This is a genomic window from Nocardioides agariphilus, assembly GCF_015352445.1.
GTDB classification, from domain to species: domain Bacteria; phylum Actinomycetota; class Actinomycetes; order Propionibacteriales; family Nocardioidaceae; genus Nocardioides; species Nocardioides agariphilus.
Genome location: NZ_JADKPO010000006.1, coordinates 1 through 55,826, shown reverse-complemented (window position 1 = coordinate 55,826; position 55,826 = coordinate 1). Strand labels below are relative to the sequence as shown.

Annotated in this window: 56 protein-coding genes and 1 pseudogene (1 of these 57 running past the window's edge); 25 read left to right on the top strand and 32 right to left on the bottom strand. The window is 69.7% G+C overall.

The annotated features are described in order from the left end of the window. The 3 genes from rsmH to mraZ form a co-directional block, all read right to left on the bottom strand. On the bottom strand, positions 1–713 hold the 5' portion of the coding sequence (rsmH, locus tag ISU10_RS06035; RefSeq protein ID WP_194695475.1) for a 16S rRNA (cytosine(1402)-N(4))-methyltransferase RsmH. It extends 262 nt beyond the left edge of the window; 713 of the gene's 975 nt are visible here — the first part of the coding sequence; it begins with the start codon at positions 711–713; its stop codon lies beyond the left edge, outside the window. Between the two features lie 10 nt (positions 714–723). Beyond that, complete coding sequence (locus ISU10_RS06030; protein WP_194695474.1) at positions 724–882, bottom strand: hypothetical protein; 159 nt, start codon at positions 880–882, stop codon at positions 724–726. Positions 883–1,097: 215 nt separating this feature from the next. Then, a complete protein-coding gene (gene mraZ, locus ISU10_RS06025; protein WP_194695473.1) occupies positions 1,098–1,526 on the bottom strand; it encodes a division/cell wall cluster transcriptional repressor MraZ in 429 nt (142 codons plus the stop codon). Between the two features lie 338 nt (positions 1,527–1,864). Between mraZ and ISU10_RS06020 the strand changes: the two genes are divergently transcribed. From ISU10_RS06020 to ISU10_RS06010, 3 genes are read left to right on the top strand one after another with little or no spacing between them, the layout of a single operon-like run. After that, on the top strand, positions 1,865–2,866 hold the full coding sequence (locus ISU10_RS06020) for an AAA family ATPase (protein WP_194695472.1): 1,002 nt from the start codon (positions 1,865–1,867) through the stop codon (positions 2,864–2,866). Between the two features lie 9 nt (positions 2,867–2,875). Further along, on the top strand, positions 2,876–4,171 hold the full coding sequence (locus tag ISU10_RS06015; protein ID WP_194695471.1) for a DUF58 domain-containing protein: 1,296 nt from the start codon (positions 2,876–2,878) through the stop codon (positions 4,169–4,171). Next, positions 4,168–6,588, top strand: coding sequence for a transglutaminase TgpA family protein (locus ISU10_RS06010; protein WP_194695470.1), 2,421 nt, complete (start codon positions 4,168–4,170; stop codon positions 6,586–6,588). The genes ISU10_RS06015 and ISU10_RS06010 overlap by 4 nt, the downstream gene beginning before the upstream one ends. 145 nt (positions 6,589–6,733) lie before the next feature. Here the strand turns inward: ISU10_RS06010 and ISU10_RS06005 are convergent, their stop codons facing one another. The 7 genes from ISU10_RS06005 to ISU10_RS05975 form a co-directional block, all read right to left on the bottom strand. Beyond that, the gene (locus ISU10_RS06005) at positions 6,734–7,180 is read right to left on the bottom strand and encodes an SCO2097 family morphological protein (RefSeq protein ID WP_194695469.1); all 447 of its coding nucleotides are present in this window, start codon (positions 7,178–7,180) and stop codon (positions 6,734–6,736) included. Between the two features lie 158 nt (positions 7,181–7,338). Then, positions 7,339–8,520 carry a DNA polymerase IV gene (gene dinB, locus ISU10_RS06000; RefSeq protein ID WP_194695468.1) on the bottom strand — a complete coding sequence of 394 codons (1,182 nt, stop codon included), beginning with the start codon at positions 8,518–8,520 and terminating at the stop codon, positions 7,339–7,341. Between the two features lie 18 nt (positions 8,521–8,538). Then, positions 8,539–9,276, bottom strand: a complete 738-nt coding sequence (locus ISU10_RS05995; protein ID WP_194695467.1) for a methyltransferase domain-containing protein — start codon at positions 9,274–9,276, stop codon at positions 8,539–8,541. 31 nt (positions 9,277–9,307) lie between these two features. Continuing rightward, entirely contained in the window at positions 9,308–13,267 is a 3,960-nt protein-coding gene (locus ISU10_RS05990; RefSeq protein WP_194695466.1) for a DNA polymerase III subunit alpha, read from the bottom strand. 12 nt (positions 13,268–13,279) lie between these two features. Beyond that, on the bottom strand, positions 13,280–13,711 hold the full coding sequence (locus tag ISU10_RS05985; protein WP_194695465.1) for an SAV_6107 family HEPN domain-containing protein: 432 nt from the start codon (positions 13,709–13,711) through the stop codon (positions 13,280–13,282). A gap of 10 nt (positions 13,712–13,721) precedes the next feature. Next, positions 13,722–14,129, bottom strand: coding sequence for a DUF6504 family protein (locus tag ISU10_RS05980; RefSeq protein WP_194695464.1), 408 nt, complete (start codon positions 14,127–14,129; stop codon positions 13,722–13,724). 180 nt (positions 14,130–14,309) lie between these two features. Further along, positions 14,310–14,816 carry a hypothetical protein gene (locus ISU10_RS05975; RefSeq protein WP_194695463.1) on the bottom strand — a complete coding sequence of 169 codons (507 nt, stop codon included), beginning with the start codon at positions 14,814–14,816 and terminating at the stop codon, positions 14,310–14,312. 46 nt (positions 14,817–14,862) lie between these two features. On the opposite strand from ISU10_RS05975, the gene ISU10_RS05970 reads away from it, so the two are divergent. The 3 genes from ISU10_RS05970 to ISU10_RS05960 are packed head-to-tail and all read left to right on the top strand — an operon-like array spanning position 14,863 to position 16,324. Continuing rightward, positions 14,863–15,345: a YbaK/EbsC family protein gene (locus ISU10_RS05970; protein WP_194695462.1), complete on the top strand. Its 483-nt coding sequence runs from the start codon at positions 14,863–14,865 to the stop codon at positions 15,343–15,345. A 10-nt stretch (positions 15,346–15,355) separates the two neighbouring features. Further along, positions 15,356–15,712 carry an ArsC/Spx/MgsR family protein gene (locus tag ISU10_RS05965; RefSeq protein ID WP_194695461.1) on the top strand — a complete coding sequence of 119 codons (357 nt, stop codon included), beginning with the start codon at positions 15,356–15,358 and terminating at the stop codon, positions 15,710–15,712. Between the two features lie 9 nt (positions 15,713–15,721). Then, positions 15,722–16,324 carry a DUF4126 domain-containing protein gene (locus ISU10_RS05960; protein ID WP_194695460.1) on the top strand — a complete coding sequence of 201 codons (603 nt, stop codon included), beginning with the start codon at positions 15,722–15,724 and terminating at the stop codon, positions 16,322–16,324. On the opposite strand, the gene ISU10_RS05955 is transcribed toward ISU10_RS05960, so the two are convergent. Next, positions 16,299–17,027 carry a TSUP family transporter gene (locus ISU10_RS05955; protein ID WP_194695459.1) on the bottom strand — a complete coding sequence of 243 codons (729 nt, stop codon included), beginning with the start codon at positions 17,025–17,027 and terminating at the stop codon, positions 16,299–16,301. The genes ISU10_RS05960 and ISU10_RS05955 overlap by 26 nt on opposite strands. 84 nt (positions 17,028–17,111) lie before the next feature. On the opposite strand from ISU10_RS05955, the gene ISU10_RS05950 reads away from it, so the two are divergent. Together ISU10_RS05950 and ISU10_RS05945 are read left to right on the top strand one after the other, a co-directional pair. Beyond that, positions 17,112–18,521 (top strand): ATP-grasp domain-containing protein, encoded by a 1,410-nt coding sequence (locus ISU10_RS05950; protein WP_194695458.1) that lies wholly within the window; start codon positions 17,112–17,114, stop codon positions 18,519–18,521. Positions 18,522–18,525: 4 nt separating this feature from the next. Further along, complete coding sequence (locus ISU10_RS05945; RefSeq protein WP_194695457.1) at positions 18,526–19,812, top strand: phytoene desaturase family protein; 1,287 nt, start codon at positions 18,526–18,528, stop codon at positions 19,810–19,812. Between the two features lie 9 nt (positions 19,813–19,821). On the opposite strand, the gene ISU10_RS05940 is transcribed toward ISU10_RS05945, so the two are convergent. Beyond that, entirely contained in the window at positions 19,822–20,433 is a 612-nt protein-coding gene (locus tag ISU10_RS05940) for an SIMPL domain-containing protein (protein ID WP_194695456.1), read from the bottom strand. A 106-nt stretch (positions 20,434–20,539) separates the two neighbouring features. Next, positions 20,540–21,436 carry a methylenetetrahydrofolate reductase [NAD(P)H] gene (gene metF, locus ISU10_RS05935; protein ID WP_194695455.1) on the bottom strand — a complete coding sequence of 299 codons (897 nt, stop codon included), beginning with the start codon at positions 21,434–21,436 and terminating at the stop codon, positions 20,540–20,542. Positions 21,437–21,479: 43 nt separating this feature from the next. On the opposite strand from metF, the gene ISU10_RS05930 reads away from it, so the two are divergent. Continuing rightward, positions 21,480–22,556 (top strand): polyprenyl synthetase family protein, encoded by a 1,077-nt coding sequence (locus ISU10_RS05930; RefSeq protein ID WP_194695454.1) that lies wholly within the window; start codon positions 21,480–21,482, stop codon positions 22,554–22,556. A 46-nt stretch (positions 22,557–22,602) separates the two neighbouring features. Here ISU10_RS05930 and ISU10_RS05925 read toward each other — a convergent pair whose 3' ends face one another. Genes ISU10_RS05925 through ISU10_RS05915 form a run of 3 tightly spaced genes read right to left on the bottom strand, consistent with a single transcriptional unit; the run spans position 22,603 to position 23,830 of the window. After that, positions 22,603–23,037, bottom strand: coding sequence for a barstar family protein (locus ISU10_RS05925; protein ID WP_194695453.1), 435 nt, complete (start codon positions 23,035–23,037; stop codon positions 22,603–22,605). Further along, positions 23,034–23,447, bottom strand: coding sequence for a guanyl-specific ribonuclease (locus ISU10_RS05920; RefSeq protein WP_194695452.1), 414 nt, complete (start codon positions 23,445–23,447; stop codon positions 23,034–23,036). Before ISU10_RS05920 ends, ISU10_RS05925 begins: the two co-directional genes overlap by 4 nt. An 11-nt stretch (positions 23,448–23,458) precedes the next feature. Beyond that, positions 23,459–23,830 carry an Rv2175c family DNA-binding protein gene (locus tag ISU10_RS05915; RefSeq protein WP_194695451.1) on the bottom strand — a complete coding sequence of 124 codons (372 nt, stop codon included), beginning with the start codon at positions 23,828–23,830 and terminating at the stop codon, positions 23,459–23,461. Positions 23,831–23,959: 129 nt separating this feature from the next. Between ISU10_RS05915 and pknB the strand changes: the two genes are divergently transcribed. The 4 genes from pknB to ISU10_RS05890 all read left to right on the top strand — a co-directional run bounded on the left by pknB (position 23,960) and on the right by ISU10_RS05890 (position 29,235). Then, positions 23,960–26,047: a Stk1 family PASTA domain-containing Ser/Thr kinase gene (gene pknB, locus ISU10_RS22900; RefSeq protein WP_370864820.1), complete on the top strand. Its 2,088-nt coding sequence runs from the start codon at positions 23,960–23,962 to the stop codon at positions 26,045–26,047. A gap of 52 nt (positions 26,048–26,099) precedes the next feature. Then, positions 26,100–26,999 (top strand): DMT family transporter, encoded by a 900-nt coding sequence (locus ISU10_RS05900; RefSeq protein ID WP_194695450.1) that lies wholly within the window; start codon positions 26,100–26,102, stop codon positions 26,997–26,999. Positions 27,000–27,082: 83 nt separating this feature from the next. Beyond that, on the top strand, positions 27,083–28,132 hold the full coding sequence (gene aroF / locus ISU10_RS05895) for a 3-deoxy-7-phosphoheptulonate synthase (protein WP_194695449.1): 1,050 nt from the start codon (positions 27,083–27,085) through the stop codon (positions 28,130–28,132). Positions 28,133–28,194: 62 nt separating this feature from the next. Next, complete coding sequence (locus ISU10_RS05890) at positions 28,195–29,235, top strand: NADase-type glycan-binding domain-containing protein (RefSeq protein ID WP_194695448.1); 1,041 nt, start codon at positions 28,195–28,197, stop codon at positions 29,233–29,235. A gap of 30 nt (positions 29,236–29,265) precedes the next feature. On the opposite strand, the gene ISU10_RS05885 is transcribed toward ISU10_RS05890, so the two are convergent. Next, on the bottom strand, positions 29,266–30,282 hold the full coding sequence (locus ISU10_RS05885) for a threonine aldolase family protein (protein WP_370864818.1): 1,017 nt from the start codon (positions 30,280–30,282) through the stop codon (positions 29,266–29,268). 23 nt (positions 30,283–30,305) lie between these two features. Between ISU10_RS05885 and ISU10_RS05880 the strand changes: the two genes are divergently transcribed. Continuing rightward, positions 30,306–30,893: a GNAT family N-acetyltransferase gene (locus tag ISU10_RS05880; protein ID WP_194695447.1), complete on the top strand. Its 588-nt coding sequence runs from the start codon at positions 30,306–30,308 to the stop codon at positions 30,891–30,893. 44 nt (positions 30,894–30,937) lie between these two features. Here ISU10_RS05880 and ISU10_RS05875 read toward each other — a convergent pair whose 3' ends face one another. Then, positions 30,938–31,834 (bottom strand): trypsin-like serine peptidase, encoded by an 897-nt coding sequence (locus ISU10_RS05875; RefSeq protein ID WP_228499767.1) that lies wholly within the window; start codon positions 31,832–31,834, stop codon positions 30,938–30,940. 316 nt (positions 31,835–32,150) lie between these two features. After that, positions 32,151–33,512, bottom strand: coding sequence for a class II 3-deoxy-7-phosphoheptulonate synthase (locus tag ISU10_RS05870; RefSeq protein WP_370864816.1), 1,362 nt, complete (start codon positions 33,510–33,512; stop codon positions 32,151–32,153). Between the two features lie 70 nt (positions 33,513–33,582). Here ISU10_RS05870 and ISU10_RS24050 point away from each other — a divergent pair. Further along, positions 33,583–33,852 (top strand): annotated as a pseudogene (locus tag ISU10_RS24050) (type IV toxin-antitoxin system AbiEi family antitoxin domain-containing protein); the annotation flags it as partial. 127 nt (positions 33,853–33,979) lie between these two features. Then, the gene (locus ISU10_RS22895) at positions 33,980–34,468 is read left to right on the top strand and encodes a hypothetical protein (protein ID WP_228499764.1); all 489 of its coding nucleotides are present in this window, start codon (positions 33,980–33,982) and stop codon (positions 34,466–34,468) included. Between the two features lie 66 nt (positions 34,469–34,534). Here the strand turns inward: ISU10_RS22895 and ISU10_RS05860 are convergent, their stop codons facing one another. Then, on the bottom strand, positions 34,535–35,563 hold the full coding sequence (locus ISU10_RS05860; RefSeq protein WP_194695446.1) for a 6-phosphofructokinase: 1,029 nt from the start codon (positions 35,561–35,563) through the stop codon (positions 34,535–34,537). A 233-nt stretch (positions 35,564–35,796) separates the two neighbouring features. On the opposite strand from ISU10_RS05860, the gene ISU10_RS05855 reads away from it, so the two are divergent. Continuing rightward, positions 35,797–36,138, top strand: coding sequence for a hypothetical protein (locus ISU10_RS05855; RefSeq protein ID WP_194695445.1), 342 nt, complete (start codon positions 35,797–35,799; stop codon positions 36,136–36,138). Positions 36,139–36,265: 127 nt separating this feature from the next. Next, positions 36,266–37,078, top strand: coding sequence for a glycosyltransferase 87 family protein (locus ISU10_RS05850; RefSeq protein ID WP_194695444.1), 813 nt, complete (start codon positions 36,266–36,268; stop codon positions 37,076–37,078). Here ISU10_RS05850 and ISU10_RS05845 read toward each other — a convergent pair. Further along, positions 37,050–38,309: an MFS transporter gene (locus ISU10_RS05845; RefSeq protein WP_194695443.1), complete on the bottom strand. Its 1,260-nt coding sequence runs from the start codon at positions 38,307–38,309 to the stop codon at positions 37,050–37,052. The two genes, ISU10_RS05850 and ISU10_RS05845, sit on opposite strands and share 29 nt — an antisense overlap. Before the next feature lie 93 nt (positions 38,310–38,402). Here ISU10_RS05845 and ISU10_RS05840 point away from each other — a divergent pair, with 93 nt between their 5' ends. The 4 genes from ISU10_RS05840 to ISU10_RS05825 are packed head-to-tail and all read left to right on the top strand — an operon-like array spanning position 38,403 to position 42,499. Continuing rightward, positions 38,403–39,227, top strand: a complete 825-nt coding sequence (locus ISU10_RS05840; protein ID WP_194695442.1) for a DUF1028 domain-containing protein — start codon at positions 38,403–38,405, stop codon at positions 39,225–39,227. Continuing rightward, positions 39,224–40,708, top strand: coding sequence for a glycerol kinase GlpK (gene glpK, locus ISU10_RS05835; RefSeq protein WP_194695441.1), 1,485 nt, complete (start codon positions 39,224–39,226; stop codon positions 40,706–40,708). The genes ISU10_RS05840 and glpK overlap by 4 nt, the downstream gene beginning before the upstream one ends. A 5-nt stretch (positions 40,709–40,713) precedes the next feature. Further along, the gene (locus tag ISU10_RS05830) at positions 40,714–42,096 is read left to right on the top strand and encodes a hypothetical protein (protein ID WP_194695440.1); all 1,383 of its coding nucleotides are present in this window, start codon (positions 40,714–40,716) and stop codon (positions 42,094–42,096) included. Positions 42,097–42,136: 40 nt separating this feature from the next. Then, on the top strand, positions 42,137–42,499 hold the full coding sequence (locus ISU10_RS05825) for a thiol-disulfide oxidoreductase DCC family protein (RefSeq protein ID WP_194695439.1): 363 nt from the start codon (positions 42,137–42,139) through the stop codon (positions 42,497–42,499). Between the two features lie 39 nt (positions 42,500–42,538). Here the strand turns inward: ISU10_RS05825 and ISU10_RS05820 are convergent, their stop codons facing one another. The 9 genes from ISU10_RS05820 to ISU10_RS05780 all read right to left on the bottom strand — a co-directional run bounded on the left by ISU10_RS05820 (position 42,539) and on the right by ISU10_RS05780 (position 50,815). Then, on the bottom strand, positions 42,539–43,438 hold the full coding sequence (locus ISU10_RS05820; RefSeq protein WP_194695438.1) for a hypothetical protein: 900 nt from the start codon (positions 43,436–43,438) through the stop codon (positions 42,539–42,541). Then, entirely contained in the window at positions 43,431–44,291 is an 861-nt protein-coding gene (locus ISU10_RS05815) for an arylamine N-acetyltransferase family protein (protein WP_194695437.1), read from the bottom strand. The genes ISU10_RS05820 and ISU10_RS05815 overlap by 8 nt, the downstream gene beginning before the upstream one ends. Beyond that, positions 44,278–44,964, bottom strand: a complete 687-nt coding sequence (locus ISU10_RS05810) for a response regulator (RefSeq protein WP_194695436.1) — start codon at positions 44,962–44,964, stop codon at positions 44,278–44,280. The genes ISU10_RS05815 and ISU10_RS05810 overlap by 14 nt, the downstream gene beginning before the upstream one ends. A gap of 10 nt (positions 44,965–44,974) precedes the next feature. Beyond that, positions 44,975–45,508, bottom strand: coding sequence for a flavin reductase family protein (locus ISU10_RS05805; protein WP_194695435.1), 534 nt, complete (start codon positions 45,506–45,508; stop codon positions 44,975–44,977). Next, complete coding sequence (locus ISU10_RS05800; RefSeq protein ID WP_194695434.1) at positions 45,505–46,506, bottom strand: phosphatase PAP2 family protein; 1,002 nt, start codon at positions 46,504–46,506, stop codon at positions 45,505–45,507. The genes ISU10_RS05805 and ISU10_RS05800 overlap by 4 nt, the downstream gene beginning before the upstream one ends. A gap of 278 nt (positions 46,507–46,784) precedes the next feature. Next, positions 46,785–47,720 carry a lysylphosphatidylglycerol synthase domain-containing protein gene (locus ISU10_RS05795; protein ID WP_194695433.1) on the bottom strand — a complete coding sequence of 312 codons (936 nt, stop codon included), beginning with the start codon at positions 47,718–47,720 and terminating at the stop codon, positions 46,785–46,787. 8 nt (positions 47,721–47,728) lie between these two features. After that, the gene (locus ISU10_RS05790) at positions 47,729–48,544 is read right to left on the bottom strand and encodes a class I SAM-dependent methyltransferase (RefSeq protein WP_194695432.1); all 816 of its coding nucleotides are present in this window, start codon (positions 48,542–48,544) and stop codon (positions 47,729–47,731) included. Positions 48,545–48,558: 14 nt separating this feature from the next. Beyond that, positions 48,559–49,740: a glycosyltransferase gene (locus ISU10_RS05785; protein WP_194695431.1), complete on the bottom strand. Its 1,182-nt coding sequence runs from the start codon at positions 49,738–49,740 to the stop codon at positions 48,559–48,561. A 79-nt stretch (positions 49,741–49,819) separates the two neighbouring features. Further along, positions 49,820–50,815, bottom strand: coding sequence for a glycosyltransferase family 2 protein (locus tag ISU10_RS05780; protein ID WP_194695430.1), 996 nt, complete (start codon positions 50,813–50,815; stop codon positions 49,820–49,822). A 154-nt stretch (positions 50,816–50,969) separates the two neighbouring features. Here ISU10_RS05780 and ISU10_RS05775 point away from each other — a divergent pair, with 154 nt between their 5' ends. Further along, positions 50,970–52,334, top strand: a complete 1,365-nt coding sequence (locus tag ISU10_RS05775; protein WP_194695429.1) for a hypothetical protein — start codon at positions 50,970–50,972, stop codon at positions 52,332–52,334. A 10-nt stretch (positions 52,335–52,344) separates the two neighbouring features. Here ISU10_RS05775 and macS read toward each other — a convergent pair whose 3' ends face one another. Together macS and ISU10_RS05765 are read right to left on the bottom strand one after the other, a co-directional pair. Then, on the bottom strand, positions 52,345–53,496 hold the full coding sequence (gene macS, locus ISU10_RS05770) for a MacS family sensor histidine kinase (protein WP_370864811.1): 1,152 nt from the start codon (positions 53,494–53,496) through the stop codon (positions 52,345–52,347). Positions 53,497–53,516: 20 nt separating this feature from the next. Next, positions 53,517–54,323 (bottom strand): lysophospholipid acyltransferase family protein, encoded by an 807-nt coding sequence (locus ISU10_RS05765; RefSeq protein WP_370864809.1) that lies wholly within the window; start codon positions 54,321–54,323, stop codon positions 53,517–53,519. 73 nt (positions 54,324–54,396) lie between these two features. Here ISU10_RS05765 and ISU10_RS05760 point away from each other — a divergent pair, with 73 nt between their 5' ends. Beyond that, entirely contained in the window at positions 54,397–55,170 is a 774-nt protein-coding gene (locus tag ISU10_RS05760) for an alpha/beta hydrolase (RefSeq protein ID WP_370864808.1), read from the top strand. Between the two features lie 4 nt (positions 55,171–55,174). Continuing rightward, positions 55,175–55,567, top strand: coding sequence for a hypothetical protein (locus ISU10_RS05755; protein ID WP_194695427.1), 393 nt, complete (start codon positions 55,175–55,177; stop codon positions 55,565–55,567). The last annotated feature ends 259 nt before the right edge of the window (positions 55,568–55,826 follow it).

Here is a 55,826-nt window from a genome sequence, read left to right as displayed (position 1 = left end):
CCGACCCTGAGCGAGTCGATCGCCGCGGGCAGTGCGCGGCGCAGGACGGCCAGCTCGTCGTTGACCTCCATGCGCAGTGCCTGGAAGGTGCGCTTCGCGGGGTGCCCGCCAGTGCGGCGCGCGGGCGCCGGGATCACGTCGTAGAGCAGCTCGACGAGCCGCGCGCTCGTGGTGAAGGGCCGGGCCTCACGGCTGCGCACCACGGCGTTGGCGATCTGGCGGGCGAACCGCTCCTCGCCGTACTCCTTGAGGATGCGCGCCAGGTCGGGCGCGGAGTAGGTGTTGAGGACCTCCGCTGCCGTCAGGCCACGACTGGCGTCCATGCGCATGTCGAGCGGTGCGTCCTCACGGTAGGCGAATCCCCGCTCGGCCACGTCGAGCTGCAAGGAGGAGACACCGAGGTCGAAGAACACCGCGTCGACCGCGTCGAGGCCGAGGTCGTCAAGGACCTCGGGGATCTCGTCGTACACCGCGTGCACGCCGGTGAACCGGGCGCCGTACGAGGAGAGCCGCTCCCCCGCCAACGAGAGCGCCTGCGGGTCCCGGTCGATACCGATCACGCGGGCCAGGGCGCAGCGCTCGAGCACGGCCTCGGCGTGACCGCCCAGGCCGAGGGTCGCGTCGACGAGGACGGCGCCCTCGTGGTCGAGAGCAGGGGCCAGGAGGGCCACGACCCGGTCCAGCAGGACCGGGACGTGGAGGGGGTCGCTCATCTCGGCCGGCTCAGCGTCCCCAGTGGGCCAACAGGAGCAACGCGGTCGCGATGCCGACCGAGGTGACGGCGGAGAACGCCATCAGACCCGCAGCCTCGCGCGCTTGGTGCCGCACCCGGCGTACGGGACTCCCGGAGGTGATGCCGTCCGCGACCGGCGTGATGCTCATGAGTCTCGACCCTCGTGTTGGTGGTGCGCTGCTGGAGTTGCTGGAGCTGCTGGTGCGGATCGTCCGGTCAGGCCCCTGCCCGCTGGGCGGCTTGGGGAGGTCACCATCTGGGGCCGGGGAAGGTGTCCCAGAGGGATGGGCCAAGGAAGGTGCCAGCGGGCTGAGACCTGACCGGACGATCGCTGTGGAGTTGAAGCGGGCTGGTGAGCTGCGTGCTACAGGCCGGGGAAGACCTCTTCGCTGATGTCGGCGAACGTGTCCTGGTTCTGCTGGTTGTAGGCCTCCCAGCGGGAGGGGTCCCAGATCTCGATCCGGTTGATGACCCCGATCACCATCACGTCCTTGGTGAGGGCGGCGTAGTCGCGCTGCATGGGCGTGATCGTGATGCGGCCCTGCTTGTCGGGGGTGTCCTGGTTGGCGTTGGCACCGAGGAACCGGCCGTAGTCACGTGCGCCCTTGACGGTGATGGGCGCGGCCTGGACGCGAGCGGCGATATCGGCGAAGTCGCCGAGCTTGTAGACGGTGAGGCAGCGCTCCTGCCCCGTCGTCACCACCAGCCCCGCCATCAGTTCCTCCCTGAACTTCGCCGGGAGGAAGAGTCGGCCCTTCTCGTCGAGCTTGGGGGTGTAGGTGCCCAGGAACATCCCGCGCCCTCCACATCCCGGCCGTCTTCCTCCACTTTGCGCCACTGTACTCCACTTTGCCCCACCGTCAACCACATTCGCCCCCCTTCGCTCCCCTTTCGCCGCGCACTGGGTGGCGTCGTCCCCTGTCCTGACGGACGGTTCGCAGGGCGGCCGCGCCGTCGGTGGGGTCGGTTAGGCTCGTTCAGAAGTGGGAATCCGCAACCAAACCGTGATCCGGGGAGTCAGAGGCACTGACGCCATCGGCGCGTAGGTTTCTCCCCAGCGCCCCACCCCGACCGGGTCGGGGCGCTCGCGATTGACCTCTGGCTCGCAGCACAACTGGAAGGGACCAGCAAGTGGCAGTCACCGATTCGGCCAGCAGCCCCGGCACGGAGGGCCGCGGAGGGGCGGATCTCGAGACCCTGGGCCGGGTCGTCGAGCGGGTCCGTTCCAACATCAAGAAGGTCATCGAGGGCAAGCCCGACGTCATCTCCATGGTGCTGGTCGGACTGCTCGCCGAGGGTCACATCCTCATCGAGGACGTGCCCGGCGTCGGCAAGACCATGCTCAGCAAGTCCCTGGCGCGCAGCATCGACTGCTCCGTGCGCCGCATCCAGTTCACGCCCGACCTGCTGCCCTCCGACGTCACCGGCGTATCAGTGTTCAACCAGAACACTCGCGAGTTCGAGTTCCGCCCCGGCGGCGTCTTTGCCAACATCGTGGTCGGCGACGAGATCAACCGCGCCTCGCCCAAGACCCAGTCGGCGCTGTTGGAGTGCATGGAGGAGCACCAGGTCACCGTCGACAACACGACCTACCACCTGGAGTCGCCGTTCATGGTGATCGCGACCCAGAACCCCATCGAGATGGAGGGCACCTACGCCCTTCCCGAGGCCCAGCGCGACCGCTTCATGCTGCGCTTGTCGGTGGGCTATCCCGTGGAGTCCTCCGAGATCGCGATGCTCGACACCCACACCCAGTCCAGCCCGCTCGACGACCTCGAGTCGGTCACCGACGCCGCCGAGATCCGCAAGCTGATCGGCATCGTCAACCAGGTCTACGTCTCCGACGCGGTGAGTCGCTACGCCGTGGCGCTCACGTCGGCGACCCGCCGCTCCGACGAGCTCACCTTGGGAGCCTCGCCGAGGGCGACGCTCCACTTGGTGCGCGCGGCCAAGGCCAGCGCCGCGATGGCAGGCCGCGACTACGTGCTGCCCGACGACGTGCGCGGGCTTGCCCGCAACGTGCTGACCCACCGGTTGCTGCCGAGCGTCGAGGCCTCGATGAGCGGCCGCACCACCGGGGCGATCCTCGACGGCATCATCGCCGCCGTGCCCGTGCCCGAGGGGACCAGATAGTGAGCACTGGTGCGTGAGGCACTCTCGGGTCTGACCGTCCGCGGGCGAGCGTTCCTCGCCGCGGGCGTCACCGCGATCGTCTGCGCGGTGCTGCTCGGCCAGGACGCCTTGACCCGCGTCGGCGTGCTGGTGCTGGCCCTGCCGCTGGTCACCGCCTACGTCCTCGGGCGCAGCCGTTACCGGCTGGCCCTGGTCCGCACCCTTGCCCCCCAGATCGTCTCGGCGGGTCAGCCGGCGCGGCTCAACCTCACCTTGACCAACGAGGGCAAGACGCCCAGTGGCGCACTGCTGCTCGAGGACCACGTTCCCTACGTGCTGGGCACCCGGCCGCGGTTCGTGCTCGACGGCATCGGACAGGGCTGGCGACGCCACGCCTCCTACCAGGTCCGCTCCGATGTCCGCGGCAAGTTCGAGATCGGGCCGATGAGCGTGCGGGTCAGCGACCCGTTCGGTCTGGTGGAGCTCGGCCGGGCCTTCCACACCACGGTCTCGCTGACCGTGACTCCCCGCACCGTGCCGCTGTCGCAGATTCCGCTGGGCGGCGCGTGGACCGGCTCGGGCGACAACCGACCTCGCGCCTTCGCCACCGGGTCCGCCGAGGACGTCACCGTCCGCGAGTACCGCCGAGGCGACGAGCTACGCCGGGTCCACTGGCGCAGCTCGGCACGGATGGGTGAGTTGATGGTGCGCCGCGAGGAGCAGCCCTGGCAGTCTCGCGCCACACTCTTCCTCGACAACCGCGTGCGCGCCCATCGCGGTCAAGGCATCGCCTCGTCACTCGAGGCCGCCGTCTCCGCCGCGGCCTCGATCGCGGTGCACCTGAGCCAGCGCGGCTTCATGGTCCGCTTCGTCACCGCAGCAGGCGAGGACCCCAACAACGCCTGGCACTACCGCGACGCCGACCTCAACACCGCTCCGCTGCTCGAGGCGCTCGCCGTGGTGCAAGCCATCCAGATGCCACGCATCGACACCAGCTGGTTGGCCGAGGCCTCCCAGGGCGGCCTGATCGTCGCCGTGGTCGGCGGTATCGAGGACCACGACCTCGCCGTGTTCCGCCGCATGCACCACCATGCCGCTGCCAGCATGGCTGTCGCCGTCGACGTCGACGCGTGGGGCGGTGCCACCCGTCGCACCGGAGGCGCGAGCACCACCTTGGCGCAACAGGGGTGGCGGGCCGTGGGCCTAGGTCCCCGCGACCGGCTCGAGACGGTGTGGCAGGAGCTCGGCCGCACCTCGCGCTCCCGGCGCGCCGGGGGCTCGGCCGGGGATCCGGCCGGACGAAGCGGTGAGGTGGTCGTCGGATGAGCGCCCCTGCGGCTTCGACCCTGTCGTTCCAACGTCCGCTCGGTCGCCTGCACGGCGGGCTGCGTGACGCACTGCTGCTCGCGCTCGTTGCCTCGATGACGACGTGGGCCGCCCTTCTCTCGTGGAAGGGCTTCGCCGTCACCTGGGGCGGCTTCATGGGACCCCTGGTGACCATCGCCGTCGTCGTCGCGCTCAGCGGTGCCGTCTTGCGGTGGCTGCGCGTCCCGGGGCCACTGGTCGTGCTGGCCCAGGTCGTCATCGTCGGGGCAGTGGTCTCGCTCTACATCTGTGGCTCCCCGCTGCCGATCGGCGATGCCTACACGCGCCTCGACCTCGCCTTCCAGGAAGCCTCGGCATCTGCCCAGCAGTACTCCGCGCCCGTGCCCCGGGGCGTCCCCCCGATCGACCCGCTGCTCATCGCGGGCGGAGCCGCGTGCATGCTGCTCGTCGACATCGTCGTCGGCACCTTGCGACGCGTGCCGCTGGCCGGGTTGCCGCTGCTGACCGTCTACAGCATCCCGGTCAGCCTCCTGGGTGGCGGCGTCTCGTGGATCGTCTTCACCTTCACCACCATCGGATTCCTGCTGATGCTCTATCTGCAGGAGAGCCGGCAGATCGCACGCTGGGGACGACCGCTCGGCAGCGATGCGATCTCCGACCCCTCGGGGTTCGGCGTCTCCAACGGCGCACTTCGCTCATCGGCGGCCGGGATCGGCGCCGCGGCGACGGCGCTGGCGATCGTGGTGCCGCTGTTCGTACCAACGCTCGGCCTCGAGGTCTTCAGTGGCGGGTTCGGGCAAGGCGGCGGCAACCAGATCAAGATCGTCAACCCGACCACCGACCTGATGCGTGACCTGCGCCGACCCCAGGACTACGACATGGTCAAGGTCGTCACCGACGACCCGAGCCCGTCCTACCTGCGCATCGCCGTACTCAACCGGTTCTCCGACAACGAGTGGAGCTCGGGTGATCGCACCGCCAGCTCCGACCAGAGCGCCACCGGCGAGCTGCCACCTCCCGCCGGACTGGACCCGAGCGTGCCGACCCGCGAGTTCAGCTACGACGTCACGATCTCCCCTGACTTCATCTCGACCTGGCTGCCCACCCAGTTCCCGATCTCCGCGATCCAGGCGACCGGTGACTGGCGCTACGACCTCACCACGATGGACTTCATGGCCTTCGACGACGACCTCAAGACGTCGGGGATGTCCTACTCGATGACCGCGCTCCAGCCCACTCTCAGTGCCGAGGCGATGGCCAGGTCCAGCGTGGCCAGCAACCTGATGAACACGCAGTTCACCGACCTGCCGACCGATCTCCCCTCATCGATCCGCAACACCGCCACCACGATCACCGCCGACTACCCCACGCGATTCCAGAAGGCCGTGGCGATCCAGAACTGGCTGCGCGACAACGGCCACTACACCTTGCAGGACGCTCCGTCGGGCAACGGCAGCGACACCCTCGAGGACTTCCTCAACCCCAGCCTCGACGGCATCTACCTCACGGGCTACTGCGAGCAGTTCGCCGCCGCCATGGCGGTGATGGCGCGCACCCTCAACATTCCCTCCCGGATGGCGATCGGCTTCCTCCAGCCCGAGCAGGAGGCCGACGGCTCGTGGGTCTACAGCGCATGGGACCTGCACGCCTGGCCCGAGCTCTACTTCCCCGGCTCCGGATGGGTGCGCTTCGAGCCCACTCCTCCCCTGCGCGCCACGTCCGTGCCTGGCTACACCCAGCACGAGTTCCCCCAGGTCGACCCGAGCGACCTGCCCAGCACGGGCGCCACCAGTGACGACATCCTCCGCCCCACTGTCAGCGACCCCAAGGAGAACAACCAACAGGGCCAGTCGGCCGATGAGTCCGGCACCTCCATCCCCTGGCGTGCCATCGGCCTCGGCGTCCTCGTCATGGCACTGCTGGTCGTCCTCGCCCTGCTCCCCCGCGGGCTCCGGCGCCGGCGCCGCGCGCGACGCCTCGAGGACGGTGCTGAGCCGGTCTGGATCGAGCTGCGCGACACCGTGGTCGATCTCGGACTGACCTGGCCCGCCGGCCGGTCCCCGCGCGAGACCGGGTCCCACCTCGTGCACTACTTCGGCCGACCCGTCGGCACCGACCCGGCTGCCCGTCCGCGGCACGGCGCCGATGTGGCTCCGGAGGCTGAGGTGGCTCTCGAGCGGATCGTGGGCACCATCGAGCTGCAGCGCTATGCCCGCCCCGGCAGCGATCAGGCAGCGATCCTCAAGGCCGACGCCGAGACGGTGATCGGGGCCCTCGAGGGCGGCGTCACCCCCGGCGCCCTGCGCAGGGCGACGTGGCTTCCTCGCTCGCTGTTCGTCTCGCGCCGCCGACCCACGCAGCGTTCGAGCAGCAACGACGAGGTGACCTACACCGGCGTGGTCGACCACGTGGGCTAGGTCCCCACGTAGGTCCCCACCACGTAGGTCGGCTGGTCACACCGGGTCTCGACGCGCTCGCGCGACCTCGCTCCTCGGTCGCGTCGCTTGCTCGACCTGGCCGACTCCACACGGCGAGCTCGTCCCTCGCTCGCCGTTGGTCGTCTCAGAACCCGTTGTCCTCGCGGCGACGGCGCCAGCGCTCCTCCATGCGATCCATGAACGAGGACCCGCTGTGGTGGCGCTGGCGACGGGGCTTGCCGGCTCGCCCGCCGTCGATGACGGTGAACCCACCGCGTGTGGCGGTCCCGGACTGGGACTGACCCTCGGGCGGGGCGACGCTGCGTTGACCACGCAGCACGGTCAGCCCGATGGTCGCCGAGATCAGCATGACCAAGAAGCCCACGATGCCGACCACCGGCTGCTCGGCGATGACTCCGGTCATCAGCACCGCGATGCCACCCACGAAGATGACGCCGGCCAGGATCGCCTTGCGGCGCGCGGACTGTCGCAACGTGGTGCCACGCAGGGTGGAGGCGAACTTGGGGTCCTCCTCGACGAGCGCGCGCTCCATCTGCTCGAGCAGTCGCAGCTCTTCCTCCGAGAGCGGCACGGTTGCCTCCCTGTGGGTGCGGGCCAGCGGGCCAGCACAAGTCGCTGTTTGAGCCAGTCTAGGCAGCGCTGAGGGCGTTCGGTAGCGGGGTGGGGAAATTGTCCGGTCAATGTCTGTGCTGCTGTCGGTTCCGGGTGGGCAACGCCGTAGCGGCGGGGCTACAGGAGGCTCGCTGGACCGATCGCCTCGGCGCCGAACCTGAACCGGGCGCGGTCGACAGCCCGGTCAGCGTCGCGCCAGCCGTGCTCCCGCTCGCCCAGCATCAGCTGCCGGTGGACGCTGCCACGCGGAACCAGGCCCTCGACCCGCACCCCGACCAGGCGGATCCGGGCTCGTTGCAGTCCGAGGGCGTCGAAGAGGAGCAGGGCGGTGCGGTGCACCTCGTGGGTGACGTCGGTGGCCTCGGGGATGGTGCGAGACCGGGTGATGGTGGTGAAGTCGGCGAACCGCACCGTGATGGTGATCGTGCGGCCGGCCACCTCGGCGGTGCGCATCCGACGGGCAACCCTGGCCGAGAGCCTCAACAGCTCGCGGCTGATGATGTCGCGGTCGTCGGTGTCGCGACCGAAGGTCTCGTTGGCCCCCATCGACTTCTCGGGGTCATCGGCGGTGCTGCGCGGCACGAGCTCGCGACGGTCGGCGCCCCAGGCCAGCTGGTGGAGGTGGCGGCCCAAGGAGTCACCGACGGCGCGCTGGAGGGTGGGCAGCGGCGTGTGGGCGAGGTCGCCGACGGTCACCAGCCCGAAGCGGAGCAGCAGGTCGCGGGTCTTCTCGCCCACTCCCCACAGCTCGCCGACCTCCATCGGGTGGAGGAAGGAGGTGATCGCCTCGGGAGGTACGACGACCACCCCGTCGGGCTTGGCCCGGCGGCTGGCCAGCTTGGCCACCGAGACCGTCGCCGCCACGCCGACCGAGCAGGTGATGCCCTGCTCGTCGTGGACCATCGCCCGCAGTCGCTCGGCGATCTCGAGCGGGCTGCCGAGCCTCTTGGCCGAGCCGCGGACGTCGAGGAACGCCTCGTCGAGGGAGACCGCCTCGACCAGCGGCGTGATGCGCCGGAAGGTTTCCATCACCGCCCGGGACACGGTGGTGAACTCGTCGTAGTCGGGCGAGACCACGACCGCTCGCGGGCACAGCCGGCGGGCGCGGGTGCCGGGCATACCGGAGCGGACTCCGTAGTGGCGCGCCAGGTAGTTGGCCGACAGCACCACCCCGCGGCCGCCACCGCCGACGATCACGGGGACCTCCCAGAGGTCGGGCCGCTCTCTGACGGCCACGGACGCGTAGAAGGCGTCCATGTCGACGTGCAGGATCGGGCAAGCCCATGACAGGTCGGTCATGGGCAACCACAGCAGGCGTCAGTGCGTCGCGAGCACGTGCACCTGAGTGGCCAGCGGGAGGTACTCGGGGCGGCCGGCCACGGCGCGCTCGAGGTCGACCAGCGCGGCAGCGGCGCCCGGCTCGAGGTCGAGCAGGGAGCCGGGCACCAGGTCGGCGAAGACCCGGACGGCCTGGACGGCCTCGGTGGTGAACCCGGCGCCGGACAGGAGTGCGATGAGCTCATCGGCGGTGAAGCGACGACCGCGACCGCCCGCAGCCGGATCGTCGAGGAGCGCCCGGGCCTGGTGGAAGTGACCGGCCATCGCGCGGGCGACCACGGCGGCGTGCCGCTGCGCGACGAGCAGGCTGAGCAGGCCGCCGGGTCGGAGCACGCCGGCGAGGGTGCGCAGCGCAGCCGCGGGGTCGGGCACCACCTCGAGGACGCCGTGGCACAGCACCACGTCGGCCAGCTCGGAGCCGACGTGAGACTCCAGGTCGGCGATGTCACCCAGGACGCCGGTGACCGAGTCGGCGACACCGGCCTCGTCGGCGCGCCGGCCGAGGGCTGCGAGTGCGTCGGGACTCGGGTCGACGACGGTGACCGTGTGCCCCTGCTCGGCGAGCCGGACCGCGAACCCGCCCGTGCCCCCACCGATGTCGACGATGCGGGCGTGCTGTGCAGCCCCGGGATGGGCCAGCCGGCTCTCGATGGCATCCCAGACCACGCCGGTCCGCAGGTGCTCGCGACCTGGGCTGCGGCTCTCGCTGGTCGACATGGCGCCCAGCCTAGGCCCAGGAATCGGGCGGTCATCCCGGGCTCCCGGGGCTGGTGTGCCACAGCTTGCGACCGACGTCCTTGACCGACTCCCCAGCGGGCTTGACGTCGGCGTAGGGCGACATCTGGAAGCCGCTGGAGTGGACCAGCACACGGCTGCGCACCGGCGCTGGGCTGTCGCCGGTGGGCTGGCCCTTCTCTGGCCGGCCCTTCTCCTGCTGGACGCCGACCTCGGCGTATCCGTCGGGCGTCCGCGCAAGATGGTCGTAGACCGCTGCCATCCCCTGACCACGCCAGATCGCGTGCAGCTCGGGAAGCTCCCAGGCGCCGGTGGCCCGCAAGGAGACACCGCGACGACCCGTGCGGCGCAGCTCACCGCGCACGACCAGCAGCCAGGAGCCGAACACCGTGGCGGCGTAGGGGCCCTGGGCGTCTTCGAAGAACGTCGCGTCGACCGGGCCGGTGCCGTCGTCGAGGGTGAGGAACACGACTCGTCGCCCGGAGCGGATCGGGGGTGTCTGGGTGGCGACCTTGACCCCTGCGACCAGCAGCTCGGCCTTGCTGCGACGGCTCAGGAGGTCCTTGCTGCGGGTGGTGCCGAGGGCGTGGAGGAACTCGGCGTAGGTGTCGACGACGTGACGGCTGACGTCGAGGCCGAGGATCTCCAGCTCGGCTCGCATGCGGTCCTCGGGTGTCATCTCGGGCAGGCCGCTGACCTGCTCCCCGAAAGACTCACTGGGCTCGTCGCCGAGGGTGAAGGCGAGCTGCACCGAGTCGACCGGTCGTGGTGGCGGGGTGTCTTGGGCCTGGGCGGAGGCGCGGGCCCAGACGCCCTGCTCGGCCAGCACGTGGCGCTCGGGCAGGGAACCTGTCTCGCGTTGGCGGGCGTGAGGATCGGTGCTGTTGCGCAGGGCTGCTGCCTCGGCACGACGGGCTGCGGGGCTGTGGCGGTTGGCCAGCTTGGCCTCGGCCAGCCCACGACCGCGCAGACTGCGACCCTGGGCACGCTCGAGAGCCCGGGCATGCCGGTCGAGCTCGGCCACCTGGAGAAGCAGGTCGCGGCGGGTGATCCGCTGCCGGCGACGAATGGGCGAGCCCCCTCCCGTCGAGCTGATGCCATAGAGGGAGTCGAAGCCCCCGGCCAGCACCAGCCGCTCCACGATCGGCCGGGACACCTGGGCACGGTGCCAGAAGTCGGTGAGCGAGTCGTAGGGCTGGCCCTCCGAGCGCGCGGCGACGATGCGGTCGACCTCGCTCTCGTTGATCCCCTTGACCTCGGCCAGCGCCAGCCGGATCCCCCAGGCGGTGCCGTCGGGGACGCCGGAGGTGGGGATCGGCGGCGGCACGGTGACGACCGGGACCTCGGGGTCGAGCCACTGCGCGACGTAGTGCTTCTGCGAGGCGTTGACGTCGAGGCCCAGCACGGTGATGCCGCACTGGCGGGCCTCGTCGAGGATCAGCCGCTTGGGGTACATCCCCGGGTCATGGGTCAGCACACCGGCCAGGAAGTGGGCCGGCCAGTGGGCCTTGAGCCAGGCGGACTGGAAGGTCGGCAGCGCGAACGCCGCGGCGTGTGCTTTGCAGAAACCGAACGACGCGAATGCCTCGAGGATCTTCCAGATGCCGGTGACGACCCGCTCGTCGTAGCCCCGGGCACGTGCGGCGGGGCAGAACCACGCCTTGGTCTCAGCCATCCCCTCCACGTCACCGAGAGCGCGGCGACGCTCGTCGGCCTCGGCGTAGTCGACCCCGGCGAACCGGGCGATGATCTCGATGACGTGCTCGTGGAAGACGACCACCCCGTGGGTGTCCTCGAGGATCGGGCGCAGGTCGTCGTGGAGGTAGGTCGTGGCCTTCCAACCCTGCTTGGACTCGAGGTAGGGGGTGATCATGTCGCTCTTGACCGGGCCGGGCCGAAACAGCGAGATGTCGGTGATGATGTCGTCGAAGGTCTCGATGCCGGACTTGCCGACCAGCTCGCGCTGACCGGGCGACTCGATCTGGAACACCCCGAGGGTCTTGGCGGCAGAGATCATCCGGTAGGTGTCGTCGTCGGCGAACGGCACCTGTTGCTGGTCGTCGAGATCGACCTCGACGCCGGCGGTGTCGCGGATGAGCTCGACGGCGTGAGCCATCGAGGACTGCATGCGGATGCCGAGCACGTCGAGTTTGAGCAGGCCGAGCTCCTCGACGTCGTCCTTGTCGAACTGGCTCATCGGGAACCCCGCGAAGCTCGCCTCCACCGGAGTGCGGTCGAGCAGCGTGGTGTCGGAGAGCAGCACCCCGCACGGATGGACGGCGATGTGGCGGGGCAGTCCGTCGAGCCGCTCGACCAGGCCGAACATCAGGTCGAGACGCCGGGCGTCGATGCCGCTGGCCCGCAGCTCGGGCAGCTCACGCAGCGCCACCCGGGCATCACGAGCACGGATATGGGGAAACGCCTTGGCGATGGTGTCGATCTCGCCCGGCGGCATGCCGAGCGCGGCGCCGACATCGCGCACGGCGTGACGGACCCGGTAGGTGTCCATCATCGACACGCACACGCACCGCTCGCCGCCGAACCGGTCGAGGATCGCTTCGTAGATCTCGGTGCGCCGCGCCGACTCGACATCGATGTCGATGTCGGGCAGCGAGGCTCGCAGCGGCGAGAGGAACCGCTCCATCAGCAGGTGGTGGCGGATCGGGTCGATGCCCGAGACGCCGAGCAGGTAGTTGACCAGGCTGCCCGCGCCGGAGCCTCGGGCAGCGCAGCGCACCCCACGCTCGCGGATCAGGTCGGTGACGTCGGCGACGGTGAGGAAGTACGACGCGTAGCCCAGGCCGCGGATCAGCTCCAGCTCGTCGTCGAGACGCTTCCAGATGCGCTGGCGCGGAGCCGATCCGTAGCGATCGCCGACAGCACCCTCGCACCGGGCTCGCAGCACGCCGTCGGCCTGGCGGCCCGGCACGTCGAGGCTGGCTGTCTTCAGCTCGGGGAAGTGCACCTCGCCCAGGCCGAGGTCGGTGCGCGGGTCGAGCGCGCAGCGGTCGGCCACCGCGCGGGTGCGCGCGAGCAGGCGAGCGGGCCAGGCTGATGATCCGTCACCTGCGAGCCGGCCGACCTCCTCGGCGATCTCGAGCATCTGCTTGCCGGACTTGAGGAACCCCTCGGCGTTGGCTCTGAAGTCGGAGGGGCCGCGGTGGTGGAGGTTGACGGAGCCGAGGGCGACCAGCCGGCGGGAGGCGTCGAGGATGTCGACCGTCGGGGCATCACGACGGTCGGCGTAGCGAACGGCGTTGGTGAGCACGGTGCCGACGCCCTCGCGGCGAGCCAGGTCCGCCATCCGGGCAGCGTGGGCACAGGAGCCAGGACCCCACTCCTGGGTGCCTCCCGGGCCAGGTCTGCCGAGTCGGTGGGAGACCAGCTCGAGGTGGAGATGGGTCGAGGAGACCACCTCCCGCCAGGGCCTCAGGGCTGCACGGGCCACGTCGTCGCGCCGACCGGCGACGGCGGTCCCGACCTCGGAGCCCGGGCCCAGCAGCACCATCACCGATCCGGTGCCCAGCCACGGCGCGAGCAGGTCGAGGGTGGCCACCGGCTGCCCACGCTCCCCGGCGAGGTGCACCGCCGAGACCAGTCGGCAGATCGCTGCCCAGCCGGCCCGGCCTCCACCGGGGCCATCGGCCGTGGCCAGCAGGGTCACTCGCGGCAGCTGGTCCCAGGGCGGGTCACGGAACTCGCCACCGCGAGTCGGCGTGCGGGATGGGGGTCTCGATCGGCGCGGGTCTCCGGTCACCGGGCGGTAGGCGAGGTCGACGCCGAGCACCGGCCGGATGCCGGCGGCCCGGCAGGCCTGCGCGAACTTCACCGCGCCGTAGGTGCCGTCTCGGTCGGTCAGCGCCAAGGTGTCCATCTCGTGCTCGGCCGCCCGCTCGACCAGGACCTGGGGATGAGAGGCGCCGTATTGGAGGGAGTAGCCGGACGCCACGCGAAGGTGGACGAAGGGATCCACGAAGACCGCCGCTCACCCGGCCAGGCGGCCGGCGTGGGGCAGGTGAGGCGCCAACCCGAGGGACTGCTCGACCACGCCGAGGAACCGATCGGCGTCTCGCAGCAGGTCATCGGCCTCACGCTCGCTGACCGCACGAGTCGATCCCGCCTCGGCGGCCGCCCGCTTGGCCGCGCCGGCCGCGAAGAAGGCAGCCCACTCGGCGAGCTCGGGGGCGATCTCGGCGAGCAGCACCCAGGCGTTCTTCTGGCGGCGGCCTCGAGCCGGAGCCGGATGGGCGCGGGCGGCCAGCAGCGCGGCCGCCGCCCGCAGCGCGGCGACATGGGCGCAGGCGTAACGGGTCGGGACGTCTGCTGCCGTGGTCGCCTCGCTCAGCGACTCGGCCGCCCGGGCCAGGTAGGAGTGGGTGGTGGCGGGCAAGGCGTAGGGGTTGTGCTCGTAGGTCATCGGGGTCACCTCAGTCGAGACAGCCGACGAGCTGCCAGGTGCCGTCGGCCCAGTCGAAGGACAGGTCGAAGACCCCGCCACCGGGCACGGCGTCCTCGGTCTCGGGGGCACGCCGCATCCCCGCCGCGGCCTCGACCCGCCAGAGCTCGCGCTCCCCCAGCAGGTCGCCGGCCAGGTCGCCGGTCGAGTCACCGGTCGAGTCACCGGGTCCGGTGTCGTCGGAGCCGATCACCGCCCGGGCGTCGGCGGACTGCCACCACGAGCCGGTCTCCACCCAGTGGGCGAGCACCACCCGGACCTTCCACAGCTTGCCCCGCCACAGGAACTGCTCGGGACCCTCGATGGCGCTGGTCCCCTCACCGGCATCCACACCCACCAGGCCCTTGCGGACTTCCACGGGGTCGTCATAGCGACGCATCTCGCGCTCCCACCTCTGCGGCTCACTCGACCCCGGACGACCCGGCGAGGAGCGGGGTCGAGTCGCTCCCGCCGGATCAGTCGAACAAATGTTCGACTAGGAGCACGATACCTCCGCCCGCCGACAGCCCGTCAAGAGCCAGGTCGAGCGGGTGTGGACGAGCCGCACCCCCACCAGCGATCAGCCCTGGTCGGAGGCCTCGTGGTGGACCACCCAGGAGCCACGGATGAACTCGGTGGTGTCGCGGTGGAAGAGGAGGGCCACGAACACCGCGTCGACCAGGAGCGTGAGCACGCACAAGACGACGAACACCACGGGCGGTCCCTCGCGGAACGCGATCAGCCCGGCGACCAGCCCGAGGATCAGCCCGACCGCGGCCAGCGACACCCGGGCCCACTCGTAGCCCTCGCGGAAGAACACCCGCAGCACCGCCACCAGGCTCACGAGCACGACGTACATCACGACCGCGACCGGCACGAACGCCGGCAACGCGAGCGAGCCGGCCTTGAGCGCCTCCACCCCACCGTCGCGCAAGATCTCGCGAGCAGCCGGGTTGCCCTCGGCCCACGACTCGATGAGGGAGTCTTGAAGAACGATGGTCAGCAACGTGCCGACGCCCATCAGCACCACCAGCGCCACCAGGCACCGCATCGCGTTGATGACCGAGTCCGGCCACTGCCGTCCCATCGACACCCGTCCCTCTCGTTCGTCACCGCTCGCTAGGGTCGCGCCCATGTCGAGCCAACCTGCGGAGCACGCCGCGATCTCGCGGTTCCGGGAAGCACACACCGCCCGCGGAGGTGCGGGCGAGATCGTCATTCTTCCAGAGTCGGTCCACACGGCGGCACTCGCCGCTGCCGCCCTCGGCTGCGAGGTGGGCGCCATCGCCAACAGCCTGCTCTTCGACGCCGACGGCTCGCCGGTGCTGATCCTCACCTCCGGGAGCCATCGGGTCGACACCGGTCTGACGGCGGCACGCATCGGAGTCGGCGCGCTCAAGCGCGCCTCGCCCGAGTTCGTGCGCGAGCACACCGGCCAGGTGATCGGCGGGGTCTCCCCCATCGCCCACCCGGCGCCGGTACCTACCTGGCTCGACACCGAGCTGCGCCAGTACTCCGTGATCTGGGCCGCCGCCGGCCATCCCGCAGCCGTCTACTCGACGACGTACGACGAGCTGCTCGAGATGACCGGCGCCACCGAGATCGAGGTCGAGTAGAGGAGGACCCGTGGAGCTGTGGCTCAACCCGTACTGCTCGAAGTGTCGCGTGGCCGTCGAGGAGCTCGACGCCGCCGGGATCACCTACACCGTGCGGCGCTATCTCGACGACCCGCCTGACGAGGCCACCTTGCGCGAGGTGGTGGCCCGGCTCGCCCTCGAGCCGTGGGACATCGCCCGGGCCAAGGAGGCCAAGGAGGAGGGGGTCGACCTTCCGAGAGACGCCGCGCATCGAGACGAGTGGTACGCCGCGCTGGCCGCGCACCCGCGCATCATCCAGCGTCCGATCATCACCGCCAGTGACGGCACGACCGTGGTCGGGCGCGACGCCGAGTCGCTGGACAGGGTCATCGACGCCGAGACATAGGGTCCGCACATGGACTCCTTGTCCCTGGTCTTCTCGAGCGGCTGGGCCAGCGGCGTCAACGCCTACCTGGTCGTGCTGGTCCTGGGCATCGCCGACCGGGTCAGCCCGACCGGCCAGATCCCGGACGCCCTGCACCGTTGGGACGTCCTGGGCGTGGCGTTCTTCCTCTACGCCATGGAGTTCGTGGCCGACAAGATCCCCTTCGTCGACTCGACCTGGGACGCCATCTCGACGGCGATCCGCCCGACGAGCGGCGCAGTCATCGGCGTGCTCCTCGCCGGTGACGCGGACACCTTGCAGCACGCGGTGTACGGCGTCGTGGGCGGCGGCACCGCACTCCTGTCACACCTGGTGAAGGCGGGCGGCCGGCTGGCGATCAACTCCTCACCCGAGCCGGTCACCAACATCGGCGCCAGCATCGCCGAGGACATCACGGTGCTCGCCGTGGTGTGGTTCGCGATCGAGAACCCTCGAGCAGCCGCAGCGGTCGCGGCGGTCCTGCTGGTGCTCGGACTGGTGATGCTCTCCTTCGTGGCCAGACTGGTCCGCCGCGGCTGGCGCCGCTGGAGGAGACCGGGCCACGGCCTCACGCCAGCGCCGCCCTCAAGATGATCGAGACACCGGCCACCACGCAGAACCCCAGCATCACCGAGCGCAGTAGCCCGTCGTCGAGCCGCCGGGTCACGGGTCGGCTCAGCAGGTAGCCGACCACCAGGAACGGCACGAACAGCAGGCCCCACAAGAGCTGGTCGCGGGAGAGCTCGTCGGCCACCGCCAGGCCGGTCAGCGACCCCAGCGACCCGACGGTGAAGAACGCCGCGAGCGTCGCCCGGAGCTCGCCGGCCGGCTGGTGCTGGAGGGTCATCGCGACGAAGGGTCCGCCGACCGCAGCAGTGGTCCCGGAGACTCCGGTCAAGGCACCGGCCAGCAGCAGGTTGCGGGTGCTCGGCTCGAACCGCGGAGCAGCCGCCGAGGTGACCGCCACCACCAGGACGAGCACCCCGACCAGCAGCGCGATCAGTCGCTGGCTCGACACCGCCACCACCCAGACCCCGAGAGGGGTCAGCGCGAGCCGGGCCGCGAGCACCGTCGTGAGGTGTCGGCGGTTCACCTCGCGCCAGCTGCCGGCCAGGTGCAGCAGCGGCAGCACGAACCCGCAGACCAGCATGGAGCCCGGCATCAGCCCGGGCGCCAGCCAGACGACGAACGGAGCCGCCACGACCACGACGCCGAACCCCACGCTCCCTTGCACCAAGGCCCCGATGAGGACCGCCAAGCCCAGCAGGAGCACCAGGCCGGCGGTGAGTTCGGGCACGTGCGCACGGTAGCCACCTCGGCGTGCGTAGTCTCGACACGGGCTCCCTGGCGCTCGCGCGGCTCGACCACCGATGCTGGAGAGGTGGAGCTGGCCGACCCCGAGGTGCGCGCGGACCTCACCGAACGTCTGCTGGCGACCTATGCCGGCCGGCCGGTGATCGTGGGGCCGGGCATCCTCGCAGCCCGCACGGAGCTGGTCGCCTGGCTGCGTGAGGTCGACGCCACGGTCTTGGCCATCACCTACGCCCACGGCGCAGGTCCCAAGCCGGCCGAGGGCGACTGCGTCGTGGTCGACATCGAGGCCCCGCCCACCTCCAACGTGACCGAGGAGATGCGGGTCCTCGACGACCTGGCCCGCCATCTCCCGGACCACGCAGTCGCAGCGGTGGAGGCGTTCGACCCCGACAGGCAAGGCGTCTGGGTGGGTGGGCCGTTCGTCACGACCGACGAGCCAGTACTGGGACGCCCCGTGGTCTCCGGACGCCCGCAGGCGTTCTTGGCGCTGGAGGACAAGCTGCTGGCCGACGCGATCTGGGAGGCCGCAGGAGTCGCCCGGGCGCCGTATGAGATCGTCCCGGTCGACCGCGACGCGCTCGCGGACGCGACCGAGGGCCTGAGCGGACCGCTGGGGGCCGTGTGGTCCGGCGACACCAAGCAGGGCTTCAACGGCGGCGGCGACTACGTGCGCTGGGTGCGCGACGAGGGTGACCAGCAACGGGCGGTCGCGTGGTTCCTGCCCCGTTGCGACCGGGTCCGGGTGCTGCCGTTCCTCGACGGTGTGCCCTGCTCGATCCACGGGATCGTGCTGCCCGACGGCACGGCCGCCCTGCGCCCCGTCGAGATCTCGATCCTGCGCGACGAGGCCACCCGGACGTTCCGGTACGGCGGCCTGTCGACCTACTGGGACGCCCCACCGCCCGACCGTGTCGAGATGCGAACCGCTGCCCGCAAGGTCGGCGAGCACCTCAGGGAGCACCACGGCTACCGCGGCGCCTTCGGGATCGACGGTGTCCTCACCGCCGAGGGGTTTCGGCCCACGGAGCTCAACACCCGGGCATCGGCCGGGTTCACGCAGGTGACGCAGATCGACCGCAAGCTCTTCTCCCTCCTGCAGGACGCGCTCGTCCTCGGTCAGGACCCAGGAGTGCGGGTGGCCGACGTCGAGGCGCTGCTGCCGCTCATCGACGCCGAGCCCGGCGGCCGCGCCGTCGCGCTGGCCAAGGACGTGGTGGTCGGCGACGTCACGGAGGCGCTCACGTGGGACGGTCACAGCTTCGAGATCTCCTCGCAGGATCCGGGCGTCGACGCCGAGGACGTCCTGGTGATGGCCGACACCCCGGCGGGCCTGTTCGCCAAGGTGCAGCCGTGCTCGGCGCTGGCTCCGGGGGTGCGCCTGTCGACGGTGAACCTGGCGCTCTACGACCTGCTGCGGAGGGAGTACGGCGTCGACCTGGGCGACCTGACCGCCGCGCCGGACCTGCGGCGAGGATAGGCCCATGGCGAAGGTGGCTGTCGTAGGCGGCGGGTTCGGTGGCTTGGCAGCCGCAGCCCGGCTGGCCAAGCTCGGCCACGCGGTCACCCTCCTCGAACGAGCCGAGCGGATCGGGGGCGCGCTGCTGCCGGTGGAGCAGGACGGGTTCAGCTGGGAGGGCGGACCGACGTACACCGTCCTGCCCGCTGTGCTGCGCGACCTGTTCCGCAAGTCAGGGCGTCCGCTCGAGCGCGAGCTGGAGCTGGTCGAGCTCGACGTCCTGCGCGAGCACAGGTTCGCCGACGGTTCGTCGGTGAGCCTGCCACCCACCCGGGGCGCACAGGTCGCGGCGCTCGAGGCCATGGAGCCGGGTCTTGGGACTCGCTGGGCCGACTACGTGCACGCCTACGCCGACGACTGGGAGGTGCTGCGTCGCGAGTACCTCGAACGCCCCTGGGATCCCGCACGTCTGCCTCCTGCCCTGGCCGCCCGGCTGAGGAAGCGAGAGAGCCTGGCCCGTCACGCGCGCCGGCTGCGTGACGACCGGCTCCGTCAGATGGCGCTGTATCCAGCGGAGGCCGAGGGGCACGACCCGCGAGACGTGCCGGCCTGGGTGGGCGTGACGGCCTACGTCGAGCAGCGCTTCGGCTCGTCGGTGGTCTCGGGAGGGATGCAGGCGCTCCTCGGCGCGCTGGTGGCCAGGCTCGCGACGCGCCGCGTCGACGTGCTGCGGGGCACGGAGGTCCGAGACCTGCAGGTGCGGGACGGACGAGCCATCGGGGTGGTCACCGAGGTCGGCGTCGTCGAGTCCGATGTCGTCGTCGTCGCCTGCGACCCGCGCCGACTGCCTGCCCTATCGTCGTACGTCGCCCGGACCATGCCCGCGCTGCCTCCGGTCATGGTGCACCTGGGGCTGGCAGGCGACCTGCCCGAGATGGCGCACGAGACCGTGCTGCACGGAGAGCCTCGGGAGCCGACGATCGTGGTCCGGGCCAACGGTCCTGCCTGGACCCTGCTCGGACGTGGTCGCGTCGACGAGGACCTGGTGACGACGCTGGCCCGACGCGGTATCGACATCCGCAGCCAGGTGGTCACGCGGGTGGACCGGTCTCCGCGTGATCTGGTCGAGGCATGGGGCGGCTCGCCGTACGGCGTCCTGTGGCAGGGACCACGGACCGTGCTGCGCAGACTCGGGCCGGGCACTCCTGTCGCCGGTGTGTACGCCGTGGGGGCGCATGCCACGCCGGGCGCCGGGCTGCCCTACGTGGGCCTGTCGGCCGCACTGGTCGCCCAGGTCGTCGGGCCGGCCTGAGGCCGTCACTCAGACGAGCTCGAAGGTCACCGTCAACGTCGCCGAGATCGTGGTCTCGCCGGGGGCGATGGCGACATCCGCGCTGGACTTCATCGCCCGCATCGCGCCGCCCTCGGCCATGGGCGAGGCGAACCCGCCGCCGTCGGCGATCGCCTGCGGCTGGCCCAGCCGCACCCCGGCGAGCTCGGCCAGGTGGTTGGCCCTGGACACCGCGTCGGCGTAGGCAGCGGCGCGCGCCTGCCCGTTCGCGCGGCTCACGTCGCCGACCTCGAGGCTCAAGGACTCCACCTGCAACCGGTCACCGACCCGGCTCGCCAGCTCGCCGAGCAGCTTGCCCGCAGCCTGGACGTCGGTGCTGGAGATGCTCAGTGAGTGACGAGCCTCGAAGCCACTGGGCTGCCCCTGGTTGTCGTAGGCCGGCCACACGTTGAGATTGGTCGAGGCGATGCGGGATGCGTCGGTGTGCTCGCGGCCCACGGCGACGATCTCGTCGGCAGCCGAGTTGGCTCCCGCGAGGGCCTCGGCGACGCCCGCCGCACGCTGGCTGGCCGCGACGCGGACGACGACGGTGTCGGGGACCTCACGTGCGGTGCCCTGCCCGGTGACGGTGACGGTGCGCATGCCAGGAGGTTAGCCAGTGGCAGCGGAAGCCAGCGCCAGCGAGTCAAGCGGAGGAGGAAGAGCACAGCTCATAGCGCGACGACAGCCGACCGCAGCGAGGCCGGAGCTAGGCCGTGATGCGCAGGGCCTCGAAGATCTCCAGCGTCGCCCGCGACCGGTTGAGCGTGTAGAAGTGCAGCCCGGGTGCCCCGAGCGCCAGCACCTGCTGGCACAGCTCGGTCGCCACCTCGACGCCCACGCGCCGCACGTCGGCTGGCTCGGTCAGTCCGTCGAACCTGGCGCTGACCTCGTCGGGCAGCACCGCCCCGGACAGCTCGGCCATCCGGGCGACCTGGCGCAGGTTGGTGATCGGCATGATGCCCGGCAGGATCGGGATGTCGCAGCCGAGCGCCCGCACGCGAGCGACGAGGTCGGCGTAGTCGGCCGCCCGGAAGAACAGCTGGGTCACGGCGAACTGCGCGCCGGCCTCGGCCTTGGCGACCAGCACGCGCGCGTCAGCGTCCTTCGACTCGGCGGACGGATGACCCTCGGGGAAGGCGGCGACGCCGATGCTGAAGCCGCCGACCTCCTGGGCCAAGGCGACCAGCTCGCTGGCGTAGGTGAAGCCGCCGGGAGTCGGCGTCCACGGGGCGGTCGGGCCCTCCTTGGGGTCGCCGCGCAGCGCCAGCACGTCACGCACGCCGGCCGCGCGGTAGGCCTCGAGGATGTCGCTGAGCTCCTCGCGGGTGTGCCCCACGCACGTCAGGTGCCCCATCGCTCGCATCGAGGTCTCGCGCGCGATGCGCCCGGTGATCGCGACCGTCGTGTCGCGGGTGGTGCCGCCGGCGCCGTAGGTCACCGACACGAAGGTCGGCTGGTAGGGCTCCAGGTCCCGGATCGCCGACCACAGCTGCTCGACGCCGGCCTCGTCCTTGGGCGGCATGAACTCGAACGAGATCGAGCGCTCGCCCTCGCGGACGAGTTGGCCGATGCTGCGCCGATGCTCCTGGGGGGCCGCAACCATAGGGGCAAGTCTAGGGACGCGGGTCGGCCACTAGCCTCCACGTATGACCTCGTGGGACGGCTCCTGGGACGACGCAGCGTTCCGGGACCGGCTGCAGAAGGTCCTCGACGAGTTTCTCGACGAGATGTCCGCCCGCCTGGCGCCGCTGGGTCCCGACGCCGTCACGCTGCTCGAGGAAGCCCGCCGGAGCGTCTCGGGAGGCAAGCGGTTCCGGGCGGCCTTCTGCTGGTGGGGCTACCGGGCCGTCGAGCCCGACGTCTCCGACGAGGACGCCTTGCTGCGCGCGTGCGCTGCCCTCGAGGTGCTGCACGCCAGCGCCCTGGTCCACGACGACTACATGGACGCCTCCGACACGCGCCGGGGCCGACCGGCCACTCACCGCGCGTTCGCCGGTCGGCACCGCTCGCAGTCGTGGCGCGGCGACCCCGAGCAGTACGGCGCCTCGGCCGCGATCCTGCTCGGTGACCTGCTGCTCTCGTGGTCCGACGAGCTGCTGCGCCGATGCGGGCTGCCCGCCGATCGCGTCGCTGCCGCGCTCCAGGTCTTCGACCTCTGCCGCAACGAGGTGATCGCCGGGCAGTTCCTCGACGTGTCGGTGCAGGCCCGCGGTCACGCCGACGTCGACACGGCGATGACGGTGCTGCGCTACAAGTCGGCCAAGTACTCCATCGAGCGGCCGCTCCACGTCGGCGCCACGCTGGCGGGTGCGACGCCCGACCACGTGCGCGAGCTGTCGGCCTACGGTCTCCCGCTCGGCGAGGCCTTCCAGCTCCGCGACGACCTGCTCGGGGTGTACGGCGACCCGGCCACGACCGGCAAGCCGGCCGGAGACGACCTCGTCGAGGGCAAGCGCACGGTGCTGGTCGCCCTGGCCCTCGACGGCGCCTCCTCGGCCGATGCCTCACGACTCGACGCCTCGTTGGGCCGTCCCCTGGCTGATGCCGACATCGCCGAGCTACGGCGCATCATCGACGACTCTGGCGCCCACGCCCAGGTCGAGCAGGTCATCGACGAGCTGGTCTCGGTGTCCCTCTCCAGGCTCCAGGACTCGACCTTCGCCGAGCCCGCGCGTGCGGTGCTCCGGGAGCTGGCCGCAGCTGCCACCGACCGGGCGGTCTGAGGCGTCGAGGCCGGGCGATTGGTCCCAAGCGCGAGGGCCACCACCTTCAGTCGAGCGACGGGACTCCCTCGAGCTCGGGGCCTTCGCCGCGGAGGACGACCACGAAGGGCCCGCCTCGCTCCGCGTTGACACGGCCTCCGAGGACCGAGAGCGAGACGGAGAAGGCTCGCTCGTCGAGGCGGGCGAAGGGGCCCCAGCCGTCCCAGAGCAGCAGCCAGCCGTCGCTGTCACCGGCGACGATGTCGCCGAGGCAGTCGGCAAGGGCGTCGAAGTTCTGGCCGTAGTGATCGGGGAACGCGAGCGCCTCCCCCACCGCTCGCAGGAAGTCGGCCTTGGTGTCGCCGTGCCAGCCGTCGATGTGGGCGTAGTGCCAGCCGGCGTGCTCGACGGTGTGGCGGACGTCGTCGTCCTTGAAGTGCCCGTGCCACACGTAGATCCCGGGCTCCTTGCGGTGCGCCAGCACGGCCGCCAGTCCGCTCATCTGTCGATCCTCTCGAACGATCGGTAGTGGTCGTCGGTCCAGTAGTACTCCGTGGAGGAGCCATCACCCTCGCCTCCGGTGATGATCCTCCGCGCGCCACGGTCATCGGAGCCGGGCGTCGGCACGGTGTACTCGTGGTAGTAGCCCGACGGCCGGTCGGGCAGCAGGGCCTCACGGTTGCCGAACACCTTGCCGTCGTCGCCGGGATAGGGGAAGGGCCCGCCCGCGTCGATCAGGTCCAGCGTCTCCAACGCCTCGGGCGGCAGGTCGGACACCGCGATGCTGGGCAGGTCGCCGGGCTCGTTGGCGTCGGTCGACTGCCCGTCGCCGCCTTGCAGGTACCAGACGAGCGTGGCCAGCACGACGACCACCACAGCCCCGACGAGCTGGCGCCGGGTCGTCGCTGACATCTCCCTGCGACTCAGAAGGCCATGGCCTGGGCGCGGCGCTTGACCTCCGTGCCGCGGTTCTCGCGCAGCGCGTCGATCGGGCGACCCGGGAGGTCGTCGTCGAGGAACAGCCACGCGATGCACTCGCGATCGTCGTACCCGTTGTCGTGCATCACCGTCAGCAGGCCCGGCAGACCCTTGACCACCAGGCCGTCTTGGATGAACGCCGCCGGCACCTGCTGGCCGGCTCCTGGTGAGGGGACGGCCGCAGCCAGCTCGTGCTCGCGGATCATCGTGCGGACCCGGGACACCGGGACGCCCAGCAGGCCGGCGGCCGCGTGCCAGTCGACCCATTCGTCGACGAGGGAGGCAAGGTCTTGCTCGGCGAGGGGAACACTCGTCATGCGGACATGCTGTCACGTCCGGGAAGTCCCTCAACGCCACGCCGGGGCGGTCTTGAGGGGCCACCGACGGGACTCCTCCGTACGATGGGCGGACCGGCTTCTTCCCCGACCGGTGCATTGGAGGGTCGAGTGCAGTCACACGGGCGCGCCCCAGCAGGGCCCGGCGCCACCCTGAACGACCCTCTGGTCGGGCGACTCCTCGACGGTCGCTACCGCATCATCGCCCGCATCGCGCGCGGTGGGATGGCGGGCGTCTACGAGGCCACCGACCTCAGGCTCGACCGCCAGTGCGCGGTGAAGGTGATGCATGCAGGCCTGGGTGACGACGAGGAGTTCGCAGCCCGGTTCGTCCGCGAGGCGCGATCGGCAGCACGCCTGGACCACCCCAACGTGGTGGCGGTCTTCGACCAGGGCGACGACGACGGCACCGTCTTCCTGGTCATGGAGTACGTCGTGGGGCACACGCTGCGCGACGTGATCCGCAAGGAGAGCCCGATGGCTCCCTCGCGGGCGCTGGCTCTGGTGGAGCCGATCTTGTCGGCGCTCGCCAGCGCGCACCGAGCCGGCCTGATCCATCGCGACATCAAGCCCGAGAACGTCCTGATCGCCGACGACGGACGCGTCAAGGTCGCCGACTTCGGTCTGGCCAAGGCCGTCAGCGCCGACACGCAGCACACTGCGACCGGCGGCGTGCTGATCGGCACCGTTTCCTACCTGGCACCCGAGCTCGTCATCGACGGACGGTCGGATGCTCGGGCCGACGTCTACGCCGTGGGCGTGCTGCTCTACGAGCTGCTCACCGGCACCAAGCCCCACGAGGGTGAGTCGCCGATCCAGGTCGCCTACAAGCACGTGCACGAGGACGTGCCGGCGCCGTCCCTGGTGGTCCCCGGACTCCCGGCGTACGTCGATGCGCTGGTCGCCCGCGCCACCGCGCGTGACCTCGACCAGAGGCCCGCCGACGCGAGCGTCCTGTTGCACCAGGTGCACCGCGTCGCCCAGGCGCTGCGCGACGGCGTGCGCGAGGACGACGACCTGACCGCCGACCTGGCACTCGCCCGTCACTTCGACCAGGAGGACGCAGGCGACCAGGGCAACGTGGCCACCGACACGATGCGCGTCGACCTGCACGGGGATCTGCGCGAGCACCAGCGTGAGGACACCGAGCCCGACCCGTACGACCTCGACGAGTTCGCCCGGATGATGTCGACCGAGGTGGCCGAGCCAGCCGAGGCTGCCGCCGCGGTGCACCGCACGACGGCGATCGACCGCCGACCCGTACCTCCCCCACCGCACGTACCCCGGATCACCAGCGCACGCCGGCCGCGGCGTTCTCGGCGCGGTCCGGTCTTGCTGCTGCTCGCCCTCCTCCTCGTGATCGGCGGCGGCGTCGGTGCGTGGTGGTTCGGGTGGGCGCGCTACACCTCGACGCCCGGTGTCCTCGGCCTCACGGCAACAGCCGCCGAGCACAAGCTCGACTCGGCCGGCCTCGAGTTCGAGATCGGTGACGCGGCCTTCTCCGAGACGGTGCCCAAGGGCCGGGTGCTCTCGGCCGACCCGGGCGCCGGCGACCGGGTGCTCGACGGCGGCACCGTGACGCTGGTGTTCTCGCTCGGCAAGGAGCGCTACGACGTGCCGACGACCAAGGGCCTGACCGAGGACCAGGCGCAGGACGCGTTGCTCGGCATGCATCTGGCGTTCGGCAAGTCCATCGGCCGCTGGTCCGAGACCGTTCCCGAGGGCGTCGTGCTCCGCAGCGACCCGCCCGCCGGCCAGACCCTCAAGCCCGACACGGTCGTCGACCTCTACGTCAGCAAGGGCCGCAAGCCGCTGACCATCAAGAACTGGACGGGCAAGGACGCCGAGGCGGCCCAGGCAGCGCTGGAGAAGAAGGGACTCGAGGTCACGACGAAGGAGGAGTACTCCGACGAAGTGCCCGAGGGCAAGGTCATCTCCCAAGACCCTGTCGACGGCACGCTCTACCGAGGCGACGAGGTGTCGCTCGTGGTCTCGCTCGGTCCCGAGCTGATCGAGGTGCCGGGCGGCCTGCGGGCCTCGGGCTGGGAGCACGCCCAGGAGGTGCTCGAGGCTGCGGGCTTCCACGTGGAGATCGCGCACGTCGACAACTACCTCGGCCTCGGCTTCGTCTACGACACCGACCCCGACTCCGGGACGATGATCCCGAGGGGCTCGACCGTCACCCTCTACCTGATCTGACCCTGACCGGGCCTGACTGGCCCCACGTGTGCCGTCGCTAGGGTGTGCGCCCATGGCCGCAGCCACCACCCGTCGTACGACGCTGCTGGCCACGGCTGCCCTGCTCGCCATCACCGCTGGCTGGGGCAGCACCTTCTTCCTGATCAAGGACCTGCTCGACCGGGTCCCGACGCTCGACTTCCTCGGCGTGCGATTCGCGATCGCGGCCCTGGCCCTGGTGCTGATGGCCCCGCGGGCGTTCGGGCGGCTCAGCAGACGGGCCAGACGGCACGCCACCGTGCTCGGCCTGCTCTACGGCTTCGGTCAGATCCTCCAGACCGCCGGCCTTGCCCACACGCCCGCCAGCGTGTCCGGCTTCATCACCGGGCTCTACGTCGTGGCGACGCCACTGTTCGCCGCTGTGCTGTTGCGCACCCGGATCACCGGGCTGACGTGGGCCGCCGTCCTGCTGGCCGTGGTCGGTCTCGGCGTGCTGACCCTCGACGGCCTCTCGGTGGGCTACGGCGAGGCGCTGACCTTCGTGGCCGCGATGCTCTACGCGCTCCACATCGTCGGCCTCGGCGCCTGGTCCACGCCGAGCGACGCGATGGGCCTGGCCATCGTGCAGCTCGCCGTGATCGCCGCCGTGTGCCTGGTCACGACCGCCCCCGACGGCATCGTGCTGCCCGAGCGGAGCTCCGACTGGGTCGCGCTGCTCTACATGGCCCTGCTCCCGGGAGCGCTTGGCATCGTGGGGCAGACCTGGGCACAGGCACATCTGCCCCCGACCCGGACCGCGATCGTGATGAGCATGGAGCCGGTCTTCGCCGCGTTCTTCGCGGTGCTGTTGGGCGGTGAGTCGCTGACCTCCCGGATGTTCCTCGGCGGCGCGCTGGTGCTCGCGGCGATGCTGGTCGTCGAGCTGGTCCCCCGCCGCAAGGTCGAGGCCGAGGTCACGCACCTGGCCGGCTGATCGCGGCTGATCGCGATTCGTCAGGGATCCGCCCGCTGAGAACCCCCGGCCGACCCCTGACGAATCGGGCTAGCGTCGCCCGCGTGGTGATCGTGATGGCGCCGGGGGCGACCGAGGAGCAGATCGAGCACGTCGTCGAACGGGTCGAGAGCGTCGGCGGCGAGGCGTTCGTGAGCAAGGGCGTCGAGCGCACGATCATCGGACTGGTCGGTGACATCGACTCCTTCCACCACCTCAACCTGCGAGCCCTGGGTGGGGTCGCCGACGTACACCGGATCTCCGACCCCTACAAGCTCGTCAGTCGTCAGCACCACCCCGAGCGCTCCACCGTGTGGGTCGGTCCCGCCGGTCATCGCGTGCCGATCGGGCCGGAGACGTTCACCTTCATCGCCGGGCCCTGCGCGGTCGAGACCCCCGGTCAGACCCTGGAGGCGGCGCAGATGGCTCAGGCAGCCGGCGCCACCGTGCTACGCGGTGGGGCCTTCAAGCCGCGCACCTCGCCGTACGCCTTCCAGGGTCTGGGTCTGGAGGGCCTCAAGATCCTCGCCGAGACCCGTGAGGCCACCGGCATGCCGGTGGTCACCGAGGTGGTCGACGCGCGCGACGTGCCGATCGTGTGCGAGTACGCCGACATGTTGCAGATCGGCACCCGCAACATGGCCAACTTCGGGCTGCTCCAGGCTGCCGGCGAGGCCGGCACGCCGGTGCTGCTCAAGCGCGGCATGACCGCGACCATCGAGGAGTGGCTGATGGCGGCCGAGTACATCGCCCAGCGCGGCAACCTCGACGTGGTGCTGTGTGAGCGCGGAATCCGCACCTTCGAGCCCGCGACCCGCAACACGCTCGACATCTCTGCCGTGCCGATCGTCCAGGCGACCAGCCACCTGCCGATCATCGTCGACCCCTCGCACGCGGCCGGGCGCAAGGACCTCGTGGTGCCCCTGGCCAGAGCGGGCATCGCGGCCGGGGCCGACGGCGTGATCGTCGACGTGCATCCGGACCCCGAGTCGGCGCTGTGCGACGGTCCGCAAGCCCTGGTCGGATCCGATCTGCGGGACCTGGCCGCGGCCGTACGTCGGATCCCGCCGCTGGTGGGTCGCGTCGATGCCGCAGAGCGGCTGCAGGTGACCTGACCAGCGCAAACGCCTACATTGGGTCCGGTTGAGAGCCACTTCGACCCGCTGAAGGACACGTGATGACCACCACCTGCGCGAGCTGCGGTAGCGAGGTCGGCGACGCGCCCTCGTGCCCCTCGTGCGGCGCCGCGGTGCTCTCACCGCAAACCGGTCCCCAGCCGCGCACCCCGTCGACCTGGCGGACCGACACAGCCGAGCGTGCGGCGCTCCGAGAGGCGGTCGAGCCTGCATCTGCCCCGATCCCCGCGCCTGCGCGCTACCCGCTGTTCGCCGACGAGCTCGACGTTGCGGCCCACCGCGAGCCGGGGCAGCGGGCACCTGCGATCTACGCGCCGGAGCCCCCGGCGTACCTCGACGACGAGGAGGACGCCGACGACCGCCGCGGGAGTCCCCCGTGGCTGGTGTGGGCGATCCTCGCCGTCGTGCTGGTGCTGGTCGCCTTCGCCGGGGTGTGGCTGCTGTTCTCCCCGAGCGAAGGTCGGTCTGGCCCCGGCACCGGCGAGACCCTCTCGGTGCCGCGAGCCTCCGGTGGCACCGATGACTCGCCGTCGTCATCAGGGCCGTCGTCATCAGGGCCGGCGACGTCCGAGCCCGCCGCCCCGGGCGAAGCCGTCGACGTGGCGTCCTCGGCCACCGCCGTCGCGCCGCGAACCGCCCCGCCCAACGCCGACGCGTTCGGCAACCGCACGACCTACGACGCCGCCAACATGCTCGACGGCTTGGCCGACACGTGCTGGCGGATGGCGGGCGACGGCACGGGCAGCGAGCTGACCTTCACGCTCTCCTCGTCGACCTCCATCACGCGCGTCGGGTTGATCAACGGCTACGCCAAGAACGCCTTCGTCGGCGGCCACAACCTCAACTGGTACCTCGGCAACCGGCGGGTCCTGATGGCTCAGTGGATCTTCGACGACGGCTCCACCATCGACCAGGCGCTGCGTGCGACCAAGCAGATGCAGACCATCGAGCTCTCCTCCACCGTGACCACCTCGACGATCAAGCTCCGCCTCGTCTCAGTCAGCTCCCCGGGAGGCGGCCGCAGCGCCCGTGACTACACGGCGGTCAGCGAGGTCAGCCTGGTCGGGGTGCCGTCAGCGTGAGCGGGTTTCGAGGCTCGCAAGGCTCGCCCGTCAACCACCGAACAGCTGGGTCAGCACCTCAGCCGCCCGCTGGGTGTCGCCACGGCTGACGCCGAGGTGGGTGACCAGCCGGACCGTGCGCGGGCCGACCGCGGACACGAGCACACCCCGATCGCGCGCGGCAGCCACGAACGCTGCCGCGTCGGGACGCTCGATGACGACGATGTTGGTGGCCACGGCCCGTGGGTCGACGCCACAGGCCTGCGCCAGGATCCGCGCGTGCTCGTGGTCGTCGGCCAGTCGCTCGACGTGGTGGTCGAGGGCGTAGGCCGCACCGGCGGCCAGGATGCCCACCTGACGCATTCCGGCGCCCAGCCGCTTGCGGGCCACCCGCGCCTCCGCGACAGCGGCTGCCGACCCGACCAGCATCGAACCGACGGGTGCGCCGAGGCCCTTGGAGAAGCACACGCTCAGCACGTCGGCCTGGGCGCCGTACGCCGCCAGCGGGGTGCCCGTGGCCACGTGGGCGTTCCAGATGCGTGCGCCGTCGAGGTGCACGGCGACGCCGAGCGACGCCGTCCAGGACCGCAGCGCCTCCAGGTCGGCCAGCGGGAGCACCGCTCCACCCGCGAAGTTGTGGGTGTTCTCGACCGACACCGCGGCGGTGCGGACGAAGAAGGGCCCCATGTCGGGCGCGTACATGGCCGAGATCGCCGGCAGGTCGACCTGGCCACGCGGGTGGGTCCAGGTACGCATGGTCACGCCGCCGTAGGCACCGTGGGCGCCCAGCTCCGCCCTCGCGATGTGTGCCGAGGACTCGCACAGCACCTCCTGCCCGGGCACGACCAGGGACCGCACGGCCAGCAGGTTGGCCAGCGAGCCGGTCGGCGTGAACAAGGCAGCCTCGTGCCCGAACAACGCCGCCACGCGCTCTTGCAGGGCCGAGACCGTCGGATCCTCGCCGTAGACGTCGTCGCCCACCTCGGCGGAGGCCATCGCCGCCCGCATCCCGTCGGTCGGTTTGGTGAGGGTGTCGCTGCGTAGGTCGATGGGCGCGTCGATCGGCACGTTGGTGAGGCTAGCGTCGGATCATGAGCTCACAGGACAAGGTGTCGTGGCCGATCGTCACCGAGCGGCTGCGCATCAGGCCGTCGGAGGAGACAGACGCAGCGGCCTTCCAGGCCTACCGCCGACTTCCCGAGGTGGCCGAGTGGTTGCCGCGCCTGTCGGAGGACCTGACCTCGGTCGAGGAACGGTTCAGGGACGAGGAGTTCCGGACCCGCACGCTGGTCGTGGAGCGCGACGGACAGATGGTCGGCGACCTCTACCTCTCGGTCTCCGACTGCTGGGCACAAGCAGAGGTGCAGGACCAAGCACCTCAGCAGGCCGAGATCGGCTGGGCGCTGAGCCCCGAACACCAGGGACAGGGACTCGCCCTCGAGGCCGTTCGCGCTCTCGTCGACCGCTGCTTCGCGGAGCTCGGCCTGCACCGCGTCTACGCGACGTGCTTCTCCGACAACACCGGCTCGTGGCGGCTGATGGAGAAGCTGGGGATGCGCCGCGAGTCCCATGCGATCAAGGACTCGCTGCACCGTGATCGGGGCTGGCTCGACGGCTACACCTATGCGCTGCTCGCCGAGGAATGGGCCCCCGAGACGACGAGCCGCCCGTCCCCCTGACGTGGGGACGGGCGGCTCACGATCGGTTCGCTGTCGAGCTGTGCTCAGCTCGTCGCGGCCGTGTCGTAGACGTCCTGGATGACCGAGCCGAAGTACGGGCCCCACAGGACGTTCTTGACGCTGGTGTAGCCGAAGCTCGTCACCGAGCTCAGCGAGCCGTTCTGGATCCAGCCACCGCCGGACGAGCCACCGGTCATGTTGCACGACAGGCCCTGGTCGGTGCTGCCGCCGACGGTGTCTTGGACGACCACGCCGGTGCAGGAGTAGAGCGACTGACCGTCGAACGGCCTGGCGGCCGGGTAGCCGTAGGCCTTCATGGTCTGGCCTCGCGGCTGGCCGAAGGCGATCGGGTAGCCGCCGACCAGGCCGGTCAGGCTCTGGCCGGAGGCGTTCTCGTTCATCACGGCGAACCCGGTGTCGTAGTCGTAGTCCTCGCCGTTGAGCCACTGGGAGGTGGTGAGCAGCGTCTGGGCCGTCCACGTCCCGTAGGGCCGTGAGTTGTGGTCATAGGCCGGCACGAAGGCGAAGTTGGTCACGAAGGTGCCCGCGTCGCTGACGCAGTGCCCCGCCGTCGTCACCACGTCGCCGTTGGTGCTGTTGGTGGCGGTGCCCGAGCAGACGTAGTTGGACCGGCCGATGCTGAAGAAGACCTTGCCGAACCGGGGCTGCGCCACCTCGGCGACGGCCGTGCCGCCCGTGCTACCGCCCGGCTTGCCCTTCAGCTCGCGCTGGGTGCCGAGCGGGATCGCGTTCCTCATCCGAGACGGCGTCCAGTAGTCGATGATGCGCTGCTGCTCGGCCTTCGTGGTGGCTGCCGCGTGCTTGGCCACCGACGACGCCGGGCGGTCCTGGGGAGCGGCGGTCGCCGTGCCGGTCGGCGTCAGCGAGAGCGAGAGCCCGGCGGCCAGGGCCAGCCCGGTCGCGATCGAACGTAGCTTCATGCATTCCTCCTCAAGCCCCGAGAGGGAGGAGCGCCCAGTGGCGCAAACGTCGGGGACCAGCGGGACCGTAGCCCGCTTTCCCGCCGGGCGACACCCTCCAAACGGATCAAATTGGCTCCGCCCGCCCCGGTGAGAGGTCCGGGACGGGCGGAGCAGTGGAGCCGAAGTACGGGCCCCCCATCACGTTACGCACACGGGTGTAGCCGAAGCCGTGCACCGAAGCTCAGACGCGGGTCGAGCCAGGTCAGGCCAGGTCAGGTCAGGTCACCACGGGCGACCGGTCAGCCGTCGGGTACGGCGGGAGGAGGGATCTGGTTCAGGCCTGGCGAAGCATCTCCGCGACCAGGAAGGCGAGCTCGAGTGACTGCACGCGGTTCAGGCGCGGGTCGCAGACCGACTCGTAGCGGTGGGCCAGGTCGATCTCGAGGAGCTCCTCGCCACCACCGATGCACTCGGTGACGTCGTCGCCCGTCAGCTCGACGTGGACGCCGCCCGGCCAGGTGCCGAGCGAGCGGTGCACGTCGAAGAAGCCCTGGACCTCTGCGATCACGTCGTCGAAGCGGCGGGTCTTGTATCCCGAGGACGCCTCGAAGGTGTTGCCGTGCATCGGGTCGCACACCCACGCGACGTCGACTCCGGCGGCGGTGACCTTCTCGACCAGGTCGGGCAGCGACTCGCGGATGCGCTCGGCGCCGAACCGCGTGACGAAGGTCAGCCTCCCCGGTTCGTTGTCGGGGTTGAGCCGCCCGGCCAGCGCGATCGCGTCGTCCGGCGTCGTGGTCGGCCCGAGCTTGACCCCGATCGGGTTGCGGATGTGGCGGAACAGCTCGACGTGGGGCCCGTCGAGCTGGCGGGTGCGCTCGCCGATCCAGAGGAAGTGGGCCGACACGTCGTACGGCGTGTTGGTGCGGGAGTCGATGCGCGTCATCGCGTGCTCGTAGTCGAGCAGCAGGCCCTCGTGGCAGGTATGGAAGTCGACGCGGTGGAACTCGTCGGGGTCAGCGCCGATCGCCTGCATGAAGGTCAGGGCGCGCTCGATCTCGTTGGCCAGGCGCTCGTAGCGCTGCCCGATGCCGGACTCCTTGACGAAGTCGGTGTTCCAGGCGTGGACCTGACGCAGGTCGGCGAAGCCACCGGTCACGAAGGCACGCACGAGGTTCAAGGTGGCGGCCGAGGAGTGGTAGACCTCCACGAGCCGGGCCGGGTCGTGCACGCGCGAGCCCGCTTCGAAGTCGTAGCCGTTGACAGCGTCGCCGCGGTAGGCAGGCAGCGTGAGCCCGTCTCGGGTCTCCTCGTCGGATGAGCGCGGCTTGGCGTACTGGCCGGCCAGCCGGCCGACCTTGACCACCGGCACCGAGGCGGCGTAGGTGAGCACGACCGCCATCTGGAGCAGCACTCGCAGCTTGGCGCGCACGTTGTCGGCAGTGACGCCCGAGAACGTCTCGGCGCAGTCGCCTCCTTGCAGCACGAACGCGTTGCCACGGGCGACCGCGGCCATCTTGGTCTTGAGATCGTCGCACTCGCCGGCGAAGACCAGCGGAGGAAGCGTGCGCAGCTTGGCGATGGCCGCGTCGCGAGCCTCGGCACCCCCACTGCTGTCGTAGCTCGGCTGTTGGCGCGCGCCGAGCGCGTGCAGGTCCTCCAGCGAGGGGACCACGCCGAACGTCTCAGGGCTCACCGGACCAGGGTAGACGTGCGCATGGTCCGCGGGTTGCCGGTCGGCTCGTGGCGGACGTCACCCGAGGGCGGTGCGATGTCCGAGGCTGAGACGAACCTGCTTCGTCGCAGGCTCGGACGTGACCTGCGACGAGGTTCTCCACAGGCGGCGACGGCTGGCCCGCGCGACGACCACGGCTTGCGCCAGGGTCATCGGCGTGGACGTGAACCGGAGCCTCTCCCAGTTGCTGGGCGACCAGGACGGCGTCGTCTCCCGGCGTCAAGCGATGGCGGCGGGGTTGAGCCGAGTAGACGTGGACCGGATGGTCCGACGACGTGAGTGGGTCCCGCTGTTGCCTGGGGTCTACGTCAATCACACCGGCGAGCCCACCTGGATCCAGCGATGCTGGGCCGGAGTGCTCTATTACTGGCCAGCCGCAGTTGCAGGCATCTCAGGCCACGTCGTCGGAGCTGGAGAAGATCCAGCTCATGGCAGCGGTGTGCCAGTCGCGGCGAACCACCGCCAGCCGGCTCCTCGAGGCTCTCGGCCGACGGGCGCGAGTGACGGGACGCCGATGGCTCGAAGCGGTGCTCCCGGACATCGCCGAGGGGACTTGTTCGGTGCTGGAGCACGGTTACCTCACCAGAGTCGAGCGGCCTCATGGACTGCCCGTGGGTCTGCGCCAAGCTCCTGACCGGCTGGGCAGCGGCCGGGTGTATCGGGATGTCGCCTACCCGTCGTTCAAGCAGCTCGTCGAGCTGGACGGCATGCTGGTGCACACGTCGCCGTCTGCGCGCGACGCCGATCTCGAGCGTGACCTCGACTCCGCGTTCGCCGGGCACGGGACCGTGCGCCTGGGCTGGGGGCAGGTCTTCGGCCGACCATGCCGCACGGCCGTCAAGATCGGACTCCTGTTGGCGGCACGCGGTTGGACCGGATCGCTCCGAGCCTGCGGGCCGGGGTGTGCCGCTGTGTGATGCGCGATGTCCGAGGCTGAGACGAGCCTGCTTCGTCGCAGGCTCGGACATCCCGGGAACGTGCCGTCAGCCGAAGAAGACCTCGGCCTCGGCGTACTCCGCGGGGCTGACGAGCTTCAGCTCGCCGGTGCCCTCGATCAGCTTGACGCGTTCGATGTTCTTGCCGCGAAGGGCGACCATCACGCCGAAGTCGCGCTCAGCGACAGCATCGATCGCGTGGAGGCCGAACCGGGTCGCCAGCCAGCGGTCGAACGCGGTCGGCGTGCCGCCGCGCTGGATGTGGCCGAGCACGACGGCCCGTGCCTCGGCACCGGTGCGGTGCTCGATCTCGCTGGCCAGCCGGTCGCCGATGCCGCCGAGCCGCACGTGGCCGAAGGCGTCGAGCTCGCCGGAGACCAGCGTCATGTCGCCGCCCTCCTTGGGGACCGCGCCCTCGGCGACCACGATGATCGGCGCATAGTGGGTCTCGAAGCGCTTCTTGACGTGGTCGCACACCCTGTCGATGTCGAAGGGCTGCTCGGGGATCAGCACCGTGCTCGCGCCGCCGGCGATGCCGGAGTGGAGGGCGATCCAGCCGGCGTGGCGGCCCATCACCTCGACGACCAGCACGCGGTGGTGGGACTCCGCGGTCGTGTGCAGCCGGTCGATGGCCTCGGTCGCGATGTTGACCGCCGTGTCGAAGCCGAAGGTGAAGTCGGTGCCCGACAAGTCGTTGTCGATGGTCTTGGGCACCCCGACGACATTGACGCCGAGGTCGGCGAGCTTGGTCGCGACGCCGAGGGTGTCCTCGCCACCGATGGCGACCAGAGCGTCGACCCCCTCGGTGGCGAGGTTGTCCTTGATCCTCTCGACACCACCGTCGATCTTGAACGGGTTGGTGCGGCTGGACCCCAGGATCGTGCCCCCCCGAGGCAGGATCCCGCGGCACTGCTTGATGCCGAGGTCCATCGTCAGGCCCTCCAGGGGGCCCTTCCAGCCGTCGCGGTAGCCCACGAACTCGAAGCCGTGCACGTTGACGCCCTTGCGGACGACGGCTCGGATGACGGCGTTGAGGCCGGGACAGTCCCCGCCTCCGGTCAGCACTCCGACCTTCATGGTTCCGGTCGTCTCCCCAGTAGGTGATCAGTCGTGTCGTTTGGATCGTTCCAGAGCAGATCGAGACTAGAGCAGTCACCGGCCTCCTGCCACCCGTGTCGAGGTTCGGACGTTGATACATCCGACCTTCGGTGTCTAGACAGATATCGCGAAAACTCTGCGGATCCGTGGTCGAGGTGTCAGTCTTGGCACTGGATCCGGGGGGATCCGATTGAGGTTGATCTGGGGGGATCATGTCGCTTATCTGCGCAGTGCCGACGTACACCGAGCTTTCGGCTGCGGTCGGCCAGGACGTCATCGTCATCAACGGTCACAGCGCCGCGCGTCTGCGGCTTGCCGAGGTGGCGCCCGTCCTCTGCGGCGGCACGCTCTACTTCCGCGCCACGCTGTCCGGGCCGGCCGAGGTGCGCGAGGGCACTCACCTCAGCCGCATCGGCGACTACCTGGTGCGTCTGCACCTGACTCGCGTCGAGAGCGAGGACGGCTCGGTGACCTACGCAGCCCAGGCCCAGGCCCACATCGACGAGATGGACATCGTCGAACGCGTCGCGCCACACCGCCTCGTCGCCGTCTGACGAGCGATAGCCCGGTGCTCGACTGCGGGCGACGATGACACTGGTTGCCCCGACCACGGGGCGCACCAGCGGTTCGCTTTCGCTTGGCTCCAGGGCCCGCTGGGGTCGGGACGGCGACCTCCGGCAGGTGGGTCAGCGCATCCTCGTCGTCCAGCTGTGGCTGGGCACCATGGTCTTGGCCGCATTCGCGACCTGGGCCTACACGATGGGGCCGTCCTACCTCGGCGTTGACGCACACGCCTACTGGGTAGGCGCCCAGATGAGCCACCCCTACACACTCCCGCCCGGTGAGATAGACGCCGTCCTCTACTCGCCGGTGTTCCTCGAAGCGGTCCGGGTCCTGGAGTTCTTGCCGTGGAAGGTGTTCCTGGCCGGGCTCATGCTCGCGGACTGCGTTGCCTTCTGGTGGCTGTCTGCTCCCCTACCCTGGAAGTGGCGCGCCCCCGCTCTCGCGGCCTGCTGGCCCGCAGTCTTGCTGGCCAACGTCAACCCACTCCTGTGCGTCAGCACGGTGTTGGCGATCACGGGTGCAGGCGCCTGGTCGGTGGTGCCGTCCCTCCTGACCAAGATCACGCCTGCCCTGATGCCCTTGGCCTGGTGGGCCTCGGACAAGGACTGGCGACGAGTGGCCCGGGCGACGGCGATGGCTACGGTTCTGGTGGCGATCTCCTGGCGTCTGGACCCGTCATTGTGGAGACAGTGGATCGCTTTCCTGTTCGCGCACTCCGACGACAGCACCGTGCGCACCTTGCGCCTGATCCTGGCCGCAGGTCTCGCCGGCTGGGCCGCAAAGTCGCGGCGCCTCTGGGTTGCCGGACTCGCCTTCTACCTCCTGCTGCCCATGGCAGGTTGGCACGTCCACTCGCTGGCGGGTCTGATGGTGCTGCCGAGGCTGATACGGGCCGACAGGCTCACGCGGGCGCCTCAGCCAGATTCGTAACGACGCGCCCAGCGTGGTCGAGCCGTCCACGCATCGGGATCGTGGCGGCAGCGCCGAGCAGCGCGATGGTCGCCATCGACAGCCACGCCGGGGTGCTGCCCAGGTCGAGCAGCCAGGCGTACAGCAGCGGGGCCACGCCCGTGGCGACGTTCCACGAGAGCTGGTACGTCGCCAGGTAGCGTCCGCGCAACGCGGCGGGTGGCGACTCGGCGGCGATGGTCGCCAGCACCGGACCCGCGATGAGCTCGCCCAGTGTGTAGACCACGGCGGCCAGCAGCACGACGGCCGAGCCTGCCGCGACGCCGAGCGGGCCGGCGCCCCACAGGATCAGCAGCGAGGCGGCCGTCACGACCGCGCCGAGCGCGACGATGCGCGCTCTGACCGCGCCTGTCATGCGCTGCACGACCAGCCCCTGCCCGGCTCCGATCATCAGGGTGTTGATCACGAACACGGCGCCTGACACCCAGCCCGGGAGCCCGAGCATCTCGATCACGTAGACCGGGATCGCGACGTTGAGCACCGCCGAGGTCATCGCATAGCCGAAGTTGCTCAGCACCAGCCAGCGATAGCCCTGGTCGCGGAGCACGGTTCCCCAGCCGCCGACCACGTCGGACGCGTGGTCGTGCCGGGACTCCGCACCGTCGTGGACGGCGACACCCGCCAGCAGCGCGAACGACAGGACGTACGACGCCGCGTTGAGCACGGCGACCGCGTAGTAGACCGTCGTCGCATCGGCCGTCAGTGCCAGGGCAGCCACGATGCCGCCGATCGCGAAGCCGGCGTTGCGCATCGCACCCAGGAAGCCGAACCACTTCTCCCGCTCCCCGGCTGGCGAGATCAAGGTGACCATCGGCGAGTAGGAGCCCCAGAAGGCCGTCCGGCCGATGACGGAGACCGCGACGACGAGGGCGACCGACCAGACCTGGTCGACCAACGGATAGGCCAGGAAGCTCAGTGCCTGCAGGGCGTTGCCGGCCTGGAGCAGGTTCTTGGCGCCGTACCTGTCGACGAGCTGCCCGACCACCACGGCAGCAGGCAGGGACAGCAGCGAGGCCAGGGACAGGGCCAGACCGACCTGCACCAGCGAGAGGTCGGTGGTCGCCAGGAAGAAGATCATCGACACCGGCATCCAGATGCCCGATCCGACGGCGTCGATGCCGATCGCGGTCACGAAGCGCCGGTGCTCCCCCACCTGCGGGAAGCCCAGCCTCGAGGTCAGCGATCCGGACACCTGCCCATCGTGCAACCTCAAGTGGGGTCGAAGGCAACCGGGATCTCCCCGACGCATGCGCTGGCTGATCGGCGCTCTCGCTACTGTCGCGCCATGACGTTCTCCATCGTGGCGCGCTCTGCTGACGGCGAGTCCTGGGGCGTGGCCGTCGCCTCCAAGTTCCTCGCGGTCGGGTCGGCCGTGCCGGCTGCGGTCGCCGGCGTCGGCGCCATCGCCACGCAGGCCGACGCCAACGTCGCCTACAAGGGCCAGGCCCTCTCCCATCTCGACGACGGCGCGACCGCCGAGATCGCCTTGCAGCGGTTGCTCGAGGACGACGAGGGGCGCGATGCCCGCCAGGTGGGCATCGTCGACGTCGACGGCGGCGCCGCCAGCCACACCGGCCACGCCTGCCTGGACTGGGCGGGAAGCCTGACCGGTGACGGCTACGCGATCCAGGGCAACATCCTGGCCGGCGAAGACGTCGTGTTGGCCATGCAGGCCGCGTGGGAGACCAGTGACGACGACGCCCCGCTCGCGCGACGGCTGCTGGCCGCACTGACCGCCGGCGACGACGCCGGTGGCGACAGTCGCGGACGTCAGTCGGCAGCGCTCCTCGTCGTACGCGACGGGGCGGGGTACGGCGGCCTCGACGACATCGCGGTCGACCTGCGGGTCGATGACCACGCGGATCCCGTGACCGAGCTGGCGCGGCTGCTCGACCTCAACGACCTCTACCTGACCGCCTCGACCGAGGACGAGCGGATCTACCTGACCGAGGAACAGAAGCGTGAGGTCGACGAGAAGGTCAAGGCACTCGGCTTCGCTGATCTGCATGCCTGGGTCGGCACCGAGAACTACGAGATGCGCGCGGATCCCGCCGGCGAGTGGCTCGACGAGAAGATCCTGGAGATCCTGCGCGATACGAGCGCCTCGTGACAGCGGCCAACGTCCTCGCCATCGATGCCGGCACCACCGGCGTCACCGCCCTGGTAGTCGACGAACGCGGGTCGGTGCTGGCCAAGGGCTACCAGGAGTTCGCCCAGCACTTCCCCAAGCCCGGCTGGGTGGAGCACGGACCCGAGGAGATCTGGCAGGCCACCCTCGAGGCGACCCGCGCGGTCCTCGCCCAGGTCGACCAGGCGAGCCTCAAGGCGATCGGGATCACCAACCAGCGAGAGACCGTGCTGTTGTGGGACCGCGAGACGCTCGGGTCTCCGCGCCGGGCCATCGTCTGGCAGGACCGGCGGACGGCCGATATCTGCGACCGGCTGCGCGCCGCGGGCCACGAGGACCGGGTGACCGAGCTGACGGGTCTTCGCCTCGATCCCTACTTCTCCGGCACCAAGCTCATGTGGCTGGCCGAGAACGAGCCCCAGACGTGGGCGCTCGTGCAAGCCGGCCGCTACGCGATCGGGACGGTGGACTCCTACCTCATCGCCCGGATGACCCGCGGCACGTGGCACGTCACCGACGTCTCCAACGCCAGCCGCACCCTGCTCCTCGACCTGACGACCGGCGAGTGGTCCGACGAGCTGTGCTCGCTGTTCGGCGTACCTCGGGAGGCTCTGCCCGACCTGGTGCCCAACTGGGGCGAGATCGCCACGAGCGACCCCGCGACGTACTGCGGCTTGTCGCTGCCGATCGCGGGCCTGGCTGGTGACCAGCAGTCGGCGCTGTTCGGCCAGACCTGCTTCGACGTCGGCGACGCCAAGTGCACCTATGGCACGGGCTCGTTCATCCTCACCAACACCGGCAGCACCCTCGAGCGCTCCGCTGCCGGACTGCTGTCGACGGCCGCCTGGCGGTCGCCGTCCGGAGAGCTCACCTACGCCCTGGAGGGGGCGATCTTCGTGACGGGCGCCGCGGTCCAGTGGCTGCGCGACGGCCTGCAGATCGTCGGCTCCGCGGCCGAGACCGCAGCCATCGCGGCCAGCATCGATGACACCGAGGGTGTCGTGTTCGTGCCGGCCCTCACCGGCCTCGGGGCACCCCACTGGGACCCTCACGCCCGCGGCATGATCATCGGGATCACCCGTGGCACGACCCGTGCCCACATCGTGCGGGCGACGCTGGAGGCGATCGCCTTCGAGGTGCGCGACGTGCTCGACACCATGCCCGGCTCAGGTGACCTCCCGCTACGGGTCGACGGCGGCGCCGCTGCCAACGACCTCCTCTGCCAGATCCAGGCCGACCAGGTCGGCCGGGCGGTGCAGCGTCCGCGCATCGTCGAGACCACCGGTCTGGGCGCCGCGTTCTTGGCCGGGCTCGGCTCCGGGGTCTGGGACTCCGTCGACGACCTGCGCGAGACCTGGCAGCTCGACAGGGAGTTCCAGCCCACCGCCGATGCCGCGGACGCCGACGCGCGGCACCAACGTTGGCTAAAAGCCGTCGAGAGATCAAAAGGCTGGGCACAGTAGGTGGTGTGACCCAGACGACCAGCCCCCAGGTGGAGGCTCCCGCCTCCATGAACGGGCCGTGGCGCTGGTTCGCCCGTACCTACGGGTTCGCCATCGTCGCGCACCTCGCGGCCAACGCCCCCTCCGGTCGCGACCCGGGCGGGCCGTGGCTGACGTGGGTCGTGGTCATCTCGGCAGTCCTCGGCCTGGCTGCGCTGGTGCTGCTCGTGCGGCCGAGCCGCAGGCTGCTGGGACTGACAGCGGGTCTCGCACTCCTCTCGGTCTGGCTGGAGCTCCCCTACATCGGCAACCACTGGCTGCTGGTCGGCCTGGTGTCCGCGGCGGTCCTGGTGTCCCTGCTCTACCGCGACCCGTGGACGTGGTTCGCGCCCACCGCCAGGTGGATCATGCTGGGCTTCTACTGCTTCGCCGCCTTCGCCAAGCTCAACTCGGGGTTCATGGACCCGTCGGTCTCCTGCGGGGTCTTCTACGCCAACCAGTCGCTGGCGTCCTTCGGCCTGCCCACGGTGGCGACCACGAGCCCGCTCGCGGCTCTGACGATCGCGGGCCCCATGCTGACCGAGCTGTCGGTGCCGCTCCTGTTGGCGTTCGGCCGCACTCGTCGCATCGGCGTGCTGCTCGCACTCTGCTTCCACACGGCCATCTCGCTGGACCTCGACCAGCACTTCTTCGACTTCACCGCAGCGCTGGTGATGCTGCTGTGCCTCTTCCTGCCCGAGTCGACGGTGAGCGACCTGGAGTCACGTGCCGCGCGGCGGACCAGGGCCTTCTCGATCGCCGTGACGGGCTGCGCGGTCATGGTGGCGGCGTCCGTGCTCCCCGACGTCGTGCTCACGACGCGGATCCTGCAGGTCGTCCCCTTCATGGTCTGGGTCCCGTTCGCGGTCTGGCTGATCGCCAGGGTCGCGCTCGGCGGCCTGGGCGCCTCGCACGTGCCCATGCGGCTTCCGAACCTGGTCTCAGGAGTCATCCTCGCGGTCGTGCTGGCCAACGGCATGGCGCCGTACCTCGAGCTCAAGACCGCCTACAGCTTCAACATGTACGCCAACCTGGTCACCGTCGGGGGCGAGTCCAACCACCTGGTGGTGCGCAGGACGTTCCCGCTGACCGACGTCCAGGAACACCTGCTCACCGTCGTCTCCACCGAGGATCCTGATCTGCACCGCTACGCGACAGAGGGCTACCTGATCCCCGAGAGGAACCTGCTGGACTACCTGGCCAGACATCCGACCACGACCGTGGTGGTCCCAGACGGTGACCAGGAGCGCACCCTCGACGGCAGCGACGGGGTCCGCATGCCGCTGCTCGTGTCGAAGCTCCAGCTCTTCCGTGCGGTCGACTCGCACGACCCGCCGCGGTGCCAGGCAGCCTGGCTGCCAGCGCGCTGAAACCCCTCGGACGCCACCGGGCGGGTGTCAGACTCGACCCATGAGCAACCGCCTGGTGTTCGACGGCGACTGCGGCTTCTGCACCACCTCGGCCACCTGGCTGGCGGGTGAGGACCGCGTCGAGATCGTGCCCTGGCAGTTCCTCGACCTCGATGCCGTCGGTCTCACCCTGGAGCAGGTGTCGACCTCCGTATGGTGGCTGGTCGACGACCGTCCGGTGGAGCACTCCTCACGCGCCATCGGCCAGGCCCTGCTGGGCCGCGGCGTGCCGTGGTCCTGGGCGGGTCGGATGCTGCTGCTGCGACCGGTCCGACCTCTCGGCGACGCGGTCTACCGGCTGGTCGCCCGCTACCGCTACAAGCTCCCCGGGGGCACCCCGGCCTGCGCGATCCGCCGTCCGTGACGATCTTGCTGTCCCAAGTCGGCTGAGACAGCAAGACCGTCACTGACGGCGTAGTCGCTTCAGGGCCGACTCGGCTTGCTCGCGGGCCTGTTCGGCCTTGCGCAGTGCGGTCCGCGCCTCGGTGCGCGACTCCTCAGCCTCGTCGAGCTCCTCCTCGACCTCCTCGGCGGTCGTCTCGAGCTCGGCGATCTGGCGCTGGTGCTCCTCGATCTCGCCCTGCAGCTGGAGCGCCCGCGCCTGCAGGTCCGAGACCGCCTGCTCCGACTCGGCGTACGCCGAGCGGGCCTCCTCCTCCTCGCTTGCGGCCTCCTTGAGCGCCGCCTTGGCCGCAGCCAGCCTCTTGGCCTCCGCGTCGGGATCCGGCACCACCTTGAGATCGGGCCGACCGGCTGGTGACTCGGCGACCGGAGGTGCCGAGGTCGCGGCAAAGCCGAGTGCGTCGGGCAGTGCGACGGCCGCACCGGCTGCCGACTCCCCCACCCCGGTCGCGGACAGGTGCGTGATGAGCAGGCCGCTGCGCAGCGCCTTGGCGCAGTCGGGGTCGAGCATGGCCGCGGTCAGCGTGCCCTCGACCTGGTCGGCGACGGCCTGGGTGACCTTCGTGCCGAGGGTGCCAGCCACCCCACGCGCGCGGGTCGTGACGGCCGCGGTCAGCTGGCGGCGCTGCTTGGTCAGCTCGCGCAGCTCCTTGCCGTCGAGGGACTGTGCGGCGTCACGCAGGGCGGCGCCGACGGCGAGCACCTGGTCGACCTGCTCGGTCTCGTGACGCACCAGCATGTTGACCACCCACGCCGCCACCGTGGGCTTCTTCAACGTCTTGACCGGGCCTGCGAGCTCGCTGCCCTTGAGCTGCTTGGCCTTCGCGTCTCGCGCCGGCGTGAAGTCGGCGAGCAGCAGACCGTAGAGCTCGTCGGCGATGTCGAGCAGGTCCTCAGCCATCGCGGGACTCCATGAACACGCGGTGGGCGGCCAGCTGCCGTTCGAACAGGGCCCGCAGCTCCTCGTCCTCGACCTCTGCCAAGGAGAGCCCGCATCCATCGGCGATGGCAGCGCGCCATTCGTCGTACGTCGTGAGCTCGGCTTCGTCCTTGTGGCCGGGCGTGATCGTGGTGGCCAGGCAGCCGCGGACCACATCGACGTGCTCGGGCATCCGGCGCTGGACGACGAGCGTGCGGGTGAAGTGACCGTCAGGCGGTGTCGACAGCCCGGAGTGACAAGACGCCACCTCGGCTTCCGTGGGCGCCGCACCGACCTCGCAGCCGGTGAACGAACCCTGCGGGTCTGCCCGGAACGACCAGCCCTCTGCGCTCACCTCGGTGATCGCATAGGCGAAGCCACCCTGCTCGTAGTCGCCGGCGACCAACGGGAGTGGCTCTGCTATCGCGTCGCCCAGCCCCACGTCGGGCCACCAGTGGCCGTCGGGGTTCTCGTCGGTCGGCAGCCCCGAGACGACGAGGACCAGGTGGTTGAGCACCCGGGCGCGGCGCTCGTCGTCGTTGTCCCAGACGGCCCCCGCGCGTCGGCTCACCACGTAGCCGAGGTCGGCCAGCACCAGTCCCAGAGCGCCGTTGTGGTGGAAGCAGTAGCCCGCCCGGCCCACCCGTGCGATGCGCTCGACGGAGTCGCGAGGGTCGATGGACGGGGGGCGGCCGAGCATGATGCCGAGGTTCTCGTAGGGGATGTGGGCGAGGTGGCGCCGGTGCAGCTCGGCCAGCGACTCCAGCGTCGGCGGCGGGCGGTCGTCGTAGCCCAGGCGAGAGAGGTACGAGGTGACCGTCTCACTCGTCGTCATCGAGTCCCCGCTCGATCGCCCATCGGGTGAGCTCGACACGGTTGTGCATCTGGAGCTTGCGGAGGGTGTTCTGCACGTGGTTCTGGACGGTGCGGTGGGAGATGACGAGGCGGTCGGCGATCTGCTTGTAGGACACTCCCTTGGCGACCATCTTGAGGACCTCGGTCTCGCGCTCGGTCAGCTCCGGGGTGCCGTCCTCGATCGTGCTCGAGGGGTCGGCCATCCGCCGGAACTCCCCGAGCACCAGGCCAGCCAGCCCGGGGGTGAAGACCGTGCCCCCGGCCGCGACACCTCGCACCGCGTCGACCAGCTCGCGGCTGTGCGCCGACTTCACGAGGTAGCCGGTGGCGCCCGCCTTCACCGCCTCCAGCACGTCGTGCTGCTCGCCCGAGGCCGACAGGATCAAGACGCGGGCCGACGGGTCCTGCTCCAGGACCGAACGCGTGACCTCGACGCCGTTGGGCCCCGGGATCTGCAGGTCGAGCACCACGACCTCGGGCCGGGCGGCCGGGAACCTGGCCAGTGCCTGGTGTCCGTCGGAGGCCACGGCCACCACGTCGAAGCCGGCGGCGGCCAGGTCTCGCTCGACAGCGTCACGCCACATCGGATGGTCGTCGACCACCATCACGCGCGTGCGTGGCTGCGCCGGCTCGGCGGCATCGGCCTGCTCCATGCCGGGCACCTTAACGCTCGTCCGGACGGTCGTCCTTCGTGCCTGCGGGCCGGAGGTACCGACCTCGCCGGTGGACCAGCGGCTCGTCGTCGCCGATGACGATCTCCTCGGCAACGCAGGTCACCAGCGACGACCAGCCCACCTCGATCGTGCTCTCGAGGCGCACTCCGGCCCACGTCGTGGCGCTCGACAGCCGAGGCCCCCAGGGCGTCTGGTCGAAGGCAGCCATCGCGAAGGCCCCTCCCGGCGCGGGCATCGTGCCGGCGAAGGCCTCGGCGAGGCCGCGGTCCTCCCAGGTCAGCACGCTCACCACTGCGGCACCGGTGGCCGTCAGTCCGGCCGCAAGATCGCTGTCGGGATCCAGCAGCGCCAGCAGCCGCCCGGGCACTCCACCCGCGACCAGGACCGACGTGACGGTCAGTCCGGTGCGGTCCTCGGGCGTGCCCGAGGTCCACAGCGTCACGGCACCTCCCAGGCGGCCCCGCAGGCTGCGCACCGGATCCCGGTGCCGGTCCTGGAACGGGTGCTCGGAGTGGATCGTCACCCGTTGAGACTAGGAGAGGGTGCCAGGGCATCGACGGGGCGCTCGTCACGTCCTCGTCTTCGCCAGGCCTCCCACCTGGTGCAGGCGCCGAGCACGAGGACGGCGAGCACCACCCCACCGAGCAGGTCCGCGACGTAGTGCTCGCCCAGGTACACCAGAGCGGTGCCCATGCTCAGGGGATAGAGCAAGGTCAGCCACCGCCACGGACTGGTCAGCCGATACACGGCGTACAGCGCCACCATCACGGCCACGCCCGTGTGCAGCGAGGGCATGGCCGCGACCTGGTTGCCCACCCAGGCAGCCGGATCGACCTCGCCGACACCGTCGGGCTTGGGGCCCACCCACGCCCGTGCTCCCAACCGTTGGACCTCAGTGGGGAGACGGCCTTCCATGGAGGCCATCCACGGGGGTGCCGTGGGCACCACGATGTAGCAGACGAGCGCGGTGAAGTTGATGATCAGGTAGCGCCGCATCCACTTCACGAACTCCGCCCGGTTGCGCAACCAGAACACCACCGCCACGGTGAGCGCGACGGTGAAGTGGCTCATCCACACCAAGATGAAGAAGCGGTCGTACCAAGCAGCGCCTGCCGTCGCGTCGCACGGCGATCCGCACCACATCTCCTGCAGACGGGCCGACGGCGTGTCTCCCCCGCCCAGCCACACGTCGATGTCGATGACGTAGCTGTAGTGGACAGGGATGCCGAGGTTGTCGGCGATCTCACGCGTGTAGAAGTAGAACATCAAGAGGACCAGCGGGATCGACCAGTCGCGCAGGAAGGCCAGGTGGGTGACCGGACGTGCCTCGATGCGCCACGCGACGGCCAGCAACCACAGCCACGCGAAGATCGACAGGTAGTCCTGCGGGCCGCCCTGCACCTTGACCACCACGCCGAAGATGAGCACAAGCACGCCGACTGCGATCAGGCGCGCCAAGGGCCGTGTCTCCTCCGAGGAGTCCGCGCGCTGCGGTGCCTCCTCGACGAGGTCGGTGGTCATGGGGCCAGCCTAGGAACGCCGACTGGTCTGTACAGGCGTTTAGCCGCATTCGCCCGCCGATGTGTCCTTGGCTGTCGGTGCCAGCATCGGCCAAATGGCGCCGTCGCTGCCCGAACCGTTGAGTTGGGCAAGGTGACTCGCTACCCGTTCTTCAAGTTGCGTCACGGCACTGGGGCATAGTCCCGGCCGCTGCCGACCGACGGGCGGGCAACCTCCCCAAGCACGACAACGACTTCTGTCTCTTGCCGGAGCAATTCGTGAGATCAGCTTGCCGATCTTCAGGTGAGATGGCTCTGACCGGCAGAGACTTCCGTTGCCCGCTTGAACGCGACGAGCGCGATCAACGCGAGGAGCAGATCGGCGGCCACCAGCATGAGCCTGGAGACGATCACCGCGAGCAGGGCCTGCGGGCTGTTCATGATCGTTAGGAGCAGCGCCGTAAGCACCACGTCACGAACTCCAATCCCCGCGGGAAGGGGAACGACAAGAACGCCCGCGGTAACTGCCACAGCCGTTGCTGCGACGCAGAGCAGGACGGTGTCGGCTCCACCACCGACCAGAGATAGGGCCAGGCTTGCGACGTGGCCGCCCAGTGAGAGCCAAACGACACATGACCAGGACGCCGGGCGAAGAAACGACAGCAAGCGCGGCGGATAGCCCACGGGTGACCGTCCCAGGCCTACTAGGACACGGTTCAGGACGCGGGGGGCCATCCGCGGGTGGATCGCGATCCCGAGCACGGGGATGAGCAGCAGGATCCAGAAGTAGCCGACCCACATTCTGGGAGCCAAGAACGGCAAGGTGGCCGCTGCGATGATCAATCCCACCGCGCAGCTCATCAGGGTGGCGATGACGTTGGCGCCAACCATGGTGACGCGCGGTACGCCGTAACGACGACCAACCTCGGCCTGGGCGGCTATTGGCCAGATCGACCCAGGCAAGTACTTACCGAGCTGGCTGACGAAGAAGAGACGTGCAGACTCACGTACGGGTAGGTGGGCGTTCAGGGACAAGAGGAGGTTGTGCCAGGCCGGCCAGTTGGCCAACGTCGCCACGAAGGCGAGCGCAAAGCTCAGCAGAACCGGACGTACTCCCATTTCATCGACAGCGTCGTAGAACTCGGTGTGATGGGTCCACAGCGTTCGCCCGGCAAGCAGACAGCAGACGACGATAGCGAGGATCGCTACCACCCGCGTGGCGAGCTGCTTGGCCATCTCTTGCCTCAACCCTGTTCGACCTCACGACGTCGACACACCATGATCTCGGTCGAAGGGCTTTCCCTGCGATGCGACGTGAGGCGCGCGTCGAGCCGCCACAACCGTTGCCCGATAGAGTCAGCAACCCGCTCGTTCCTCGATACCAGCCACATCCCGCCCTTCCACGCCGTCAAGGCGCCGGGGATCTTGGTGTCCCGCGGTTCGTTCAAGAGCCAGAACAGCGGCTCACGCAGAACAACGTCCATGTCGGCGGCGCGGACCGCGTCTTCGGCCCTCTTGAGGCTTCGCCAGACGATGTGACCGCCTCGGCTCTCGCGGCCATGCAAGAAGAGGTCCGACCACACGAAGAAGCCACCGGGTCTCAGCAGACGGCCGATATTGCGAAGTGCACTCACGTATCTGTCGTCGTCGGTCACATGGAACAGGACATCCATGCACGAGATCACGTCGAATTGGCCAGCCGGAAAGTCATCTACATCTTCAGTGATGTCTCGCCTGACGACGGTCGTCTCGGGAAAGCGCTCCCGGAGTCGAGTCACGGCAGCATCCGTAAGGTCCATGCCAGTCACATCGTCCGCACCCAGTGACCTCCAGGCGTGGATGTACTCGCCGGTGCCGCTGCCAACGTCAAGCACTCGTGATGTCGATGGCTCGATGCCGACGCTAGAGACCACCTGCGCAAATCGGTCGTGGCGCAACCGGTACTGCCACTTGTTCAGATTCTGGCCGAGGCTGGCGTGGCCGACGCCCTGCTGGTTCCAGTCGGCATCGAGCCGACGCTCCCAATAGGCGCGAGGGTCGAACTCGTCGTTGTCGGCCACATCATCCCTGCTTCTCATTGGTGGTTTCGAATCATGCGTAGGTACAAGTCCTCGAACGCGTCCAGCGTCTGGCACCAGTCGAAGCGGTTCCTGACGACTTGCGAAGCACGCTCTCCCATGGCTCGCGCATGGTCGGGGTTGGCGACCAAATCTCGAATCGCTCCAGCTACCTCGTTAGGTCGACCCGGCTCGGTCAGGCGACCAGTGACGCCATCCTGGATCGCGTCCAGGACACCTCCTGTACGGGTGGCCACAACTGGCCTGGCCTGTGCCATTGCCTCGAGGATGACGATGCCCTGCCCTTCCCGCCAACTGGGAGCCAACACAACGTCGGCGGCAGCCAACCAGGACGGCACTTCCGCCGGCTGCGCCCAGCCCGCAAACATGGTGCAGTGCTCGACGCCTAGTTGGCGGGCCAGGTCGCGGGCGCGCCCTTCGTCCTGTCCAGCACCGACCACTGCCAGTCGAAGGCTGGGCATTGACGAATGCACGATCGCCGTCGCTTCGATGGCGTCGAAGATGCCCTTTTCCTCGACGAGTCGTCCTAGGAAGACGAGCAGGGGCCCCCCGTCCGGGACCAGAGAACTGCGTACACGGTCGACGAGGGCGTCATCAGGCTGGCGGCGCAGATCTACGCCAAACGGGATCAGGGCGACCTTGTCGGCATCCGCGCCCAATGAGGCAACCGCTCGGAGAGTGGCACTGCTACCCACCGTCAGGGCGTCCGCGTGTCGCACGGCAAAGCGAGAGAAGCCATCAAGCAGTCGCCCGCGCAGTGACATGACATCGCTACCGTGCGCTGTGAGCAGTCGAGGCACTCTGGAAATGCGTGCAGACGCGACGAATCCCTGCGGCAGCACCCAATGTGCGTGGACAAGATCGGTTCGGCGACCGAGACGACCGACCAACGACGCCCACTGTGCAGCGACCAGCGCCGGTAGCTTGAACTTGGCCGTCCTGCTCGACCGAAGGTTGGCCAACGCCCCGCCGCCATAGCACAACGTCTGGGCGGACTCGGGCAGCAGGTACCTGAACCGATGCACGCGCACGCCGTCCATCACCTCGCTTCCGGCCGCCCCAGGGAAGTGCGGCGCTACAACCGTGATGTCCCACCCGCGTTCGACCAGCCCGACTGCGAGGTCATGGACGAACGGCGTCGTCGAGTCTCCAGGCCATCGCGGGTAGTTGCTGGTCACGTGCAGGACCCTGCGCCCTGGCACCTCAGCCCTCGCGGACGTTGCGCCCATCCGTCACGATCTCCGATCGCGTGCGCAGCTAGGAGCCGACTACACGCATACGCCGGTCCTTGGCGTCGCGATCGCCTTGACCCAGCACGTCGTAGCGGGCCCGCTTTGTGTGCTCGAGGTTGTCCTCGATGAGGATCCTGTTGGTTCGGATCAGGTCGGAAAGGATCCCGAGCATCACGCCGAGGAAGGACAAGATCAACAGCACGGCCCCGAGAATCAGGGACTGGAGGTGACCGCCGCCCTTGCCGATAGTGACTAGCACGGCATAGCGGACGAATGGAACAAGCCCTAGCACCGCCAGTACCGAGGAGATCCAGCCAAAAATGACGTAGGGCTTGTACATGATGTACGCGCGCACGATCGCCGCCGAGGACTTCACGACGTGCTGCCAAGTCGACTTGAACAGCCGCGACTCACGGGTCTTCGGGTTGGTCTCGACTGCGACGGACTCGATCTGGAGTCGCTTGTTTCCCGCCTGGATGATCGACTCCATGCAGTAGCTGAAGCGCGTCACCACGTTCAGCCGCATCAGGCTCCCGCGCGAGTATGCGCGGAATCCGCTGGCAGCGTCTCGTAGGTCGGTGCCTGCGGCGCGATTGACAACTCTGCTGCCCAATCGCTGGAGCATCTTCTTCGCAGGGGAGAAGTGCTCGACCAGATGGACCTGACGGTCGGCGATGACAATGTCGGCGCGTCCCTCGACGATAGGACGGACGAGGTCGGGTATGCGCTCTTGCGGGTACTGGTTGTCGCCGTCGGTGTTAACGACGATGTCGGCGCCGAGTTCTAGCGCGTAGTTGACCCCGTCCTGGAACGAACGAGCCAGGCCCTGGTTGCGCGCATGCTTCACGAAGTGGGTGACTCCCAGAGACCGCGCAACCTCAACCGTGCTGTCCGTAGATCCGTCGTCGATGACCACGATGACGATCTCGTCGACACCCTCGATCGAGCGCGGGATGGACTGCAGCACCCATGGGAGAGTCTCCTCCTCGTTCAGGCACGGCACTTGCACCACGAGCTTCATGACACTCCCAGGGACGGCGGCCGGGCGCACCGCACGGCCTCTGCGCAGCGTAGTTGTGATAGCGGTGGGCGCGGACGAGTTTGGTAAAGAGTCTGCCTAGCCGAATTCGGCCGAAGTCCGATCGAAGAGTCCGCTGTGGCGGAGGATAGCGATTGTGCACGACCAGACTCCGCTGATCCGTCGCCCGGCTGAGCACCAGGTTGACCGAGGTGAGTGGCGCCTGCCTGTGATCCTATTCCTGACTCTCTTCGCCGTTTTCGGCCTGACCGCGCGTACGTCAGGGGGTAGCTGGGACTACTACTCCGCGAACTATGCCTCCTGGCACGTCGTGCACGACGGCGACCCGTGGCTTGATGGTGGGACGGTGCCCGGGCTTCAAGGTGACCCCGAGGAGTCCACCTGGGTGATGCACGATGCGCCGAACGGCCACACCGTTGTCAAGCGCTTTCCTGGCGCCATCGCCATTGCCTTGCCGGCGTACTGGATCGCTCAGGCCGGCGAGATGACTGTGGTTCCGGGCGCGATCACTGCAGCCCTGGCATGCGCGTTCGGCATCCTGATGCTGTTCCTCGCGATGCGGACGATCATGCGCGAATCTGTGGCGCTAGCAGCATGTGGCCTGCTTGCGCTAGGAACCCCGATCTGGACGGTGGCTGCCGATGCGGTCTGGCCTCACACTGTGACGGTTCTCGGCATCGGAGGCATGGCCTGGGGTGCAGTCCGACAGCGGTGGTGGCTGGTTGGTCTGTTCGGCGGCGTCCTTCTCTGGGGACGGCTGCACGCGGCCCTTATCGTTGCGATCTTCGGCGTCCTGTTGGGCTGGTGGCGCCGTTCACCGCGGATCACGCTCGTCGTCGGCTCTGTCAGCGGGAGCTTCCTGGCCCTGGTGTGCCTCTGGACACGCTGGTGGACTGGCAGCTGGAATCCGCTCGCGTCCTACGGTTCGGATGTCTTGTCGAACGCCCAGACTGGCTGGGCGCGCCTGGCCAGCGAGGCACAGCTGTTCGTTTCTCCTGACCGAGGAATCCTTGTGTGGTCTCCCCTCATGGTCCTCTTGACACCTGCCCTCATTCGAGGCTGGAAGGACATCCCCGACTGGGCTCGAGCTCTGTTGTTCGGTGGTCTGGCATACACGTTGCTGCAAGCTTGGATCTCCCGCGCTGTCGGGGGTGACAGTTTCTACGGCTACCGACACGGGATCGAATTGGTCATGGCGGCCACGCCGGCGTACGCGATGACGACCAGGCACCTCGGTAGCACCGCGCGTCAATGGGTCGCGCCGCTGATGACCCTTCAGGTGTTCGCAATGGCCTTCGGCGCGCTGTTCGATCCCTTCCTGACGGCTGAGCAGGTCTGGCATGACAACGCCTTCTACTACTTCGCCCTCCGCGAGGCGTGGCCGGTGGGACCACTGATGCTGGTTGGGATCATGTGCTTCGTAATGATCGGGCTGCGGATCCTCGAACGTCGCAAGGGTGAGCGCGCCTCGATGGAGAAGGCACTCGCGTCTCACTCCTGAGCATCGGCTATCAGACGCGTGGAACCGTGAGCTCCCACTCGGTGCCGTAGGACCCGGTGCTCAGCTCGGCGGTGCCGCCGAGGTCGGTGATGCGGCCGCGGATCGAGTCGACGACGCCGAGTCGTCCCTCGCCCTGAGCGGACTCCAGCCGACCTGCGGGTATGCCGGGGCCCTCATCGCGCACGGAGACCACCACGCGGTCGGGGAAGGCCTCCAACAGCACCCAAGCCCGGGCGCTGCGGCCCACGTGGAGGAGCACGTTGTCGAGGCAGGCCGACACAGCAGCGACCAGCTCGTCGACCGTGTGGGCCGGCAGCAGCACCTGGGTGCCGGGCAGGGAGACGGTGGTGAAGCCGTGCTCCTCGAAGCGCGCCAGCTCGACGGCCAGGTCGACCCGACCGTCGCCATCGGCGAAGCCGGGCGGGCGCAACGAGTCCTGGGCGCGGATCAGCGAGCGCAGTCGCTGCTCCTGCTCGCCGGCCAGGCGCCCGAGCTCGGCCGCGTCGCCCCCGATCTCGCCGCCGCGTCGCTGCACCAGGGCGAGCACCTGGAGGACGCCGTCGTGGACGGCGCGAGCCAGTCGCGCCCGCTCGGCCTCGGTGGCCGCGAGCCGCTCGGCGGAGTTGAGGGCCACCGCTGAACGCTGCAGCGACTCGCAGACGTAGCCGATGATCGGACCGCCGATCATCAGCAGGAACAGGTTGCCGTAGTTGCTCTGCGTGAACGTCTGGCGGATCGCCAGATCGACGGTGCACAGGGTCGCGGCCGCGACGAACCCACCGAGGACGCGCCACCGGATGGCCCACGCGAACATCGCGCCCATCACCCAGAAGCCCGCCACCGTCGCGTTGAAGTCGGGCCCCTTCAGCCACGGGGTCACGACCAGGCCGAGCACCGCCACGACCAGGTCGGCCACCAGCAGCGGCGGTTTGCGGGACTCCCACTCGCGGTAGGCCCAGATCGCGAAGCCCGTCCATGCGGCGAGCCCGAGCACCACCAGCAGCGCCGCAGTCGGGTGCTCGAAGTTATCGCGACGCAGCACGTTGAGGCCGACCGTGTTGGCCAGCAGCACCACCCGCAAGAACGCCAGCGCCCGAAACAACCGGTCCTGCACCGATCGCGCCGCGGGGTCGTCGTACGCCGCGAAGCGGGGGCCTGACACGAGTCGAGCCCCGAGTCCGGTCAGGATGCCTTCTTCTGCTCGGGCTTCGGCTCGGTCCGCCCGGCGGAGCTGGCGTCCTCGTCCGGGCCCGACTCGGGGACGGGCAGCTCGGCGGCTTCCTTCCTGGCCTTGGCGGCGAGCTCCTTGGCCTTGCTGGCGTAGAGGTCGACGTACTCCTGGCCGGACAGCCGCATGATCTCGTACATGATCTCGTCGGTGACCGAGCGCAGGATGTAGCGGTCGTTCTCCATGCCTTCGTAGCGGCTGAAGTCGAGCGGCTCGCCGAACCTGACCAGCGGCCGGGTGAACCGGCCGAACTTCTTGCCAGGAGGCGCCACGACGTTGGTGCCGACCACGGCAACGGGGATAACGGGCACCTGGGTCTCGAGGGCCAGGCGCGCGACTCCCGTCTTGCCGCGGTAGAGACGACCGTCGTGCGAGCGCGTGCCCTCCGGGTAGATGCCGAAGAGGTCACCCTCCTCCAGGATCGCGCGGGCCGATGACAGCGCCCCCTCGGCTGCCGAGCCCGACGCCCGGTCGATCGGCACCTGACCGGCGCCGGAGAAGAACTTCTTCTGGAACCAGCCCTTGATGCCCGGCGAGGTGAAGTACTCGGCCTTGGCCACGAAGGTCACGCGGCGCGACAGGGTCAGCGGCATGAACATCCAGTCGGAGTAGGACAGGTGGTTGCTCGCCAGGATCGCGGGACCTTCGTCGGGGACGTTGTCGGCTCCCTCGACGACCGGCCGGAAGAGAAGTCGCAACACCGGCCCGATCGCGATCCACTTGAGGAACCAGTAGAACAAGCCCGCCGCCTCCGTCCTCACCCGCTGTCGCGGATCAGAGTAGCCCCGTTGGTGCACAATGCGGGCCATGGCGCCGTCCACTCCTCTCCCCCCGGTGGCCAGGGAGACCCTGTCCACCCCAGCCCGTCCCGAGCTCACCGGAGGCCGACGCGTCGGCGTCCTGCTCAGTCACGGCATCACCGGCAACCCGACCTCCATGACGCCATGGGGTCGCCACCTCGCCGACCAGGGGTACGCCGTCGAGGTGCCCCTGCTTCCCGGTCACGGCACCACCTGGGAGGACGCCAACAAGACCACCTGGGCCGACTGGTACGGCAGGATCACCGAGGTCTTCGACAAGCTCAGCGCCGAGGTCGACAGCGTGGTCGTGGGCGGGCTCTCCATGGGTGGTGCGGTGGCACTGCGCCTGGCCGCCGACCGCGGCGACCAGGTCGCGGGCGTGGTCGTGGTCAACCCCGCCCTGGCGAGCCGCCGCAAGGACCTGCTGGCGCTGCCCCTCCTCAAGCACGTCGTCGGCGGCTTCCCCGCGATCGGCAACGACATCAAGAAGCCAGGCGGCAACGAGTATCCCTACCCGAAGACACCGCTGAAGGCCCTGCATACGTTCGTCCAGCAGTGGAAGCCGCTGATCGCGGACCTGCCGCGCATCACCCAGCCGCTGCTGATCTTCCGCTCGGCCGACGACCACGTCGTCGACTCCTCGTCGGTGCCGATCATCACCGGCCGTGTCTCCAGCCGGGACGTGACCGAGCGGGTCCTCGAGAACAGCTACCACGTGGCCACTCTCGACAACGACGCCGAGACGATCTTCGAGGAGTCAGCAGCCTTCGTGGCCCGCGTCACCGCACCCGCGGCCGACGTACGGTAGGCGTGTGAATCGCCCCGACGACGACACCACCTGGCGGGAGATCGTCGCCAACTACGGCGAGCCGGTGCTGCAGCCGGAAGAGCCCGCTCCCGTCGTCGAGCCGGTCGCACCCGAGCTGCCGGAGCAGCCCGAGCTCGAGGAGCGACCCGGAGCGGAGGAGCGGTACGTTCCGCCGCCGCCACCACCACTGCCTCGCGTACCCAAGGACCGCCTGGCGGCCTGGATCGGCGTCCTGGTCTCCCCGGTGTTGCTGCTCATCGCCGCCCTGCTCCGGATCTCGATCCCGTCGCTGGCGGCCTGGGCGCTGGTGATCGCCTTCCTCGGCGGCTTCGGCTACCTCGTGGCCAACATGCCGCGCGGCCCGCGCGACCCGTACGACGACGGCGCTGTGCTCTGAGACTTGCTTGGGTTGCGGTGCCCGCTGGTTGAGGAATGCGCGCTAGCGCCTGTCTCGAAACCCGGTGAGCTGAATGCATCCCCTACCGATGGTTTCGAGACGGTTGCTAGCGCAACCTCCTCAACCAGCAACCCACTCGCCGGTTGAGGAAGGCGCAGCAACCCACTCGCCGGTTGAGGAAGGCGCAGCAACCCACTCGCCGGTTGAGGAAGGCGCGCTAGCGCCTGTCTCGAAACCCGGTGAGCTGAAGGCGTCCCCT

Excerpts from the sequence above, each read along its gene's own strand:
- ISU10_RS06030 (WP_194695474.1), bottom strand. The coding sequence starts at position 882 with ATGAGCATCACGCCGGTCGCGGACGGCATCACCTCCGGGAGTCCCGTA.
- mraZ (WP_194695473.1), bottom strand. The coding sequence starts at position 1,526 with ATGTTCCTGGGCACCTACACCCCCAAGCTCGACGAGAAGGGCCGACTC.
- ISU10_RS06010 (WP_194695470.1), top strand. The coding sequence starts at position 4,168 with ATGAGCGCCCCTGCGGCTTCGACCCTGTCGTTCCAACGTCCGCTCGGT.
- dinB (WP_194695468.1), bottom strand. The coding sequence starts at position 8,520 with ATGACCGACCTGTCATGGGCTTGCCCGATCCTGCACGTCGACATGGAC.
- ISU10_RS05995 (WP_194695467.1), bottom strand. The coding sequence starts at position 9,276 with ATGTCGACCAGCGAGAGCCGCAGCCCAGGTCGCGAGCACCTGCGGACC.
- ISU10_RS05985 (WP_194695465.1), bottom strand. The coding sequence starts at position 13,711 with ATGACCTACGAGCACAACCCCTACGCCTTGCCCGCCACCACCCACTCC.
- ISU10_RS05980 (WP_194695464.1), bottom strand. The coding sequence starts at position 14,129 with ATGCGTCGCTATGACGACCCCGTGGAAGTCCGCAAGGGCCTGGTGGGT.
- ISU10_RS05975 (WP_194695463.1), bottom strand. The coding sequence starts at position 14,816 with ATGGGACGGCAGTGGCCGGACTCGGTCATCAACGCGATGCGGTGCCTG.
- ISU10_RS05970 (WP_194695462.1), top strand. The coding sequence starts at position 14,863 with ATGTCGAGCCAACCTGCGGAGCACGCCGCGATCTCGCGGTTCCGGGAA.
- ISU10_RS05960 (WP_194695460.1), top strand. The coding sequence starts at position 15,722 with ATGGACTCCTTGTCCCTGGTCTTCTCGAGCGGCTGGGCCAGCGGCGTC.
- ISU10_RS05945 (WP_194695457.1), top strand. The coding sequence starts at position 18,526 with ATGGCGAAGGTGGCTGTCGTAGGCGGCGGGTTCGGTGGCTTGGCAGCC.
- ISU10_RS05940 (WP_194695456.1), bottom strand. The coding sequence starts at position 20,433 with ATGCGCACCGTCACCGTCACCGGGCAGGGCACCGCACGTGAGGTCCCC.
- metF (WP_194695455.1), bottom strand. The coding sequence starts at position 21,436 with ATGGTTGCGGCCCCCCAGGAGCATCGGCGCAGCATCGGCCAACTCGTC.
- ISU10_RS05930 (WP_194695454.1), top strand. The coding sequence starts at position 21,480 with ATGACCTCGTGGGACGGCTCCTGGGACGACGCAGCGTTCCGGGACCGG.
- ISU10_RS05925 (WP_194695453.1), bottom strand. The coding sequence starts at position 23,037 with ATGAGCGGACTGGCGGCCGTGCTGGCGCACCGCAAGGAGCCCGGGATC.
- ISU10_RS05920 (WP_194695452.1), bottom strand. The coding sequence starts at position 23,447 with ATGTCAGCGACGACCCGGCGCCAGCTCGTCGGGGCTGTGGTGGTCGTC.
- ISU10_RS05915 (WP_194695451.1), bottom strand. The coding sequence starts at position 23,830 with ATGACGAGTGTTCCCCTCGCCGAGCAAGACCTTGCCTCCCTCGTCGAC.
- ISU10_RS05900 (WP_194695450.1), top strand. The coding sequence starts at position 26,100 with ATGGCCGCAGCCACCACCCGTCGTACGACGCTGCTGGCCACGGCTGCC.
- ISU10_RS05890 (WP_194695448.1), top strand. The coding sequence starts at position 28,195 with ATGACCACCACCTGCGCGAGCTGCGGTAGCGAGGTCGGCGACGCGCCC.
- ISU10_RS05880 (WP_194695447.1), top strand. The coding sequence starts at position 30,306 with ATGAGCTCACAGGACAAGGTGTCGTGGCCGATCGTCACCGAGCGGCTG.
- ISU10_RS05875 (WP_228499767.1), bottom strand. The coding sequence starts at position 31,834 with ATGAAGCTACGTTCGATCGCGACCGGGCTGGCCCTGGCCGCCGGGCTC.
- ISU10_RS22895 (WP_228499764.1), top strand. The coding sequence starts at position 33,980 with ATGGCAGCGGTGTGCCAGTCGCGGCGAACCACCGCCAGCCGGCTCCTC.
- ISU10_RS05860 (WP_194695446.1), bottom strand. The coding sequence starts at position 35,563 with ATGAAGGTCGGAGTGCTGACCGGAGGCGGGGACTGTCCCGGCCTCAAC.
- ISU10_RS05855 (WP_194695445.1), top strand. The coding sequence starts at position 35,797 with ATGTCGCTTATCTGCGCAGTGCCGACGTACACCGAGCTTTCGGCTGCG.
- ISU10_RS05840 (WP_194695442.1), top strand. The coding sequence starts at position 38,403 with ATGACGTTCTCCATCGTGGCGCGCTCTGCTGACGGCGAGTCCTGGGGC.
- ISU10_RS05825 (WP_194695439.1), top strand. The coding sequence starts at position 42,137 with ATGAGCAACCGCCTGGTGTTCGACGGCGACTGCGGCTTCTGCACCACC.
- ISU10_RS05820 (WP_194695438.1), bottom strand. The coding sequence starts at position 43,438 with ATGGCTGAGGACCTGCTCGACATCGCCGACGAGCTCTACGGTCTGCTG.
- ISU10_RS05815 (WP_194695437.1), bottom strand. The coding sequence starts at position 44,291 with ATGACGACGAGTGAGACGGTCACCTCGTACCTCTCTCGCCTGGGCTAC.
- ISU10_RS05810 (WP_194695436.1), bottom strand. The coding sequence starts at position 44,964 with ATGGAGCAGGCCGATGCCGCCGAGCCGGCGCAGCCACGCACGCGCGTG.
- ISU10_RS05800 (WP_194695434.1), bottom strand. The coding sequence starts at position 46,506 with ATGACCACCGACCTCGTCGAGGAGGCACCGCAGCGCGCGGACTCCTCG.
- ISU10_RS05795 (WP_194695433.1), bottom strand. The coding sequence starts at position 47,720 with ATGGCCAAGCAGCTCGCCACGCGGGTGGTAGCGATCCTCGCTATCGTC.
- ISU10_RS05780 (WP_194695430.1), bottom strand. The coding sequence starts at position 50,815 with ATGAAGCTCGTGGTGCAAGTGCCGTGCCTGAACGAGGAGGAGACTCTC.